Annotated in this window: 52 protein-coding genes and 2 pseudogenes (1 of these 54 cut by a window edge); 17 read left to right on the forward strand and 37 right to left on the reverse strand. The window is 41.7% G+C overall.

The window, feature by feature from the left end:
• The 3 genes from VF06_RS07100 to VF06_RS07110 all read left to right on the forward strand — a co-directional run.
• Positions 1-3,601, forward strand: the 3' portion of a protein-coding gene (locus VF06_RS07100) for a PAS domain S-box protein (protein ID WP_099067978.1). It extends 2,075 nt beyond the left edge of the window; only the last 3,601 of its 5,676 coding nucleotides appear in the window; the start codon falls outside the window, past its left edge; its stop codon occupies positions 3,599-3,601.
• Positions 3,602-3,797: 196 nt separating this feature from the next.
• Positions 3,798-4,217, forward strand: a complete 420-nt coding sequence (locus VF06_RS07105; protein ID WP_099067979.1) for a XisH family protein — start codon at positions 3,798-3,800, stop codon at positions 4,215-4,217.
• Positions 4,205-4,543 (forward strand): XisI protein, encoded by a 339-nt coding sequence (locus VF06_RS07110; protein WP_099067980.1) that lies wholly within the window; start codon positions 4,205-4,207, stop codon positions 4,541-4,543. Before VF06_RS07105 ends, VF06_RS07110 begins: the two co-directional genes overlap by 13 nt.
• 146 nt (positions 4,544-4,689) lie before the next feature.
• Here VF06_RS07110 and VF06_RS07115 read toward each other — a convergent pair whose 3' ends face one another.
• On the reverse strand, positions 4,690-5,358 hold the full coding sequence (locus VF06_RS07115; RefSeq protein ID WP_099067981.1) for a nuclear transport factor 2 family protein: 669 nt from the start codon (positions 5,356-5,358) through the stop codon (positions 4,690-4,692).
• Positions 5,359-5,870: 512 nt separating this feature from the next.
• Positions 5,871-6,407, reverse strand: a complete 537-nt coding sequence (locus VF06_RS07120; RefSeq protein ID WP_099067982.1) for a nucleotidyltransferase family protein — start codon at positions 6,405-6,407, stop codon at positions 5,871-5,873.
• Positions 6,408-7,015: 608 nt separating this feature from the next.
• Here VF06_RS07120 and cobO point away from each other — a divergent pair.
• Positions 7,016-7,693, forward strand: coding sequence for a cob(I)yrinic acid a,c-diamide adenosyltransferase (cobO, locus tag VF06_RS07125; protein ID WP_099067983.1), 678 nt, complete (start codon positions 7,016-7,018; stop codon positions 7,691-7,693).
• On the opposite strand, the gene VF06_RS07130 is transcribed toward cobO, so the two are convergent.
• The 4 genes from VF06_RS07130 to VF06_RS07145 all read right to left on the reverse strand — a co-directional run bounded on the left by VF06_RS07130 (position 7,690) and on the right by VF06_RS07145 (position 13,560).
• On the reverse strand, positions 7,690-8,403 hold the full coding sequence (locus VF06_RS07130) for a hypothetical protein (RefSeq protein ID WP_099067984.1): 714 nt from the start codon (positions 8,401-8,403) through the stop codon (positions 7,690-7,692). The two genes, cobO and VF06_RS07130, sit on opposite strands and share 4 nt — an antisense overlap.
• A gap of 871 nt (positions 8,404-9,274) precedes the next feature.
• On the reverse strand, positions 9,275-10,258 hold the full coding sequence (locus VF06_RS07135) for an RNA polymerase sigma factor, RpoD/SigA family (RefSeq protein WP_099067985.1): 984 nt from the start codon (positions 10,256-10,258) through the stop codon (positions 9,275-9,277).
• A 573-nt stretch (positions 10,259-10,831) separates the two neighbouring features.
• Positions 10,832-12,562, reverse strand: coding sequence for a helicase HerA domain-containing protein (locus VF06_RS07140; RefSeq protein ID WP_099068009.1), 1,731 nt, complete (start codon positions 12,560-12,562; stop codon positions 10,832-10,834).
• A 203-nt stretch (positions 12,563-12,765) separates the two neighbouring features.
• Positions 12,766-13,560, reverse strand: a complete 795-nt coding sequence (locus tag VF06_RS07145; protein ID WP_099067986.1) for a glutathione S-transferase family protein — start codon at positions 13,558-13,560, stop codon at positions 12,766-12,768.
• 735 nt (positions 13,561-14,295) lie between these two features.
• On the opposite strand from VF06_RS07145, the gene VF06_RS07150 reads away from it, so the two are divergent.
• On the forward strand, positions 14,296-15,117 hold the full coding sequence (locus VF06_RS07150) for a fasciclin domain-containing protein (RefSeq protein WP_099067987.1): 822 nt from the start codon (positions 14,296-14,298) through the stop codon (positions 15,115-15,117).
• Between the two features lie 278 nt (positions 15,118-15,395).
• Here the strand turns inward: VF06_RS07150 and hemL are convergent, their stop codons facing one another.
• Positions 15,396-16,694 carry a glutamate-1-semialdehyde 2,1-aminomutase gene (gene hemL, locus VF06_RS07155; RefSeq protein WP_099067988.1) on the reverse strand — a complete coding sequence of 433 codons (1,299 nt, stop codon included), beginning with the start codon at positions 16,692-16,694 and terminating at the stop codon, positions 15,396-15,398.
• 105 nt (positions 16,695-16,799) lie between these two features.
• Between hemL and VF06_RS07160 the strand changes: the two genes are divergently transcribed.
• Complete coding sequence (locus tag VF06_RS07160; protein ID WP_099067989.1) at positions 16,800-16,988, forward strand: ChaB family protein; 189 nt, start codon at positions 16,800-16,802, stop codon at positions 16,986-16,988.
• Between the two features lie 103 nt (positions 16,989-17,091).
• A complete protein-coding gene (gene hisIE, locus VF06_RS07165) occupies positions 17,092-17,742 on the forward strand; it encodes a bifunctional phosphoribosyl-AMP cyclohydrolase/phosphoribosyl-ATP diphosphatase HisIE (protein WP_099067990.1) in 651 nt (216 codons plus the stop codon).
• Between the two features lie 18 nt (positions 17,743-17,760).
• On the opposite strand, the gene VF06_RS07170 is transcribed toward hisIE, so the two are convergent.
• Together VF06_RS07170 and VF06_RS07175 are read right to left on the reverse strand one after the other, a co-directional pair.
• Complete coding sequence (locus VF06_RS07170) at positions 17,761-18,654, reverse strand: phosphotransferase family protein (RefSeq protein WP_244918015.1); 894 nt, start codon at positions 18,652-18,654, stop codon at positions 17,761-17,763.
• 262 nt (positions 18,655-18,916) lie between these two features.
• Entirely contained in the window at positions 18,917-20,179 is a 1,263-nt protein-coding gene (locus tag VF06_RS07175; protein ID WP_099067992.1) for an MDR family MFS transporter, read from the reverse strand.
• Between the two features lie 714 nt (positions 20,180-20,893).
• On the opposite strand from VF06_RS07175, the gene VF06_RS07180 reads away from it, so the two are divergent.
• Positions 20,894-21,091: a DUF2811 domain-containing protein gene (locus VF06_RS07180; protein ID WP_099067993.1), complete on the forward strand. Its 198-nt coding sequence runs from the start codon at positions 20,894-20,896 to the stop codon at positions 21,089-21,091.
• Positions 21,092-21,503: 412 nt separating this feature from the next.
• Here VF06_RS07180 and VF06_RS07185 read toward each other — a convergent pair whose 3' ends face one another.
• Entirely contained in the window at positions 21,504-22,223 is a 720-nt protein-coding gene (locus VF06_RS07185; RefSeq protein ID WP_099067994.1) for a response regulator transcription factor, read from the reverse strand.
• 703 nt (positions 22,224-22,926) lie between these two features.
• Here VF06_RS07185 and VF06_RS07190 point away from each other — a divergent pair.
• Positions 22,927-23,553 (forward strand): CPP1-like family protein, encoded by a 627-nt coding sequence (locus tag VF06_RS07190; RefSeq protein ID WP_099067995.1) that lies wholly within the window; start codon positions 22,927-22,929, stop codon positions 23,551-23,553.
• 404 nt (positions 23,554-23,957) lie between these two features.
• On the opposite strand, the gene VF06_RS07195 is transcribed toward VF06_RS07190, so the two are convergent.
• Complete coding sequence (locus tag VF06_RS07195) at positions 23,958-24,674, reverse strand: response regulator transcription factor (RefSeq protein ID WP_099067996.1); 717 nt, start codon at positions 24,672-24,674, stop codon at positions 23,958-23,960.
• 820 nt (positions 24,675-25,494) lie between these two features.
• On the opposite strand from VF06_RS07195, the gene VF06_RS42465 reads away from it, so the two are divergent.
• From VF06_RS42465 to VF06_RS07205, 3 genes and pseudogenes are all read left to right on the forward strand, one after another.
• Positions 25,495-25,920, forward strand: coding sequence for a hypothetical protein (locus VF06_RS42465; RefSeq protein ID WP_244918016.1), 426 nt, complete (start codon positions 25,495-25,497; stop codon positions 25,918-25,920).
• Positions 25,920-26,600, forward strand: coding sequence for an NACHT C-terminal helical domain 2-containing protein (locus VF06_RS42470; RefSeq protein ID WP_244918017.1), 681 nt, complete (start codon positions 25,920-25,922; stop codon positions 26,598-26,600). Before VF06_RS42465 ends, VF06_RS42470 begins: the two co-directional genes overlap by 1 nt.
• Positions 26,601-26,822: 222 nt before the next feature.
• A pseudogene (locus VF06_RS07205) lies at positions 26,823-27,269 on the forward strand (rhodanese-like domain-containing protein); the annotation flags it as partial.
• Positions 27,270-27,826: 557 nt separating this feature from the next.
• Here the strand turns inward: VF06_RS07205 and VF06_RS07210 are convergent.
• The 7 genes from VF06_RS07210 to VF06_RS07240 form a co-directional block, all read right to left on the reverse strand.
• The gene (locus VF06_RS07210) at positions 27,827-28,456 is read right to left on the reverse strand and encodes a ribonuclease H-like domain-containing protein (protein ID WP_099067997.1); all 630 of its coding nucleotides are present in this window, start codon (positions 28,454-28,456) and stop codon (positions 27,827-27,829) included.
• A gap of 89 nt (positions 28,457-28,545) precedes the next feature.
• On the reverse strand, positions 28,546-29,094 hold the full coding sequence (locus tag VF06_RS07215) for a CAP domain-containing protein (protein ID WP_099067998.1): 549 nt from the start codon (positions 29,092-29,094) through the stop codon (positions 28,546-28,548).
• A gap of 300 nt (positions 29,095-29,394) precedes the next feature.
• Positions 29,395-29,925, reverse strand: coding sequence for a CAP domain-containing protein (locus tag VF06_RS07220; protein WP_099067999.1), 531 nt, complete (start codon positions 29,923-29,925; stop codon positions 29,395-29,397).
• A 334-nt stretch (positions 29,926-30,259) separates the two neighbouring features.
• Positions 30,260-31,396 carry an FMNH2-dependent alkanesulfonate monooxygenase gene (gene ssuD / locus VF06_RS07230; protein ID WP_099068001.1) on the reverse strand — a complete coding sequence of 379 codons (1,137 nt, stop codon included), beginning with the start codon at positions 31,394-31,396 and terminating at the stop codon, positions 30,260-30,262.
• Positions 31,397-31,421: 25 nt separating this feature from the next.
• Positions 31,422-31,592 carry a hypothetical protein gene (locus tag VF06_RS40435; RefSeq protein ID WP_180267290.1) on the reverse strand — a complete coding sequence of 57 codons (171 nt, stop codon included), beginning with the start codon at positions 31,590-31,592 and terminating at the stop codon, positions 31,422-31,424.
• Between the two features lie 41 nt (positions 31,593-31,633).
• Positions 31,634-32,689 (reverse strand): sulfonate ABC transporter substrate-binding protein, encoded by a 1,056-nt coding sequence (locus VF06_RS07235; RefSeq protein ID WP_099068002.1) that lies wholly within the window; start codon positions 32,687-32,689, stop codon positions 31,634-31,636.
• A 300-nt stretch (positions 32,690-32,989) separates the two neighbouring features.
• A complete protein-coding gene (locus tag VF06_RS07240; protein WP_099068003.1) occupies positions 32,990-33,745 on the reverse strand; it encodes a dienelactone hydrolase family protein in 756 nt (251 codons plus the stop codon).
• 390 nt (positions 33,746-34,135) lie between these two features.
• Between VF06_RS07240 and VF06_RS07245 the strand changes: the two genes are divergently transcribed.
• A complete protein-coding gene (locus VF06_RS07245; RefSeq protein ID WP_099068004.1) occupies positions 34,136-34,579 on the forward strand; it encodes a GNAT family N-acetyltransferase in 444 nt (147 codons plus the stop codon).
• 220 nt (positions 34,580-34,799) lie between these two features.
• Here VF06_RS07245 and VF06_RS07250 read toward each other — a convergent pair whose 3' ends face one another.
• Positions 34,800-36,290 (reverse strand): DUF3131 domain-containing protein, encoded by a 1,491-nt coding sequence (locus tag VF06_RS07250; protein WP_180267289.1) that lies wholly within the window; start codon positions 36,288-36,290, stop codon positions 34,800-34,802.
• Positions 36,291-36,398: 108 nt separating this feature from the next.
• On the opposite strand from VF06_RS07250, the gene VF06_RS07255 reads away from it, so the two are divergent.
• Entirely contained in the window at positions 36,399-36,602 is a 204-nt protein-coding gene (locus tag VF06_RS07255) for a hypothetical protein (protein WP_100793648.1), read from the forward strand.
• 11 nt (positions 36,603-36,613) lie between these two features.
• On the opposite strand, the gene VF06_RS07260 is transcribed toward VF06_RS07255, so the two are convergent.
• Positions 36,614-36,934 carry a 2Fe-2S iron-sulfur cluster-binding protein gene (locus VF06_RS07260; RefSeq protein ID WP_099071645.1) on the reverse strand — a complete coding sequence of 107 codons (321 nt, stop codon included), beginning with the start codon at positions 36,932-36,934 and terminating at the stop codon, positions 36,614-36,616.
• A 207-nt stretch (positions 36,935-37,141) separates the two neighbouring features.
• Between VF06_RS07260 and VF06_RS07265 the strand changes: the two genes are divergently transcribed.
• Together VF06_RS07265 and VF06_RS07270 are read left to right on the forward strand one after the other, a co-directional pair.
• Positions 37,142-38,539, forward strand: coding sequence for a tetratricopeptide repeat protein (locus VF06_RS07265; protein ID WP_099071644.1), 1,398 nt, complete (start codon positions 37,142-37,144; stop codon positions 38,537-38,539).
• Positions 38,536-39,540 carry an aldo/keto reductase gene (locus VF06_RS07270; RefSeq protein WP_099071643.1) on the forward strand — a complete coding sequence of 335 codons (1,005 nt, stop codon included), beginning with the start codon at positions 38,536-38,538 and terminating at the stop codon, positions 39,538-39,540. Before VF06_RS07265 ends, VF06_RS07270 begins: the two co-directional genes overlap by 4 nt.
• Before the next feature lie 466 nt (positions 39,541-40,006).
• On the opposite strand, the gene VF06_RS07280 is transcribed toward VF06_RS07270, so the two are convergent.
• The 15 genes from VF06_RS07280 to VF06_RS07350 form a co-directional block, all read right to left on the reverse strand.
• Entirely contained in the window at positions 40,007-40,606 is a 600-nt protein-coding gene (locus VF06_RS07280; protein ID WP_099071641.1) for a methyltransferase domain-containing protein, read from the reverse strand.
• A 217-nt stretch (positions 40,607-40,823) separates the two neighbouring features.
• Positions 40,824-42,176 (reverse strand): selenium-binding family protein, encoded by a 1,353-nt coding sequence (locus VF06_RS07285; RefSeq protein WP_099071640.1) that lies wholly within the window; start codon positions 42,174-42,176, stop codon positions 40,824-40,826.
• Positions 42,177-42,682: 506 nt separating this feature from the next.
• Positions 42,683-43,345 carry a Na(+)/H(+) antiporter subunit B gene (locus tag VF06_RS07290; protein WP_099071639.1) on the reverse strand — a complete coding sequence of 221 codons (663 nt, stop codon included), beginning with the start codon at positions 43,343-43,345 and terminating at the stop codon, positions 42,683-42,685.
• 2 nt (positions 43,346-43,347) lie between these two features.
• A complete protein-coding gene (locus tag VF06_RS07295; RefSeq protein ID WP_099071638.1) occupies positions 43,348-43,974 on the reverse strand; it encodes a DUF4040 domain-containing protein in 627 nt (208 codons plus the stop codon).
• Positions 43,967-44,245 (reverse strand): monovalent cation/H(+) antiporter subunit G, encoded by a 279-nt coding sequence (locus tag VF06_RS07300; protein WP_099071637.1) that lies wholly within the window; start codon positions 44,243-44,245, stop codon positions 43,967-43,969. Before VF06_RS07300 ends, VF06_RS07295 begins: the two co-directional genes overlap by 8 nt.
• Positions 44,242-44,499: a hypothetical protein gene (locus VF06_RS07305; protein ID WP_099071636.1), complete on the reverse strand. Its 258-nt coding sequence runs from the start codon at positions 44,497-44,499 to the stop codon at positions 44,242-44,244. The genes VF06_RS07300 and VF06_RS07305 overlap by 4 nt, the downstream gene beginning before the upstream one ends.
• Positions 44,496-44,885 carry a Na+/H+ antiporter subunit E gene (locus tag VF06_RS07310; protein ID WP_099071635.1) on the reverse strand — a complete coding sequence of 130 codons (390 nt, stop codon included), beginning with the start codon at positions 44,883-44,885 and terminating at the stop codon, positions 44,496-44,498. The genes VF06_RS07305 and VF06_RS07310 overlap by 4 nt, the downstream gene beginning before the upstream one ends.
• The gene (locus VF06_RS07315; RefSeq protein WP_099071634.1) at positions 44,870-46,309 is read right to left on the reverse strand and encodes a cation:proton antiporter; all 1,440 of its coding nucleotides are present in this window, start codon (positions 46,307-46,309) and stop codon (positions 44,870-44,872) included. Before VF06_RS07315 ends, VF06_RS07310 begins: the two co-directional genes overlap by 16 nt.
• A complete protein-coding gene (locus VF06_RS07320) occupies positions 46,306-46,641 on the reverse strand; it encodes an NADH-quinone oxidoreductase subunit K (RefSeq protein WP_099071633.1) in 336 nt (111 codons plus the stop codon). Before VF06_RS07320 ends, VF06_RS07315 begins: the two co-directional genes overlap by 4 nt.
• A gap of 118 nt (positions 46,642-46,759) precedes the next feature.
• Positions 46,760-48,157 carry a cation:proton antiporter gene (locus VF06_RS07325; protein ID WP_099071632.1) on the reverse strand — a complete coding sequence of 466 codons (1,398 nt, stop codon included), beginning with the start codon at positions 48,155-48,157 and terminating at the stop codon, positions 46,760-46,762.
• 108 nt (positions 48,158-48,265) lie between these two features.
• Positions 48,266-49,960, reverse strand: coding sequence for a bicarbonate transporter BicA (gene bicA / locus VF06_RS07330; RefSeq protein ID WP_099071631.1), 1,695 nt, complete (start codon positions 49,958-49,960; stop codon positions 48,266-48,268).
• A 418-nt stretch (positions 49,961-50,378) separates the two neighbouring features.
• Complete coding sequence (locus VF06_RS07335; RefSeq protein WP_099071630.1) at positions 50,379-51,650, reverse strand: MFS transporter; 1,272 nt, start codon at positions 51,648-51,650, stop codon at positions 50,379-50,381.
• Positions 51,616-52,089 (reverse strand): MarR family winged helix-turn-helix transcriptional regulator, encoded by a 474-nt coding sequence (locus tag VF06_RS07340; protein WP_099071629.1) that lies wholly within the window; start codon positions 52,087-52,089, stop codon positions 51,616-51,618. Before VF06_RS07340 ends, VF06_RS07335 begins: the two co-directional genes overlap by 35 nt.
• A 19-nt stretch (positions 52,090-52,108) precedes the next feature.
• Positions 52,109-52,972 carry an ABC transporter permease gene (locus tag VF06_RS07345; protein ID WP_099071628.1) on the reverse strand — a complete coding sequence of 288 codons (864 nt, stop codon included), beginning with the start codon at positions 52,970-52,972 and terminating at the stop codon, positions 52,109-52,111.
• Complete coding sequence (locus tag VF06_RS07350) at positions 52,929-53,780, reverse strand: ABC transporter ATP-binding protein (protein WP_099071627.1); 852 nt, start codon at positions 53,778-53,780, stop codon at positions 52,929-52,931. The genes VF06_RS07345 and VF06_RS07350 overlap by 44 nt, the downstream gene beginning before the upstream one ends.
• Positions 53,781-54,347: 567 nt before the next feature.
• Here VF06_RS07350 and VF06_RS07355 point away from each other — a divergent pair.
• On the forward strand, positions 54,348-55,544 hold the full coding sequence (locus tag VF06_RS07355) for an MFS transporter (RefSeq protein ID WP_099071626.1): 1,197 nt from the start codon (positions 54,348-54,350) through the stop codon (positions 55,542-55,544).
• 350 nt (positions 55,545-55,894) lie between these two features.
• On the opposite strand, the gene VF06_RS07360 is transcribed toward VF06_RS07355, so the two are convergent.
• Together VF06_RS07360 and nrdJ are read right to left on the reverse strand one after the other, a co-directional pair.
• Entirely contained in the window at positions 55,895-56,113 is a 219-nt protein-coding gene (locus tag VF06_RS07360; RefSeq protein ID WP_099071625.1) for a ssl0294 family protein, read from the reverse strand.
• Positions 56,114-56,288: 175 nt separating this feature from the next.
• Positions 56,289-57,362 (reverse strand): annotated as a pseudogene (nrdJ, locus tag VF06_RS07365) (ribonucleoside-triphosphate reductase, adenosylcobalamin-dependent); the annotation flags it as partial.
• Positions 57,363-57,671: the final 309 nt, after the last annotated feature.

Raw genomic sequence — 57,671 nt, forward strand, 5'->3', positions numbered from 1 at the left:
GGAGGAAATCGAAGGTCATTCAGTGGTAGAGTTTACCCATCCTGAAGATTTACCAACTAGCGCCACCGGCTTACAAAGGGCGATAACCGGGGAAAAACTCACTAATATTGAAGTGCGATTGCAACACAAAGATGGTAGCTGGCGATGGTTTAACTTTAATACTTCCACAATTCATACTTCCAGTGGTGAAATTGCGATCGCAGGTGTAGGAAGAGATATCACAGAACGCAAGCAAGCAGAAGAAGCCTTGCGTCGTAGTGAAATGAAATACCGCAACATCTTTGAGAATTCCCAAGTGGGAATTTTCCGCACCCGTCGAAAGGATGGATTAATTCTCGATGCTAACGATCATGGCGCACATATCGTTGGTTTTGCTTGTGCTTCTGATTTAATTGGCAATTATTTGACAACAGATTTTTATCTCAATCCCAGCGAACGCGCCATAATTTTAAAACAGATAGAAGAACATGGCGAAGTGTGCAATTATGAATTACCATTGCGTCGCCCCGATGGTTCTGTGGTCTGGCTATTATTGTCACTGCGCCTCAACTCAGAAGAATCTTGTCTCGATTGCGTGTTTACGGATATTAGCGTCCGCAAACAACAAGAACAAGCTTTACGCTTAATTGTTGAAGGCACAGCAGCTAAAACCGGTGATGAATTCTTTAATTCCTGCGTTCGTTACCTAGCCGAAGTGTTGCAAGTCCAATATGCCCTAGTCACTGAATTTAATGATGAGCCAAAAACCAAAGTCCACACTTTGGCATTTTGGTGTTGTGGAAATATTGGCGACAACTTGGAATATGATTTGCACGGTACTCCTTGTCAACATACCTTGCAAGGCAATATGTGTCACTATTCCCAAGGAGTGCAAGCCGCTTTCCCCGAAGATGCAGATTTAATCAGGATGAATGCCGAAAGTTTTCTCGGCGTTCCTCTTACCAGTTCATCCGGCGAAATTATTGGACATCTAGCAGTAATAGATGTTAAACCAATGCAGCCCGATCCCGGACGAGAACTAATTATGAAAATTTTTGCTGCCCGTGCCGGTGCTGAATTGGAACGCAAACAAGCAGAAGCCGCTTTACAACAAAGCGAATTAAAGTTTCGTACCATCGTGGAAACAGTAAATGATGTGCTATTTGCGATGAATGCTGATGGAGCTTTCAACTATATTTCCCCAAATATTTTAAAGACCACCGGATTTGCCCCTAGCGAAATCGAGGGTAATTCCTTGGCATTATTTACTCATCCCGATGATGTGCCCAAATGTCTAGAAGTTGCCCAAAAAGTTCTGGCAACAGGTGAAGGAGTTTCCAATACTGAGTTTCGTGGCAGACATCGCAATGGGGGCTGGGTTTGGCAAACTGCTAATATAGCCCGCACCCAAGACGCCCAGGGTAACTTTCAAATTGTGGGTGTAGCTCGTGATATTAACGATCGCAAATTAGCAGAAGCAGCCCTGCAACGTCGTACTCAAGCGGAAACTTTAATCAGCAGCATTTCTCGGCAATTTATTGACCAAGATTTAGAAACAGCAATTAACTTTACACTCAAAGCGATCGCTGAATTTATTAACGCCGAACACAGTTGCATTTTTGAATGTTCCAACGAGCAAAAGGAATTTTACCTAATTCATGAATGGTGCAGCGAACATGTTTCACCATTAATTGATATTGCCAGAGGTTCGCCTGTGGAAGTTTTTCCCTATTTCTACGAGCCGATTCTCCGTGGTAAACATCGCCAAATCTCTCGTGTGGAAGAACTACCAGCCCATCTACCAGAGCGACAACTGTTTGAAACTATGTCGTTTCAATCTTTACTGGCTGTACCGATGCTTCATACTGGCAAAGTCGTTGGATTTGTCGGTGCAGCCATGATTCGCTCCTCGAAAACCTGGAATCAAGAAGATATTAATTTCTTGAAACTGGTTGGTGAAATCATAGCCATTGGTAGAGCCAGACATCAAGCAGAAGAAGCTTTGAGAATTGCCAAAGAAGCCGCCGAAACAGCCAACCGAGCAAAAAGCGCTTTCTTGGCTAACATGAGTCACGAACTCCGCACACCCTTAAATGCAATTCTCGGCTTTTCCCAATTAATGGAACGAGACACCAGCCTCAACTCCAATCAACGTGAATCTCTAGCTACCATTAACCGTAGTGGAGAACACTTACTCAACTTGATTAACGATGTCTTGGAAATGTCCAAAATTGAAGCCGGACAAATCATTTTTAACCCCGAAGACTTCGACCTGTATTTCTTGTTACAAACATTACAAGAAATGTTCCAGGTGCGGACACAAGCCAAGCAATTATTCCTCAAATTTGAAATGTCCCCCAATCTCCCGCGTTACATCCAAACAGATGAAGGTAAACTGCGCCAAATCCTAATTAACCTTTTGGGTAATGCCGTTAAGTTTACCCAAACTGGCGGCGTAACCTTGCGGGTGAGGATGGGGAAATGGGGAGATGGGGAGATGGAGGAGATGAGGGGACAAGGGGACAAGGGGACAAGCGGACTAGAGAATATTCTTAACTCCTCACTCCTCACTCCTGACTCCCAATGCCCAATGCCCCAATCCCTAATCTTTGAAATCGAAGACACCGGACGGGGAATAGCACAACAAGAAATGAATAATTTGTTTCAGCCTTTTGTGCAGACATCAAGTGGTATCCAAACGAAGGAGGGTACTGGGTTGGGGTTAACCATTAGCCGCCAGTTTGTGCGCTTGTTGGGAGGTGACATTCACATTACCAGCACCCCTGGACAAGGATCTATTTTTAGTTTTGACATCCAAGTGAATTTAGTTGCAGCCTTAAAAGCTACACCGAAGTTAAGTAAAGGACGAGTGATCCAACTAGCACCAAACCAACCAGATTACCGAATTTTGGTGGTGGATGACCGCAAAGAAAACTGCAATTTAATTGTACAACTGCTTGGTAGTGTTGGTTTTAATACCAAAATTGCTAATAATGGACAGGAAGCGATCGCTATTTGGCAAAATTGGCAACCCCACTTAATTTGGATGGATATGCGAATGCCTGTAATGAACGGCTATGACGCTACTAAAGAAATTAGAGCCAGAGAAAGAAGAGATGCAGAGATTGGGAGAGGTAGTGATACAAAGAGCGACAATGTCAGTGCGTCAGTGCGTCAGTGCGTCCCCGTGTCCTCTTTCCGCACTGTAATTATCGCCCTCACTGCCAGCGCTTTTGAAGAACAACAAGCAAGTATCTTAGCCGCAGGTTGTGACGACTTAGTTCGTAAGCCATTCCGAGAACAGGTCATTTTTGAAAAAATCGCTGAATATTTGGATGTCGATTATATTTATGCACAAGAAAGCCGTGAAAATTTCACAGACAAAAAGTTAGATAATGCTCAACCTGCCAGCTTGGATATTGACTCTGCAATTAAGCTGATGCCTGCTGAATGGATAGCACAATTAAATCAAGCAGCCATTGAAGTTGATGCTGAGCGAATTTTGCAACTCATTCAACAAATTGAGCCTACTCATTCTCACTTGGCAGAAAATTTGGCAAATTTAGTCCGTAACTTCTGCTTCGATGAAATTATCGATATAAGCTTGCAGGTAGATAAATAAGGAGAAATTGCAATTAATTAGCTGTGTTGGTTGTTTATCATTGGCGATATTTGTATCAGCATTATATTTTAACGCTCATGGAAAATGTGCGATCGCTAATTGCAAATAGCCTTTCTTACAGACTGCAAGCCGGGGACTACCCAAACTGCAAACAAAAATCTCGGATTATTCTAAGGTGCAGTAAAATAAAGCTACCATGCCTGCTAAAGATATCTATCACGATACAGTCAAAAATGCTTTGATTAAAGATGGTTGGACAATTACCCACGATCCATTGCGGATTCGTCTAGCTCGCGGAAAAAACCTTTTTGTTGATTTAGGTGCAAAGCGGTTGCTAGCAGCAGAACGGGAATTTGAAAAGATAGCAGTTGAAGTAAAAAGTTTCACACGTCCCTCGGATATGAAAGATTTGGAAGAAGCCGTCGGTCAGTTTGTTTTGTACACTCGTTTGTTGAAACGCTACTATCCAGAACATATCCTTTACCTTGCAGTCAGTGAAGATACTCGCAAGAGAGTTTTTGAAGAAGAAGCCGGTCAAACCTTGATTGAAGATGGCATTATTCGTTTAGTTACCTTCGATACGTTAAAGGAGGAAATTATCCGATGGATTCACTGAAGATTGACTATAGCCACATTGTGGAAAAAGTGCTGAAAGAGTATGCTGATTTTTTGGGTAGCGACGAAGAAGTTAAACTGGAATTGGTGTTTGATAAAGAAAGCGATCGCTACCTTTTAGTGGAAGCTGGGTGGCAAGATGGATATCGCATCTACGGAACTTTGTTACACATTGATATTATTGATAATAAACTTTGGATTCAACACGATGGCACAGAAGAGGGTGTTGCTGTAGATTTAGTTGCTGCGGGAATTCCTAAAGAGCAGATTGTTTTAGCTTTTAGAAGCCCTGAACAACGAAAACATACAGAGTTTGCAGTTTCGTAATCAGTTGAGTTAATGGATTTACAGCAGTTTTTATCTATTTGAAACATATCTGTATAAAACGTAAAAAGTAAAAAGTAAAAGAAAGATGAATTCAGTATTTCTTTTACTTTTTAACTTTTTACTTTTACCTTATGAAGTTTGAACAATTACTGCTTTAAGCGAGGTATATTCGGTACAACAAAGGTAGTTGCAGAATTAGTGGTTCGAGCATTAGCGGCTGAGGAATTAGTTGTTGGAGAACTGAGATTTAAGAAGTCAATTAGTTTGAGATTCAGATTACGGATTTTCCAACGCCCATTTCTATTGACGACTTCATCTTCATAAGTGCCATTCGCAACATCAATGCTAGTTTCTGAACGTTTATGAGTGGCATGAAGATAAGCAATCATCGTTGCTTTATTATTATTATTTTCAAATGAGACGTTTATCGAACCCATCAAGTGTTGGGTAGCTAGATAACCATTTTGTTGAAATATCGCATAAACAAAATCTGCCCATGAATCTGTTCCGATACGTGTTTCGGTTGCCCCATCAGGAAAAACTACAGTGAAAACTGCATCTTGAGTAAAACAATTCCGATAAATTTTCTTTCCTTCTAAAATATTTCCCGTACCAATGGTGTCAGTTCCCAGAGCATAACAGCTTGCTAATCTTTGAATGTCCAATTCTGCATTAGGTTGACTTGCATTTGCTATTTCAAACCTACCTCCAATAAATAAGACAAGAGTAACAGCAAGCACCATCAAAGTTATACGATTTAACAAAAATGAAATAGCCTTGCCAACAATTTGCCCGTTTTCTCTTCTTTTTTCCACAAGATGACTCCCCTAATTTTTATAATTTTCGCATCTTGTACTTTCTTGCACGCTAAAGTTTAGCCTGATAAATTTAGCTCTAAAAACTTACTTAAATCCTTGCAGATTTCGCTAGAGCTTATTGAAATATCAGCTAGTAAATGATAAACCTAGTACAAGATTGGATTTCTATAGCAATCCCAAATAATTTGTGAAATATTATGTGTTAGGGTTGTTGACTGTTAACCTTTGACAGTCAATAGTTCACACCGATATTGTTCACATCTGAAATAGGATTGCTATGTAACTATTCTATTTATAGCAATCTAAAAATGAATTTGTTAGTGTTTTTTATCGATAAATCTATATTGATTTGATTAAGTAATTAAGTTACTACTTAGATAATTTGAAAACAAAAAAAATTAACTTTGTATTATCAATTTTGACAACTTAAATATAATTACTATAGTAATCTACAATAGTTCATGATAAAGGTAGGGGCGTACAGCTGTACACCCCTACTGATATCATTTTTATGCTAAACGCAGATAAGGACACTTTTGTAAAAACCCAGACGCTTTATTGTGGGCATCAATGTTATAAGTATGTGTTGGTGTCGGTCGAATAATACCATCAAATAAATCATCTAATCCGTAGGGAGTGAAAAATTCCCATTCACCTTGTGCGTTGAGTCGGACTCCCACAGCAGTAGCAGTATGTAACCAATTTGTAATCCCATCTTCCGTACTAGTGTAGGGTCTTGACCCAAGACGCCAACGAGCAAAACTAGCTTGATTTTTGATATCAAATTGCTCATCAGGAAATTGTTCTGTGAGATTTGCCTTAGCTGCTAGTTCCTGGGAACGATTTCCTTCCATATCAAAAAAAGCAATATCAAAATCTTTAATACCTAAGCCACAATGGTCACCAAAAATTGAACGCCAAACTGTGTTTCTGACTGCACCTCCGGCTAACCACCAGTTAGGTAAATTGAGTTGAGCGATCGCAGGTAATACTCTATCAATAGCTGTATCAGTTAAAATCATCTGTAAACGAGTGTTACTATTCATATAGCAATCCTATTTGAGTTGTCAAAATATCAATGGCGGCTGTTAGGGAACTGCAAAAAATAAATTATTCTGGTTAAAGGGTTGACGATTCACAGTTAACAGTCAACAGTCAACACTCAACAATAGTAATAAAATATTTTTTTACTTGAAAATCCCTTAACTATCAACTGTAGTCAAACAACAGCCTGGGCATTAAAATTTTACAAATGATTTCGTCGTGCTATATTAAATTTTGAAAAGATTTATTTGTGCTGCCATAAAGTACACCAATCTTCCACCACTTTGCTAATACAAACTTCAGTAAAGTATTTTTATTAACTAAATTAAATTATTAAAAATAGTAATATTTAACTCAGAAAATAACTTGAATTTGTATATTATATATTTTTACATATCTGTTTGTTCAATATAGGACTGATATTTGATTTTTGAAATCCACTTAGGGGAGCCAACCGCGTGCTGTTAGTCGCAATATCTAGCACAGAGTCAATATTTTTGCGTGTAATTTGACTCGACATATTCAATTATCTGATTTTATTTAAATCAGATAATCAAGATAATTTTTGTTCATTTTCAACACATTTAACAGTTATTTGTACACAAGATTAATGACAAACAACACCCCACAAGAATTAAACCAAGATCGAGAGATTGAGCGTTTGATTGATGAAGTCATGTCCTCATCTCTGACTGAGGAACAGTATCGCAAAAAGATGCAACGACGCAAAGAAGTGCAGGACAAGCGCATTGCACAAGCAATACCAGAAAAAGGATTAATTATTGTAAATACTGGTAATGGTAAGGGTAAAACTACTGCGGCTTTGGGGATGGTATTACGATCGCTAGGTCATGGATATAAAGTAGCCATCGTCCAATTTATTAAAGGTAGCTGGGAACCTTCAGAAAAAAGGGTTTTTAGTTATTGGGAAGACCAAATAGAATTTCATGCAATGGGCGAAGGCTTTACCTGGGAAACTCAAGACCGCGATCGCGACCTTGATAAAGCTAGCGCCGCATGGCAAAAATCATTAGAATATATCCGCAACCCAGATTTTCATCTTGTGTTACTAGATGAAATCAATATCGCTTTGAAAATGGCTTATTTAGAAGTGGAAGAAGTTTTAGCAGGTTTGGCAGAAAAACCAGCTAATAAACACGTTATTCTCACAGGGCGAGGAGCGCCAGCTGCTTTAATTGAACGTGCGGATTTAGTAACAGAGATGACCCTAGTTAAGCATCCGTTTCGCGATCAAGGTGTAAAAGCGCAACCAGGAATTGAGTATTAACTAAAAGATGATTTGCACGTTTGTAATACGCGGCGATCGCCAGTACCGATGGAATTTAATCGATAAAAGTCTTGCAAAGTTATTGAGTAAGCATAGGTACTTAGCTCATCTTCACTAACCTTAGGCAATATATTGCTTGTCGCTACCTGATTAGACTCATCAGCACTCGCTTGGGTAGATGACCCACGAACCGTCATCGCCAACTCTCCCGACTGGTCAAGCGTGCCCCGAAAACAATTAAACTCTGATTGGGGCATATACAAAGCACCTATGGCCCTGTCCCGCTGCTTTTGAAATATGATGTAAGCTTGACCAATCTGATTTGCTTGTGGCGATTGGCCGTAAAGATAAACTCCATCTTTTGTCGGAAAATTCCCTCGTGGTAAAGCTCCTACTCCTTTGGTACTAGCCTGAGCATCTGGAGCCGGCTTTGTGGTTGTAGATGCTATTTTTTTGTTTTTATCCCCAAAAATCTCTCCATCAGCAGCAGCTATTTGCTGTTGACTTCTCTGTTCTCGAATTTGTCTGAGTCTTGATAAAAGAGAATTTTCAGAGCTTCTTTGAATCCGAGCTGATGAAAATGGAGCGTTTTTAACTGAGACAACATCATTTTGGTTGCTCATACAGCCGAACGCGAGAAGTAAGCCTAAGCCCGCAAGGGAAACTCCCCACTGGCGGGGAGATAATAACCGATGAAAGTTGTTAAGCACCCTACTTCTCCTGTTAAAAAATTAACTACATTTTCCAGAACTTACTTAAATCATAATCAAGTCTTGATTGCTAATGACTTAATTTCTATTGTCGGAAAAACAAAACTCTCAAAAACTAAAATTTTTATTTAATTTAGCTTAACAATCCTAGATTACCATCACTAAGACTATTTATGATTCATCCAGCAGATTCATTCCATTGGGTGAGGTTAATTTCAAATCTAGTACTACCAATGAATTGAAGAAGAATTCAGAATTCAGAATTCAGGAGTCAGAATCAAGACGCTCTCTACGAGACGCTACGCGAACGCGGACACGGCTTAGCTGCGCTATCAGTCGGGGATTCAGACCCGCGACTGATTGTTCGCGTAGCGTCTCCCCTTGGGAGAAGACCACCAAATCTACAATTTGGTGGGGGTCTTAAACCCAGTTATTCATTCACCACTCGCACAGAATTCATTCTGAATTCTGGCTCCTGACTCCTGAATTCTGTTTGATAAATTATTTTGGTTTAGGGACTTCCAAATAAAAAAATATTCCACAAAAGACTGTTGACCGTTGACCGTCAGCAGTCAACAGTGAATAGTCAACGACCTAAATCTGAACAATTTATTTTTTGGAGTTTCCTTAAGTGTTGAGTGTTAATTGCGAACCGTCAACAGTCAACAAGAACAATGGAATCTTTTTTTACTTGTAAGTACTAATAAATGATATTTTTATCATACTTATATAAGTATAAATATGGCAACGGTGTTCGATTTTTTAGAAATGTTGCATGACAACGTCTCTTCTCTAAAAAAAATCGCCTCCTGAATTCAGGAGGCGCTTCACCAAGGTGGTGTGGAGACGCAAATTTTTGCGTCTGATGGTTTTAGCTAGCAATGTATTCTTTAACATTGCCACGACGGCGACGTAAATGAGCCAAAGCTTGATGCTCCAACTGGCGGACGCGTTCGCGGCTGAGATTCAATCTCTCACCAACTTTCGCCAATGACATTTCGTTACCATCCTCTAAACCAAAGCGTAAGGCTAAAACTTCGCGCTGTTGGGGAGTTAGTTCTGCTAGCAAGTTGTTTAAGTCTTGGCGTAGGAACTCTTGGTTGGTGTAATACTCTGGTGACGGGCCGTCATCTTCGAGCATTTCCTGTAACTCTGTATCTTGGTTATCGCCGACTCGCACATCCAAAGACACTGGTTGACGCGCCATATTCAAATACTCACGAATCTGAGCAGGTTCTAGTTCCAGTTCTTTGGCAATTTCAGCTGGAGTAGGCGATCGCCCCAAGGTTTGAGCCAACTCGCGCTGCACTTTTTTGATTTTGTTCAGTTTCTCGGTAATATGAATCGGTAAGCGAATAGTACGACCTTGTTGGGCGATCGCACGGGTAATTGCTTGGCGAATCCACCAGTAAGCGTAGGTTGAGAATTTATAACCCCTTGTGGGATCGAATTTCTCTACACCCCGTTCTAATCCTAGTGTTCCTTCCTGGATCAAATCCAGAAATTCCATGTTACGCTTTTGATATTTCTTAGCGATGGCAACCACCAAGCGCAAATTCGCTTCAATCATTTTTTGCTTGGCGCGCTTACCTTGAGCTACCGTTTGTTTCACTTCGGTTTCTGATTGGCGAACATGGTCAGCCCACTCTGGTAAACTCGGTTCCCGACGCAATTTCTTCGCCAAAGCTTCTTTGGCGTCAATTAGCGTCATCATTTGTTGCACCTGCTTACCATAGACAATTTCTTGTTCGCGGGTTAGCAGTGGTACGCGACCAATTTCTCGCAGATAGGTTCGCACCATATCAGCCGTGAATTTGGTGTTCAGGTTTTCCGTTTGGGTATTGACAGTAGGCATTGGTGCGTTGTCCTCTACTCCGTAAATACAATGTATTTTTTCTTACTAAAGTTAATTGAGAAAGGTAGTACATCTATCGCGGAACACTAGGAGCTACCAAAAGTAATGAGATCGATTGATAAAGCCGTTGTTAAGACGGTAAACCCCTGAGATAGGTTCCCCCTACCTTCCTGAAATTTTTTAATCTTTTATAAGCACGCTGGGTTGTTTTTGAGAATTCTTCTCTTGGGCAGTTACTAACTGTAACTGAAAAATCCGAAGTGGATATGAGTTTTACTTAGCTTTATAATACGATAAATCCGGTAGATAGTAAAGTATCTTAAGATAAAGCTTGTAATTATAATTTAAAACTGTCCCTTTGCCAAAAAAATTTTTAAACTTCCTTGGAATTACTCACTACATCTATAGTGACGCCAAAAACCCCTCTTCTGTTGCTAAAAATTAGCCGGATAACCGAACTTAATTGGCTTTAGGAATGGAGGGATGTTACGAATGGGGCATAGGGAGATGGGGAGATGGGGGAGACGCTCTGACGCGGAGAATAATCAATGACCAATGACCAATGACCAATGACTAAAATCCCAAGTCAGCCTTCGCTAGTTCAGCGGCGGCAAATACTTCTGCGTCTGGTTTTTCTTCCCAAGCTGGGTCACCAATTTCTTCGTAGAAAGCTGCGTCATAGGGACGGGTACGTACAACTACTGGCATTGGAACGGCATGACCCAAAATCAAAGCTTGTTGCTTAGAGTCTAACTTCGCCAATACCGACCGCAGTCCGCCACCACCAGATACACCCGTAAAAATCGCGTCAATGTCTTTTTCATCGTTCAGCAGAGCGGTAATGCGAGTCCCAATTTGGGACATAACTTCATTATCTATCCCCGACGGGCGTTGATCGACTACCAAAAGTGTGACGAAGTATTTTCGCAACTCCCTAGCAATAGTCCCAAAGATAGTGCTTTGTACCACTGCTGGGTCTAAAAAACGGTGTGCTTCTTCAATGGTAATCATCAATGGCGTCGGGCGATCGCTCGGATTTTTGGTTTGCAGAAATTTATCTGCCTTCTTAACGTAATGCTCGTGGATACGTCTGGTGATCATGTTGGTCACCAACATATAAGAGAGCATATTTGACTGGGAACCAAATTCTATCACAACATTCTTCCCAGCTTCCAGTGATTGCACAAGTTTACTAATATAATTTTGCGGACAAACGGCTCGCATGTACTTCAAACTGTCCATCCGCAAGAGTTTGCGCTGTAATGCCATAATCGAGCCTTTGTGTCCGCGCTTCTCGTCGCAGAACATCTCGATTTCTTCATTACTCATATTTAACAGCTGGACAATCCAAGATTTGCCAAATTCGCTGTAGAGAATATTGGCGTTATCCAAAGCCGCGTCCGAAAGTCCCAAATCTCGACTGCATAACTTAATATCTTCAACTTCAATTTGCTCGTAACTCAGATAAAGTTCTTGAGCATCCCTTACACCCCGGCGCTTTGTGGATTCCGGGTCGAGGGTGTAAACTTCGACTTTATTAGGAAATAATTGCTTTAAGCCTTTAACGGTATTGACATTTTTACCTTCTGCAACAGCTTCCCAGCCATACTCAGAATGCATGTCAAAAATCAAATTCACCGCCGCACTTTTACGGATGACACCGGCTAAAAGTAAGCGGGTTAAAAAAGATTTACCAGTTCCAGATTTGCCAAAAACGCCATTACTGCGTTCTACAAAGCGATTTAAATCGATGCAAACCGGCACATCCATATCCAAAGGTTTGCCGATGGAGAAATTGCGCCTTTGGGGATCGTCTTCCCAACCGAACACTCGGCGAAAATCGTCAACGCTGGCTTCGTAAACTTGACTAAAGTGACTAGGAATAGTTTTAACAGGCAATAATTCCATCGTCGTGCTGGTTTGCGGTACAAAGGAAGCCAAACCCGTCATTGATGGGACGAAAGGATTTGCCGATTTGCCATTTGTGGCGGAAAAAGATTCTTGAGATTCCGGAGTAAACATCAACATCGGCGCGAGGTTGATAGTTCCGTATGTACCGCTTCCCGCTAAAACTTCTCGTAAAAAAGTATCTTCCCAACTAGGGGGATTAGCAATAATTCGGGCATTAGCCGCTCCTAGTGCCACATCTGTGAGCATACAAAAAAAACGCGATCGCATCCCTTGGACAACGAGAAATTTACCTACCCGCATGTCTTCCACAGAAACGTCAGGATGCAATCGCACTTCTAACCCTTCAGTCAGAGAACCTTGAATAACCGAACCTAATGGCTGTCCCGAATTCATTTCATTAGTCATTAGTCATTAGTCATTGGGCATGGGGCATTGGGCATGGGGCATGGGGCATGGGGCATGGGGCTTTGGGCGTGGGGCGTGAGGAGTGTTGACTGTTGACTGAGAAGTTATTCTCCTTATCGCTTTGTCTTCTTCATCTCCTCCATCTCCCTCATCTCACCATGCCCGATGCCCCATGCCCCATGCCCTATTAATCAATCAATCTGAATCGAAGTTGGCGCACTTGCCGATGGTGGAGTGGTAGTAATTAAAGGTTTGCGAAATTGGGCGTAAAGGCGATCGCGCCAATTAAAAAATGCCTGATAATCAGGATTTTCGGCTAAGATTGGCAGTCCTTTACCTCTGATAGATGCTGGTAAATCTAGATAAGGTCCATCGGGGAATTTCAGCAAAATTGATAAACCCGCCACCGCTAAATCCGCTAAAGTCGGCTCGTCTCCTGTCAAATAAGGACTATCTGCCAATAATAATGTTAAGGCTTCTAAGTCTTGTTTTAAGGATGCGATCGCTGACTGTATTATCTCTGGACTATAACCCACTCCAATGCCGAACAGGGTCAACAAGTCGTTGGGTACTCCTTCTACTAGACTTTTAAATATATCTGGTGTGGAAGTGGGTAACAAAGATTTGCGAAAATTTTGATCTTGGCTAACTGCGGCAAACAGCGCTTTGCGGCCTTTGATGCCGATGGACTCATCTGCCCATTCTTCTATTAATAAAGTTAAACCTCGTTTTTTAGCATCTTGTGGTATTAATGGGCGTTCTGGATATTCTAAGTCTAAATACTTAGCAATCTCCGTAGAATCTACAATATATCTATTACCATCCTTTAATACTGGAACTTGTCTTTGACCAGTCAATCGGAACAGTTCTACTTGTCCAATCCCAGGGGTAACCTCTATTTTCCGGTAATCTAATCCTTTAAAATCTAAAATTAGCCGTACTTTCTCTGAGTATTGGGATAGTTCCCATTGGTATAATTCCAGCATATTTTATACCTTATAACTACTGCCTTACTTCTTAACTTTACAATTGTATCTTTAGTTTAAGTAAATTTTATGTGTATGGAACAAAGCCATTTTTAGACGAAAGCATAAATAGCGATCGCTGAGTGATAAATGCAAATTATTAGACTAAAGTGCTTTTTAATACCGGGAAAATAGAGAGGCTGGTGTTGGTAGCCTCTGTATATGAGACCTCGCGCTTAGGGCGGGGCTTAACAATTATCCAGAGTCTTTTGTAGATTTTATTTTCTGAAATGGCGATTCCTCTTCTCGGAAGGTAATTTTTTAACTGACCATAAAATATCTCAAAATATTGGGTGTAATTTGCTTTTTAGTTAAACCTTTGTGGGCTGTTATCGTCAGGGAGCGATCGCAGATGTAAGATTTTTATACTTTTTGATAATTTATACTGCACCAAGTGGGGCTTTTCCACTGAATTTACATTCAAGATATCGTAGATGTATAGTAGTCCTAAATAATTTGTCAAACATTACTGCTGTCAACAGTCAACAGTCAACCATCACCACTAAAATTTTTCACAACTCAAATAAGATTGCTATATTTGATACTTGTCATCTTTTAACCAAGTTAGATATTTAATTTCACTAGCACTAAGTATTTCTCAAGAAAAGTCTGACTCCCCTCTTCGGTTAGATTTTGTGCTTACCAAAATGTTATAAATCTTTATGTAACGTGTGGACAAAAAAACAAACAAAATTTATGAAGACAAATTACGGCAAATTGCTGACCACGTTGGCAGGGATAGCAGGATTAAGTAGTTTCAGCCTTCTGGTTACTTTACCATCTGATGCGAAAGAGGTCTTAAATCCTAATCCCAGTATTTTCAACGAAGCGCCATATAATCGAGGTCAGCGCCTTGAAGCAAACGCTCAGTACACCCCTGCTAACACCGTTACGCGCCAAGTGGTAGCCCAAAGCAGTGGCGGTGGGACGCTAAATCCCAGACCAAGTATTTTTAACGAGCCTCCCTACAACCGTGGTGGTAGCGCCACACCTGGTGAAGTTACTCCGCCTTCTACCCCTGAAACTGAACCCACCACACCCCCAGAAACACCATCTACCACACCTACAACTCCACCACCAGCTGGGACAAGCGAAACTCAAGGCAAAAATTTGTTAGCCTTGGCTGAATCAAACGCCTCTTTTACAACCTTGACCAAAGCTTTGAAAGCAGCAGGATTAACAAGCGCTTTGCAAGGTAAAGATAACTTAACTATTTTTGCGCCCACAGATGCGGCCTTTGCTAAATTACCAGCAGACGCAGTGCGAGATTTGTTGAAGCCAGAGAACAAAGAAGTGTTACTTAAGCTCCTAACTTACCATGTAGTGCCTGGAAAGGTATTGTCTACTGATTTGAAATCAGGTGAAGTTAAAAGCCTTGAGGGCGGCGTAATTAACGTTAAAGTCGATCCTGCCACTGGTGTGACTGTCAATGATGCTAAAGTCACTCAGGCCGACATCACAGCTAGCAATGGTGTAATCCACGCCATCGATAACGTGATTCTACCTCCTGACTTGTAGTTTTTGTTAACTGATGACTGATGACTGTTGACTGTTAACAAACGACTAAAAAAAGCGTCTGTCATCCTATCTTTCAAAAGGAATGGATGACAGACGCTTTCTAATGAAGAAGAATTCACAACTCAGCAACGGAGTTTTTGAAAGTATTCTGAATTCTGACTCCTGAATTCTGACTCCTGAATTCTGACTCCTGAATTCTGACTCCTGAATTCTGACTCCTGAATTCTGACTCCTGAATTCTGACTCCTGAATTCTGACTCCTGAATTCTGACTCCTGTCTATAAATTAGACAAAACATCCCTTGCAGCGGCTATAGTCTGGTCAATATCTTCGTCGGTGTGAGCCAAAGATGTAAAACCAGCCTCAAATTGAGAAGGTGCTAAGTAAATACCGCGTTCTAACATACCACGATGGAAGCGTCCGAATTTGGCTGTATCAGATTTTTTCGCATCTTCGTAGTTGTGAACTGGGCCAGAGGTAAAGAATAAGCCGAACATAGCGCTGATTTGACCGCCACAAACAGCATGACCTGTTTCTTTCGCCACTTGTAGCAAACCATCTGCTAGCTTTTTAGTAATTCGGTCGAGATACTCGTAAGCACCAGGCTTTTGCAGCAATTCCAAAGTTTTAATCCCAGCAGTCATGGCCAGGGGATTACCCGAAAGAGTCCCGGCTTGATATACAGGGCCAGCTGGGGCAACCAATGACATGATATCTCGACGACCGCCATAGGCTCCCACTGGCAACCCACCGCCAATGACCTTACCCAAGGTTGTTAAATCGGGAGTGATGCCAAACTTTTCTTGAGCGCCACCGTAAGCAATGCGGAAGCCTGTCATTACTTCGTCAAACACCAACAACGCCCCATATTCGTGAGTCAGTTCCCGTAGTCCTTCCAGGAAACCAGCATCCGGCGCAATAAATCCAGCGTTACCAACCACTGGTTCTAGAATTACACCAGCAATTTCATCTTTGTTTTCCTCAAATAAGGCTTTGACGGCTTCTAAGTCGTTGTAAGGTGCTGTGAGAGTGCTGCTAGTTGCCGATTTTGGTACACCAGGGGAATCTGGTAAACCAAGTGTAGCCACACCAGAACCCGCCTTCACTAAAAACGTATCAGCGTGTCCGTGGTAACAGCCTTCAAACTTGATGATTTTGTCTCGGTTGGTGAAAGCCCGCATCACCCGCAAAACTCCCATGCAGGCTTCAGTTCCAGAGTTAACAAATCTGACCATTTCGATGCTGGGAACGGCATCAATGACCATTTCTGCTAACACATTTTCTAGTACTGAGGGGGCACCGAAACTAGTGCCTTTTTCTAGGGCTTCACGCAAAGCTGCTGTGACTTCCGGATGAGCATGACCGCAAATAGCAGGGCCCCAAGTGCCTACATAGTCTATGTACTGGTTGCCATCTACATCCCAAATATACGCATCTTTAACGCGATCGAAAACTATGGGCTGTCCACCTACAGATTTAAAAGCACGAACTGGAGAACTGACTCCTCCTGGCATCAGGTTTTGAGCAGCGGCAAAGATTTCTTGTGATTTTGTTGTTTTAATTGGGGTATTTACCAAGGTTCTCTCCTAACGTGGGCAATAAAAAGCTCTATCTTAGGATAGGGTCAAAAGCTGTTTAGAACTTCTATCGTATAAAATTAGCGGAACCAAGAAAATAACAATATGTTATACAAGTCTAACGATGACTTGCCTTTAGATATTCGGACTCGATTATCTGAGGCATATCAAGATTTATACCGGGCAGCTTTTAACTCGGCAATTCATTGGTATGGTGAGGCTTCTAAAGCTCATCAAGTTGCCCTCAGTGCTGTGAAGATGCACTCTGCTATGGAACGAAATGCTGTTGCTTAAAGCTAAATTAAGATAACTGAATTTAGAAAAACATAACATCTGCCCTATTTAGAATGGTATCGTGAATCCATGAATCATTCTCATTAGAGCAGACTAGCAAGGTATGTATTCTAACGATTCCCATTCGCTACATTACGCCATTCCTGTTGAAAAAATTCGCTACGATGAACGGGGTCTAGTGCCTGCAATTGTCCAAGATTATCTGGATGGCACTGTCCTGATGATGGCGTGGATGAATCAAGAGTCGTTACAAAAGACTTTGGAAACACAAGAAACCTGGTTTTGGAGTCGTTCTCGCCAAGAGTTCTGGCATAAGGGAGCGACTTCTGGGCATATCCAAAAAGTGCAGAGTATTCGTTATGACTGTGATAGTGATGCCTTGCTTATTGGGGTGGAGCAAGTAGGAGATATTGCTTGCCACACAGGAGAAAGAAGTTGCTTTCACCAAATAGAAGGAAAAATAGCTGCTCCACCAGGAGATACATTGTCACAATTATTTCAAGTAATCTGCGATCGCCGGGATCGTCCAATTGAAAGTTCTTATACCTGCAAGTTATTAGCAGGTGGTGATAACAAAATCTTAAAGAAAATCGGTGAAGAAAGTGCCGAGGTGGTAATGGCTTTTAAGGATGATGAACCAGAGGCGATCGCTGGTGAAGTCGCTGATTTGTTATATCATACTTTGGTCGCCCTAGCTCATCATCAAGTTGATTTAAAATCTGTATATCGTAAGCTCCAAGAACGTCGGCGATAGTCACTGTAAGAAAGAGGATTACTTTATTCGTGTACCTACAGGTTGAACTTCTCTTGCCGAACCAATATGCGCCAACGATAATGAGATATCGTTAAATTTTATGCCAGCTAAAGCCCACTGAAGTTCAAGTGTTCCCACCCAGAAACGTGCCCGGTCAATGACACTCAGCAAAATGGGATAGTCGCTTTCCATACGCCGCACAATACTTTCTCCGTAATTACCCAGTTGCACAGCAATATCGCAAGCCGGGTCGCCCAAACCAGCTGTGCCAAAGTCAATCAGACCGTTGATGCTCTCTGATATAGGGTCAAATAGAATGTGATACACTGCCTTATCGCCGTCGATTAGTACGGGTGTGTAAGTGAGGTCAAGTTCACCTGTAATGATGGGCGCGAAAAGTTCATGTATCCAAGTTTGCTGATGACGCCATAAGTGAGGAAAAAGAGTTTCTTTAACTTGCTCATACAACTGCAACCAATCTTCACGGGAACGTTCTGCACCAGAAGAAGACACCCCAGCATTCACTAAAACTTCATTTGGGATGCTGTGCAATTGGTGATGAAATCTGGCTAGTTGAGAGATGATACGCACTTGTGATGCTTCACTAAGTTTAAGGAGGGTGTTACGGGATAGCGGCTCACCTTTAATAAATCTGTAGCTAACAAAGCCTTCTTCTAGGTGTTCAAAGTATGGAACCCGCAGTTCAACATATTTTTGCACCACTTCCAACACCTTAGCTTCATGGGAAAGCACTTGTTTTCCCCAGTCGTCTTTGGCAAACCGGCACACAATCTCATGATTAACAATTACTACATCGTTAACCATCCCATCTTGATTAAAGTCAAGATGGTCAATAGAGATATTGGGATAGATAGCACGAATTTTTTCGAGATACGAGAAAGGAATATTCACAGTAAATCCTGAGATAAGTACAACAAACAAAAATCAATATTTATCGAACTTTTAGCCCGATCGCAGCGACTGATAATGATTTACCTGTTTGTTGTATCAACGTACCACTGTGATTTAACTCCTGAAAAAATTTCTACGTATAAGCATAACACTATTGCTCTGTCCCATTAGTTATGAGGGGTTAAGGAACGAACCGCTCCAGGCGCAGAGAACGCAGAGAAAGAAGATTGAGTTTAACTAGCAAAATTAATGGGACAGACCACTATTTTGATGAATCAGCCAAAATTCGGTTCAGGTACTGTAAAATTGCTACAGCGATCGCCACGCTGAAAGAAAAGCCCAACCAAAAGCGATCGGTTATGATTCGTGGTTGGTCTAATGCCCATCCACCCAAAGGATGACCAATAAAAGAGCCAACGGCCCAACACAAGGCATTAATAGAGAAATAAAGGCCGCGTTGATTTTCCGGGGCTAACTCAGTGACTAAGGACGCAGCAGATGGAGTATAGGAAACAACAGCGACAGCAAATACTCCCAATGCCAATGTTGCCCAAGCTAAATTACCAGATGCAGCAGTACCACTTACCCAAATGAATGCAAAACCAATTGCCCAAAGAATGGCGGAAATAGTCAGGGCGAGTGTATGAGAACAACGTTTTAAAAGGGCGGTAATAGGTAACTGACAGATGATAGCTACCATCAAATGCCAAGCAAATATTCTGCTAATGATAATTTCAGCAAATCCTTTGTCAGTACTTTCAATGACAAAGTTTTTGAAGTAAAGCGGCAAGATACTGTGTATTTGTGAAATGTAAATTGTGAAGAAGATATTAGCGGCGATGTAAATCAAAAAACGACCATCTTTCAATACTGCCATCCAAGAAGCGAAATATTGTGTTTTTTCACCTCCGGTTTCCTGCTGGTTGGTTTCAGTAATTCCTACATAAATAACGCCAAAAAACACTAAAAAAGAGATGGCATCAATTATAAATAGCCAGCGATAACTCCCAATTATTCCTATCAAAAACCCCGCCAAGGTGATTCCGATGGCTAACCCCAGATTATCTGCTAATCGGCTAATAGCAAAAGTTTCCCGACGATTTTCTATTTCGCTGGCGTCAGCAACAACAGCTTCCATAGCTGGCCAATACAAACCTATCCCTAAGCCGTGAATCAAGCTACCGATTACCAAAACAGTAAAATTACTGCTGGCAGCGAAAACTAAAGATGCAACTGCTAAAATCGCCGTCGCCAGCAATAAAGTGCGGCGGCGGCCCCATTTACCGGAATCAGCCAAAGAACCACCTACAATTCGCCCAAAAATGCCGGAAATCGACGCACTAGCCAAGGCTACACCAACGGCGGTTGCAGACAAACCAACTTCATTGACGAAAAAGATCGGCGCATAAAACAAAGTAAAGCCAGTGCCAACTTCTGATAAAAATCTACCAATGGCCAAACTCCATACCTGGGGATGTATTGAAGGCAACCATGAGGATAACTGGAATTGGGAAGCTAATTTCATCAACTTAAATGTCAATGCCTTTCGGGCAGGGAAAAGGTTAAAGGTTAAAGGGAAAAAAGAACCCCATAACTCAAGTTAGGGGCTTGAAGTAAGGACGCCGTATTTCTCATACTACGTATCTCGAAATACATCTTTACATATGCTCCATGTTTAAAAACTCTTTCTTGTATCCTTTCCCCCTGCCCCCTTCTTGGTCATGATTTCATAACATTTTTGTAATTCTTATCATCGGCTGCAATTTTCCTCACTTATTCCACAGGGTTTCCACAGGGATTTTAGCAGTTTTCCACAGGTGTTCTACGAGCTAATGGGCTTGTTGGCTGTCTACTGGGGATTGTTAATTAACAGTCACTAGGAACTTGGGGGACTGAGTTTTTGTAAAGTTAAGTAACAAAAATTTGGTTAAAAACCCGATTGTTTCGTGCTGATTTATCTTTTATACCAAGATTGTTAACATTTCGCAGCATTGACAAACCCACCCCCTCTTAGCGCACAATGATTCGGCTTGCTTTTGTAGTTCGTTCAACCTTTGGCATCAACTGTGTAAAATTACTTGAGTTGTTACTCTCAGTAAGCTAAGTAGAAAGAATCTAAAATCCCAAATTGAAAATTCTTGATTCAAACCCCTACCTTTCCGAGAGGACAAGCATGGGGTCAATCTAAAATCTAAAATCTAAAATCCAAAATTGTTTGACCTCATAGGAGGAAAATCTCATGAAAGCAACGGTTAGCATTTTTACAGAAATTCCCGAATCACTTCACGATTCTTTAAAGAATTACTTAGAAACCCATCCTGATTGGGATGAAAACAGAGTACTGACGGCAGCGCTATCATTGTTTTTACTCCAAAATGGAGAAAGCGATCGCCGTGCTGCGCGAGTCTATTTAGAAACTTTGTTTCATCATTCCTAAGTAATAATACTCTGCATAAATTCACCAACAATAGCTAATCTCAGTTCATAGGCGCAAAAAAAAGCATAACCAACAGGAGTGGTTGTTGACAGTTAACTGTTGAGTGTTAACTGTCAACGGTGAACTGTCTCATTGAGCAAAGCAAGGATAGTTCTGCCTCCTGTCAATGTGCAATTTAAAAAACCTTTTCCCCTTTCCCCTTCCCCTTTTCCCCACTTCTCTTAGAAGTCTATGCAACACGTGTAGGGTAGCACAGTTAACTGTACTACCCTACCAACGGTCACCAGTTTGCTCAAATTTATTAAACCTTTGGTGGTTCCTCCTGGTGGTTCTAAAACCAAAATAAATTTCATCCAAAATCTCAAACCCAAAATTGTTTCGGTCAAGAGTTAAAAAACTCCAGACTATAGACTCAGGACTTAGCTTCCAACTGTTGGGAGTGAGCAGGAGATTCAAACTTATACCCTACACCGCGTACAGTTTGAATTAATGCTGGCTGACTAGCATCAATTTCAATCTTCTTGCGAATTTGACCGATGTGTACATCTACAACCCGCTGGTCGCCGACATATTCATAGTCCCACACCTCTTGAATTAATTCTGCACGCCGCCAAACTCGACCTGGATGGCTGGCTAAAAAATGCAATAAATCAAATTCCAGAGCAGTTAAGGGTACTGGTTGGTTATTAAGTGCCACTTCCCGTCGAACTGGGTCAATCATCAGTTTTTCAAATACCAAGCGTTTTTGTTCGGCAGTAGTTATAACTCGCTGACGCCTTAAAATCGCTCCTACTCTGACTTCTAACTCTCCCAAACCAAAAGGTTTGGTGAGATAGTCATCAGCGCCTTTAGAAAAGCCGCGAATTTTGTCGGCTTCGTCAGCACGACTAGTAAGCATCAAAACAAAAACACCATTACGACTTTGCATCTCTTGGCAGAGGTTAAACCCAATCACATCTGGTAAATTCACATCTAGAATTACCAAATCAGGGTTAAATTGCTCAAATAGAGTTAAGGCTGTCTTTCCGTCTTCGGCAGCCTCCACCTGATAGTTCTGCTTCATCAAAAAGCGTTGGATTAAGTTCCGAACCGCAGGGTCGTCGTCAACAACAAGAATCTTGGCAGGAGCCATGACCATCACTTTACACAAAAATTCGTAAGATTAACAACAAGGTTGCGTAAAAACACAGTTGCCACTTTGGGACTTACTAAGAATCTACACAGCTAGGGCATGAATATCCTGATTATTCCAATAATTTAGTACTGTAATCAGGATTATAGGCGATGAGAACAGTAATCTTGTGGAAAGCTATAGTGCAGCGCTGCGTGAAGTGCAGATCTTGTGACTATCAATTAAGTTATGCTTGCCAAATAGACGCTCAAACCTCAGCCAAAGCGGTTTGTGAAACTCAAAGACTTTTTAATCCCCGTTAAGTGGTAACTTAAAACGTTTCAATTTTAAATCGAGATGTGGTTTTGCACCACAAGCGATCGCCAGTATAATTAAAAAAACTCCGTTAAGGCACAGTAAGTTGCCAAATCTGAAACAGTAAAGTTAATTTTTTCATGAAAACTATGCGTTGTAGGTACTGTAAGTTCAAATTCTAGATTAGAGCCAGAACTGAGCAACGACATGAGGGTATACACGGAGTTATGGCGATATGTTAAAGTTACTATAGTCTAAATGTTAAAGTCGATCGAACTAACTCGTGCTACTATCCTGGTAGAGCATAAATATTAAGTCGAGACTTTTAGTTTCGATTCCAGCAAACAAAATCTAAATTTGTTTTTTTGACATAGATTGCCGCTGACTGAGGCTGAAGTAACAAACTCCCATGAGCGATCAAAATCCCTACGAAAAACTTGGGGTATCAGAAGAGGCTTCCTTCGATGAAATCCAGGATGCTCGTAATCGTCTATTCGAGCAACATAGTGGCGATGCCAAGCATCTAGAAGTGATTGAAGCAGCTTACGATGCGATTTTAATGGATCGCTTACGGATGCGCCAGGAAGGAAAAATCAAAGTTCCAGAACGTATTCGGTTTCCAGAGTTGCGAGTACAATCACCTCCGAAAGAAACTCAAGCCCCTCGCGAACATTCACCTGCATGGCTGCAACGAATACTAGATCGGCCAACCCCTGCTGATATCCTTTTACCAGGAGCTTGGTATCTTGGCTTAAGTGCCATTAGCCTGTTTTATCCAGAGGGAGGCAACCAGGTTTTACAATTAGCATTGGTGGTTGGGGTAAGTATCGGTATTTACTTTCTCAACCGGAAAGAAGCCAAATTTGGCCGAGCAGTTTTGTTCACCCTTGTTAGTTTAATAGTTGGCTTGATTACTGGTGGCCTCCTTGCTAACTGGTTGTTGCCACAAATATCATTTATCAATCTGGGATCGAATCAATTTTCTACAGTGCTGACTTTTATCTTGCTATGGTTGGTTACTAGCTTTTTACGCTAAATCTACCCTGATAAACACAGTCAGTAGAAAGTGGGGAGTAAAACTCTCTTCGGAGGTTTCCCACATCAGAATTTCTCCTAAAACAAACGCTCTTGCTAGCAAGCTCTCCAAAGTAGGGAAGAGGAGAAATAATTTTCGATTGGTGATTTCAAAACTGGCTCAACAGTATGTTGGCATGGCTTTCCATAGAGAAGAAAGCTAACAGCACTCTTAAAGCTTAGTGTTTATTAATTAGAGTTTGCTGCAAAAGTTCTTTGGTGGGGGTAGCGGACTTTTAACAGGGTTGGGGTAAGAGTTTTATCGCTATTTTTTCTAATTTCTTGCGGTACTTACCTGGGACTTTTTTCTAGTGTGATAGCCTGAAAAATTGAAAATATAAGGATTCTATCGTTATTCCATAAGCGCTAATTAGTGCTGTCGTCGGGTACTTCAAATTTATAACCATAGCCCCGTACAGTTTTAATATACTCTGGTACGCTGGTATCGATTTCCATCTTTTTGCGAAGCTGACCAATGTGTACGTCAACTACTCGGCCATCTCCTATGTAGTCACAACCCCAAATTTTTTGAATTAACTGGGGACGACTCCAAGCTTGACCAGGATGGCTGGCTAAAAAATGTAAGATATTAAATTCTAGGGCTGTTAACGCTAAAGGTTTATCATTAAGTGTTACCTCCCTTCCCTCTGGATTAATCACTAGCTGCTTAAAAACGATGCGTTGTGTTGGAGAGGGGTTAATGTAGCGTATCCGTCTCAAAAGCGCTTCTACTCTGACTTCAACTTCTGCCAAGCTAAAGGGTTTGGTCATGAAATCATCAGCACCAGCAGCCAAGATTTTAATTTTATCAGCCTCGTCAGTTCTACTGGTTAATATCATTACTAAAACATTGGTACGACTCTGCATTTCCTGGCAGAGACTATAGCCATTAACATCTGGTAAATTCCAATCTAAAATCACTAAGGATGGGTTGAATTGCTCAAACAACGATAAAGCAGTCTTCCCATCTGCTGCGGATTCTATTTGATATTTCCGACTTAAAAAACGATAGACGAGATTTCGGACGCCGAAGTCGTCATCAACGATGAGAATTTTCGGAGTAGTATCAGGGGCCATAGTCATAATGCTGTTTTGCTGCCTATTGTTGATTGGGCATTTAGCTGGTGCGCCAGTTTTGCTTTACGTATTTGTGGTGAAAGTATATTAACGCCGATATTTGCTGACCACGATCGCTACTGTAGTACTTGTTTACAATTAATTTTCCATGAAGTCGATGGAAACTTCAGCCATTTTCATGTTTATCAATTGTATAAGTATTGTATGACTTTAGTATATTCTTGAATTTTTGTAGTCTGATATTTAACCCAAGACACGGAAAAAAGTGCCATTCAAGATCGTCTTCATGACCACAAATACATCAAGAAACACCAGAAAAATAGCGATCGCCGCAAGTCTATCAAGGAACACACTACTTGATTCAGGAACTTTCGAGTAACTCTCACAAATTAAGCCATAAATCAATCTAAACTTCGTCCAAGTTGAGAAGTGGACTTTTTCAAAAGGGAACGGACAACAAGGCTGGGGGAACTCTTAACAGGGAAGAGTTTAGTATTTAGAAATAAAACCCGATTTCAAACTATTAAAGGTTTCAAAGTAGACGCGGTTTAGACTCTAAATTTTTACCTAGTCAACTTTACTCTAGCCAAGGGACATGTTTTGCTGGAAAAGACCTACGAGAATTTATTTGACGTGCATTTGCATGTAGTTATACTCTTAAGCATATACTATACTACAAGTTTAAGTTTCAAGCTATAAGCAGAACAATTAGTAATTTCTAATTAATGGATGTAAAACTTAATCTATCTATCGACATAGAACAAATATATCAATTAATAATTCAAAATTAACTAAATTGATAGATGAGCTATGGTTATGAATTACTATGACAAGCCAAGGACTCAGAGCATCACCAGAAGGTATCAGGGCAGCAAAAACAGCTTTAATAGACAAAACTTGGAGTCAGCATAAATTAGCAGCAGCTGTAGGGATTACACGCCAGCCAGTGGCCAAGTTTTTTGCAGGTGAGTCAGTTTCTCGTTCTTGTTTTGTGCAAATTTGTCAACAGCTAGGGCTATCTTGGCAAAAGGTTGCTGGTTTACCTGAAGATGTGGCATTTGAGCAAAGCAGTAAAATCCGATTCAAAGATGCTGACTTCCATAAATTAGTCAAGGAAGTACGCCAAAAGCGCCAAGAAAAAATCCAAAATCAGTGCAATATTATACAGATGTTGGATATTGGGCAGACAATTCAATTACTGGATATTTACACCAATATTAATGTTTTAGAGCAGAAAAAATTGATTTGCTAGTGGGGAACGACCGGAAATTACAGCATTTTCTAACTTGGTTACATCAAAAATCTAGTTCAGTTTCCACTAGGCACAAAGCAGTAGCCGTTCGTGCTTTTTATCTAGTTTGTGTTGAGCGTAGCCTTTACCATAGCCATTGTGCTTCGATCTATACTTCTGGTTATAACCTTGAATATGCCCTTGTTGGTAATATAACTTTTGGCTCTGACCTTGCCCTTGATGAGTTTCTATATAGTACCATTGCTTGCTTTAACGACCTTGACTTTGCCTTTGAGTATAACCTCAAAGATGCCCTTGATTATGCTCATGCCTTTGCTATTGCTTTTAACGAAGCTATTGAGCTTGTTATTGCTCCTAAATTGAAACAAGCCTTACAAAAATTGAAAACACAACTACCAGATATCGACATAAATATAGAAAAATTTAGAGAATGGTGGCAAACAAAAGGTCAAGTTTGGGGTAAACAATTAAGATATTTTCTGATTAAGTATCGTAATATTGGTTACGACTGGGAATTCAACGAAGAACAAAAAGAATTACTTCAAACATATTACGATGTGAATAAATTACTGGTGGATTGTATCAATAGTGCTACTGATGTAACTCCCGCAGTGCGACAGAAAATTGAGGATACATTATTGTTAGCGATCGCCGATATTGAAAAGGTAAATAATTCCTAATAATTATCAATTAATCAGCCATAAATTATCAGACTTTGATAATCCAATAATCATTTGCATAGTCTTAATTGAGCAATTTTGCAATTGATTAATTGGTATAAATTCTGGAAAATCCTTAGTCTATCTGAGGAGAGATTTGAAATATATTCATACTAGGGAAAGAGCAATTAAATATATTTTGTTCGTTAAATTGCTATTAACATTCGTCAGTCAGGAATAGTTATGAATAATAATTTAGTAGGCGGTATCATTCCCCCACAACCACCAATACAAGCGGAATCTGATGTTCATACATTGAAGTCTCGTTTAGAATGGGGCGAACCAGCTTTTACAATATTGGATGTGCGCGATCGCAGAACCTTCAACGAAGGCCACATTATGGGAGCAATGCCCATGCCAATTGATGAATTGGTAGACCGTGCTACAGCTTCTTTAGATACAACCCGTGATATTTATATTTACGGCACCAACGATCGAGAAACTGCCCAAGCCGCACAACAACTCCGTTCTAGTGGCTTTGAACATGTTTCTCAACTCAAAGGTGGTCTTGCTGCATGGAAGGCCATCGGGGGCCCCACCGAAGGTATCATTGAATCAAAAACCCCCCCTGGTGCAGATGATTATAATGTCGTAGCTAGGCTACAAAATCATGCAGAAAATCAGCCCAAAGGAGGCGAAAGTACTGCTGATAGTATCAAAAGGGGAGTAAGTAACCTCAAAGACAACATTCAAGAAGGAGCCAGCAACCTCAAAGAAGGTGTTCAAGAAAAAGCTAGCAACCTCAAAGAAGGTATCCAAGAAAAAGCTAGCAACCTCAAAGAAGGCGTTCAAGAAAAAGCCAATGAAGTTAGAGAAGGCGTTGATGAATCTAAAGCTTCTAGGCCAGACGATTCTAATGTTAGATCTTAAAAGTTGATTGTTGGCTGTTGACGGTTAACAGTAGATGGTATGCCTGTGGTGGTTCTCAGAATTGAAGAAACTGGTTTTCTTTAAGTCAAAATTTCACGTCAAATCCCATCCTTTTTGAAGGGTGGGATTTGCATAAATCCAATAGTATAGTAATCCGATTTCTAGAAATCCGATTTGATTAATCAACCGATCTATATAGGAAGGCAAGAGACAACAGGATTATCAAAGAGTAAAGTGTACGGAATTTTGTGCAAAAATCAAACCGGATTCCTATTATTTGTTTACTGTTGCCTTTAACTGAATCGTATTACCTACAATTAATGTTCAAACAAATCTTTAAATTGCAATAAATCTAAAGAAACTATTGTTGGTAAAACTTTAAAACACTGTTGAGCAAGTTCCCAACGTTCTTCTCGTTTGAGCATTTCTGTAAGTTTTTTTTGTATACTCAATAAGTAGCGCACATCGTTGGCGGCGTAACTCAATTGAGCTTCAGATAAATTAGCAGCGTTACCCCAGTCAGAACTTTGAGCGGTTTTATCGAGTTCTACTTGTTCTAACTCTTGCACTACATCTTTGAGTCCGTGGCGATTTGTGTAAGTACGTGCTAATTTACTAGCAATCTTGGTGCAAAAAACAGGGTGAACTTCAATCCCTAAATAAGCTCGTAAAGTAGCAAGGTCAAAACGAGCAAAGTGAAAAACTTTTACAACATTTGTCGCTTGTAGAAGTTGTTGTAAGTTTGGGGCGTTAGTTTGTCCTTTGGCGATGCGGATGGCGGTGACTTTTCCCTCTAGGTTGGACAGCTGAACCAAACACAATCGATCGCGCTGCGGTAATAACCCCATGGTTTCTGTGTCCACTGCGATCGCTGTAGATTCTAAATATTGTCCAAGGGCTGCATCACTAAGGTCGCGATCGCTCACCTGAAAATCTTGTAATGTCATGAAATCTTGAAAAATAATAGCAGTGTCCAGCAGACAAAAGCCTTGTCAGACACTACATTATTATTGTCCAAAAATATCAAAAATTAAATCTACCTAGTGCGAAAAAAGATTTGCGTCAGGTAGACTTCACCCTGAGTATTAGTAGCAACGCCAATTCCAGTAAGGTTGTAATTTCCTTTAATATTCTTCAGATGTCCGGGGCTTTTGATCCAGCCAGTAATAGCTTCAGCTGCGGGGTTGCTATATCCCCGATTGAAAGCCACATTTTCCGCTGCACTGTTGTAGCGAATAGGGATAGCTTTGACCCGCCCCTCAAATCCCTGATGGCTAAACGGGGTTTTACCTTGAGCCATGTTTTGGCTATGAATTCTTGCCTGTCGTGTGATATTCGCATTTAGGGTCAACTTTGGTAGACCCTTAGCAGCTCGATATTGATTAATTTCGTCAAAAACGGATTTTTCTAGCTCAGTAGGTTTAAAAGTAGGAGTCGATATTGCAGCCTGACTGGAAAAAAGCGACAACAGCTTATTACGGGTGGATGTATTTGTAGAATTATGCCCTGGTATCGGAACAGTTGTTAATCCACTAGCAAGGACAAGCGCAGTTAAAGCGATGCCAAAAGCAGTTTGTCGGAACATGGAGAATTGCGTAATATGTAGAGATATAAGACTTATACTCTACCTCATAGTTCCGAAAATATATACGAGAATACTATTAAGGATTGATGAATTTCGGCATTTTGACCACGTCCTTTACAGGACATACAAACATTCATTTCCAATTGTCAATATATCCATAGGTTAGCTTCGGTAAAATCACCATTACTTTCACTGATAGAGACTTGCAATTAAAAAAATATTCCATTGCTATTGTTCGCTGTTGACGGTTAACGGCTCACAGTTAACTGTTAACTGTCAACAGCAAAGACGAAAATATACTTACGTGCGGAGGAAAATTTGCGTAAAGTAGATTTGCCCTTTACTGTTGCTGGCAACACCAACACCCGTCAAATTATAATTACCTACGATATTGGCTAGATGCCCTGGACTTTTGAGCCAGCCTTGAACAGCTTGTGTAGCCGGGTCACTATATCCCTGGTTGTAACCGACATTTTCAGCAGCTCCTGTGTAGCTAATACGAATTGCTTTGAGACGGTCTTGAAATCCAGTATGCCCAAAAGCCACTTTACCGCTAGCCATATTCTGACTGTGAATCCTGGCTTGATTATCGATGGCAGAATTACGAGTCAATTTTGGTAGTCCTTTAGAAGACCTGTAATTATTAATTTGCGTAAAAACTGACTGTTCTATACCAACAGTATTGATGGTAGATTGTGCAATCTTAACAGTATCACTTGATATGTTTGAAGACATCGGTGTAAAAGTTGGCTCTGTTATAGAAGTAGCGATCGCTCCACTGCTGAGTAAAAGAGTTCCTAAACCAATGCCGTAGATTGTTGTTCTAATCATTTGCTGAAAGTAAAGTTTCAGACCATCTAATCAGACTATTGTTAATTGAACAACTCGGTTCTCAGTCTATATACCTCTGCTGATGCGGCTATTGCTTCAAAAACTACTAGTAGACTTTAAAATTTACAAACTTACAAAAAAATCATCCTATCTGCAAATAATTTTCTTCTGTCTTTAGAAAGATTATTAAGATTTTGGATTATTAGACCTCTTGTACTCATTGCTTTTTGCACTCTTATGGGAAAAGGGAAAATACCAAACCTTTCCCCCTTTCCCCCTTTCCCCTTCCCCTTTCCCCTATTTACAATAAGGACTAACCAATGCCCCATACCCTTTAAACAGCTTGTGGTTTGAGTAAATCTGTTTTGCTAACAAATTCGCTGAATGTACTTGCAACTTGCTGCGGTAATGCGATGGTCGGCGTTTGCACTGGTAAGCGCGGAAACAATAATTCTGCAACTCGATAGGCTTCTTCCAGATGGGGATACCCTGAAAATACAAAGGTATCAATTCCTAAATCGCTGTATTCCAGCATTCGCGCTGCAATTGTATCTGCATCTCCCACCAAGGCAGTTCCAGCACCACCACGCACTAAACCAACACCTGCCCATAAATTCGGGCTAATTTCTAAGTTTTGGCGACTACCGTTATGTAGTTGTGCCATACGGCGTTGTCCTTCTGATTCCGATTGAGCGAAGCGCCGATGTGCAGCAGCGATGGTTTCATCATCCACATACTGAATCAATTCGTTAGCTGCATCCCAAGCTTGTTGCGTAGTTTCCCGGACGATCGCGTGCATCCGAATTCCAAAACGTACCGTTCTACCTTGTTCTGCTGCTAATTGGCGTACCTTGGCTATTTTTTGGGCTACTTGATTTGGTGGTTCCCCCCAAGTTAAATACACATCAATGTGTTTAGCCGCAACTTGGAGAGCAGCATCGGAAGAACCGCCAAAATATAAAGTAGGATAAGGCTTTTGTACGGGAGGAAATTGCAGTTTTGCCCCTGCAACTTTCAGATGACGACCATTAAAGGTGACTTCATCACCTTGCATGAGCGATCGCCAAATTGTTAAAAATTCATCAGTCAATTCATAACGCTCGTCATGACTGAGAAAAATTCCATCTTTAGCTAATTCTTTTGTATCGCCACCAGTCACCACATTGAGTATAATTCGACCATGAGAAATTTGGTCAAAAGTAGCAGCCATCCTCACCGCCAAAGAAGGCGACATAATAGCCGGACGAAAAGCCACAAGAAACCGCAAACGTTCAGTAACTGCAATTAAAGAACTAGCTACAATCCAGGTATCTTGTTTTTGTCCAGTACCAATTAACATACCACCGTAACCCAATTTATCAACAGCTTGGGCGATTTGCTGCATATAAGGATAAGTGGCGGGACGCCTACCAATTGTAGTGCCCAAATAACGCTCATCTCCCTGTGTAGGCAAATACCAAAAAATTTCCATAATTCCTCTGTTTTAAATTTAGTTATTAGGGCATTGGGCATTGGGCATAGGGCATGGGGCAAGCAGGAAGTGTGGGAGGTGTGGGAGGAGACGGAGGTGTGGGAGGAGACGGAGGTGTGGGAGGAGACGGAGGTGTGGAAGGATGGTGAAAAAATCTTTCCCCCCACACTCCCCACACTCCCCACACTCCCCACACTCCCTACCTCCCCATCTCCCCATCTCCCCATTCATCAGTCACTATTTAATGCTGCTTTGAGTAATAGTTTCTGGTGTGATAGCTGCATATTGTTCAGTAGTCAGCATCGCTTCCTGAATATTGATAGATTTAGGAATTATTTTTTCCTTAGCAAATAAATCGGCGATTTTCTGCTGATTTTCCATGATTTCTGGAGTAATTGGTCTTAAACCGTAGTTTCGTCTTGAGACCATTGTTTCTAAAATATCTTCATCAATTTTCAAATTAGGAGCAATCAGTTTTACAGCTTCTGCTCGATTTTTGTCAGCCCATTGACCTGTGTTATTTATTTCTTCAAGGACTAATTGCACTAATTTGGGATTTTCTGTAGCGAATTTTCGCGCTGCCATGTAATATCCGCCTTGAGTAGCAATGCCACTAGCATCTCTCAACACACGGGCATTCGCCTTTTTTTGTGCCACCGCTAAATAAGGATCCCAAGTTACCCAAGCATCAATTTTTCCTTGAATAAATGCATCACGGGCTTCTGAAGGAGGTAGACTCAAGGCTTGAATATCACTATATTTCAAACCGGCTTCTTCTAAGGCTTTTATTAATAAATAATGAGAGGCAGAACCTTTCTGGAAAACTACCTTTTTACCTTTCAGGTCAGCTAGAGTACGAATAGGGGAATTATTTTGAACTATAATGCCGCTTCCTTTTCCAGTACTAGGTTTGTTACTAGCAATATAAACTAAAGATGTACCAGCAGCTTGAGCAAATATTGGCGGAGTTTCGCCTACAGAACCAATATCAACTCTACCCACATTCATCGCTTCCATTAGTTGTGGCCCGGCAGCAAATTGCGCCCATTCTACGGAAATATTTAAAGGTTGTAAACGTTTTTCAATCAATCCTTTGAGTCTGAAAATATCGCCAGAACTTTGATATCCCATGCGAACTATTTTGGCTTGATAACCAGTGGTTTTATTTTCTGATTTTGGAGTTTCGACTGAGCAACTAACTAAGGTTGTTGAGATTGTTAATAATCCTGGCAATACAAATAGTGAAAATTTTTCACAAATTTTCACTTTTGGCTGTTTTAAGGCGGTAATCATGGGTGTAATACTTGATTTTTATTTGCTATGAGAATCTTTTTTAATTGACGAAATCATTTGCTTGGTGGGCGAAGCGCGATAGCTAGAGAGTAGGCAATGAAGAGTAAGAAATCAATCTTTATTGATGTGAGGGCGAGTTTTTTCACCCAATCAAATATGATTCCTAGAGAGTAGACAGTAGGGAGTAGGGTCAGAAATTTAGACCCAACGGGGCAACTTATTTTCCCCAAACACCAGACTCCCCTCTATTGACGGTTAACAGTTAGCTGTTTATTTTTTGCAATTTCCTAAGACAAAGATTTAGACAGTTTGCAGCTGGAGATTCTTTTGGAACACTTCTACAACGTTTTTCCAAGCATCAGCAGCAGCTTCGGGATTATAACTAGCGCGATGGTTGCAAAAGAAACCATGTCCTGCTCCCTCGTAGCGGAAGATGGTATGGGGAATTTGATGTTTCTTTAATTCGGCTTCTATCTGTTGTGTATGTTCTAAGGGAATTCCTTGATCTTCGAGACCAAAGAATGCATAGATGGGGCCTTTAATATCGGGAGTGCGTGTGATGGTTGGTTCTCCACCGCCGGGAGTTGAGTTTGTAATTCCACCACCATAAAAGGAAGCTGTAACTTTAATATCTGGTAATGTGGCAGCTAGGTAAACGACGTGACCACCAAAACAGAAACCAATGGAACCGATGGCATCTGGTTGTACATTTGATAAAGTTCTTAAATAAGCGATCGCAGCCTGAATATCGCTCAATATTTCCTCTGCTTTGGTTTGCTCTTTATACTGTCTCCCCTTTTGGACATCTTCTGAATTGTACCCAGCCTCGAAACCAGGAGCAGTACGTTGAAACAAAGTCGGAGCAATGGCTACATAACCCTCTTTGGCAAATTTCTCGGTAACTTCCCGAATATGTATGTTTACCCCAAAGATTTCTTGAATCACAATCACCGCCGGGAAAGTTCCTTTTTGTACTGGTTCGGCTAAGTAAGCGTCAATTTGTAAATCACCGTTGGGGACTTTAACCTGACTAGTGCGAATTTCTCTGTTTGTCATGGTTTGAGATTAGCTTCCAATCGCTTTGAGGTAAGTATATGTGGTAACCGCATAAAATACTTAATCTTTACCGATTTACCGTATTTTAGAAGTAGTATTTCACAAACAGTGTGCAAACGCAAGTCCTGACTTGGCAAGCAAACAGGGGATGAAAACCTCAACACTCGGTGAGAAGGTTGAGTTCAGGCTAGGTCTGTCCCATTAGTTCTGAAAGGTTTGTAGTAAGCACTTTAGTGGTTAAAAATCAAGGACTAAAGTCCTTACTACAAACATTTTTTTCTACAACATTAATGGGACAGACCACTAGATCGCTTTGAGAACTCTCCTTAAGCTAATCTGAATACAGATTCAATGAAAAATTTACACGGGTGTAAGGGGAGAAAAAGTCATATGGAAGTTTTTTTAGCTAATATTAATCATCTTGAAAGTGTGTCGATACTGTTTGATGAATACCGCGTTTTTTATCATCAGGTATCAGATATTGAAGCTGCCAAAGAGTTTCTCAAAGAACGTTTTCAGAATAATGATTCAGTAGTATTTGCAGCTAATGAAAATCGAGAAATAATTGGGTTTACTCAGCTTTATCCGAGTTTTTCTTCAGTGTCGATGAAGCGAGTATGGATATTGAACGATTTGTATGTCAAAGAGTCCCATCGCCAGAAGGGGGTTGCAACCTTATTGATGAGTGCTGCCCAAGAATATGCCAAAGAAAGTGGTGCAGTTCGATTAATATTAGCGACTCATATTTCTAACACAAATGCCCAAAAGCTTTATAAAACACAAGGATATATCAAGGATGAAGAGTTTTATCATTACGCTTTACGATTACAGTAATAGTGCAAGATGAACGTTGAGTAGCACAGCAGGAAGCGCAATCTGTATTTTTGGCTGTTCTGCGAGGAAATCAACCAGGATTCACTTTTTAGTAAAAGCTGGGTTTTGAAGTGATACGCATAGCACCACCCCAGCAATTTGGAAACAAAATTAATCGGCGCTGTGTGGTGCGGCGACAGTTCGCTGGAGTGATGATTCGTATCACGGTCAAGTGACTAGTTTAATTTAACTTGCTACTTCTTTTAACTCCTGCCCAAACCGTAAGCGGTTGTCCGACTTGTTTATAGAGCAAACTCTCTAAAATTACGCCATTATTATTAGCTGTCAGAGCTTTATTCGGCTGACGCAGAGATTCATAAAAACCGTTGTACCAACCATCTTTTGATTTGAGGTTGGTTTGGACGAAATCAAATAGCTGACGCGTGTAAGCAGTGTTATAAAGCACATGCCAGCCTACCGTTGCTTTAGCACTTAAAAAGCGCAAATCATTACGCTGTTGGCGGGTGTCTGTGATGGTAGCCCAAGGTTCTCCGTTGACAAACAAACTGCTGTAAACAAAGTAAGGAGGACGATCCAAATTGTCTTCTGTGACCGCAGTTAATTGTTTTGTCGCTTGATAGCGAGATTCTTGAGCAGCTAAAATTCTATCGGCGTAGGCTTTGGGCAAAGCTTGAAACCCAGTTTCAATACCATCTAATATATAAGGTTCGCTCAAAACATAGTTATTGGCTTCAGATTTTTTATAATCACGTTTGTCGTAAGGAATTCCTTGTCCGTAAACATTTACAAAGGCAGTATTCGACTGATAATCCAAAGCTTTGTTAACATCCAAGCCCCAAAGTTTCAGACCATAGGCAGCATAATTCTCATAACCCAAGCGACCTTCTTGGTTGTACTGTTCTCTACCTTTGATGACACTAGTACCATACATTCGCCCATTTTTGGTGAGACGCTTGACTTGCCAATGTTTCCAAACATCATTGGAGAGCGATCGCATTTCGGGATACTTTGCACCAACTATTTTTAGCCAGATTGCCATCCGCCCCAAATCAATGGCAGACCAACCAATTTGTTCTTGTTTTTCTAGTTGACCATAATTAACGGGTATCAGGGTTTTTGCATTGTAGACTTTGTTGGGTAGTTCTTGTTTGTATAAGGGGATAGATGCCAGTGTTTTCAACATTTTGGTCATTTTGGCATCAAATTCAGCCGCAGATACAATATTGAGTTCTCTAGCGCTGATTAAGGCGGCCATCGCAGCTGATTGATCCCACATAGTTACAGAGGGAAAACCATCAACAGAATTAACCAAACCAGTTTCGTCATTCCAGTTACGCTGGAAATATGACCAAGCTTGACGAGCTGTTGCCATTTCTTCTTTAGTTAACGATCCTGCACCAGGAGCAACATAAGGAGTGATGGCTATTGTTAATTGGTTGGCAGGAATCGGTTCACCTGGTAAAACCACAGATGTAGCGTCAAGCTTGGCAATTGTTTCAGCTTCTTCGGCACTAAAAGGAGTGCTTGGTAAGGGTTCCTTTGCTGCTGAAGCTATCTTGGATGTTGATAATTCTGGTCGATCCACAGAAGTTGAAGACATTTGTTGTGACCAAAAATTAAACCCAGCGATCGCCACAACAGCAGTCACCACTCCTCCAACAGAAGCCAGGATGGATAAACTCTTAGGTGGGGGTTGAAAATCAGAACTCATAGGGATTAAAGCCTCTTTTTATGAATTACAGTGCTTTGCGTAATCTCACCAGAGTTTATTCTTCCCAAATTTCAAATCTGATTAACTTATGGCTGGGGATTGGGGGAGATGGGGAGATGGGGAGATGGGGAGATGGGGAGATGGGGGAGACAAGGGAGACAAGGGAGACAAGGAGAGAAGTCTGAGCGGAGGTTTCCGACCATCAGAACTTCGGAGAGAAAGATTGCTACCTTGTCTACCTTGTCTACCTTGTCCTCTTCCCATCCCCAATGCCCAATGCCCTATGCCCAAAAACTCTTGCAAGTGGCATAGAGTTTTTGATTTCAGCGATGACCTTTAAACGGATTGATGTAAAGTTCATCTTGGCACTCTACCCCCACTTCAAGTTTGCAATCTGAGCGGGGATAAGCAATGCAAAGTAAAACAAAGCCCATTGCTTCCTGTGCAGATTTCAGTGCTAAGGCTCCAGGCTGATGCACTTTACCCTCAATTAAACGCGCTGCACAACTAATACACGCACCGTATCGGCAACCTACAGGTAACCGCAAACCCGTGGCTTCTACAGCATCTAATATGTACTGACTTTCTGCTACTTCTATAACGAAGTCATTGCGATTTACAAGTTGCACTCGGTAATTTTTCATATAAATTAGGACTTACGCATTGACAGTCATCAGTCAACAGTCATCAACTACCTGATTTTAAGAAAAGCGATCGCCACGACAGCATTGTTTATCCAAAATTCCTAATCTCATAATTATTATCTACGGTTAGCTGATTGAGATACAGTAGTTTATAGCCTAACTTTTGCAAAGTAACCCTTGTAGCTCTGCAATGCTCTGGGAAAATCAATGGTTAAAGATTCATTTGGACTAGAAGTTACTACCGATTCATCAGCTGCGGTAAATGCCATCAATAGCTTTGTAGATCAATTATTTAGTGTCGGAAACGATGCTCAAGTTATTTTCAAAGCAGTTGAGGCAGATTCGACTTGTGTCATCGCCAATGCTCAAGTTGCTGCATTTTACTTGTTTGGTGGTGGTTCTGTTGGCTTAACTCAGGCAAAATTTTATCTGAATGCGGCCAAAGCCAACCTGAAAACAGCAAATGAGCGGGAAAAACTTTACGTTGCAGCAATAGAAGCTTGGGCAAACCGTGATATCCAGCAAGCGATCGCTTATCATGAAGCGATTACTGATGCCTATCCCCGTGATTTAACCTCAGTGCATGTAGCCCAATATCACTATAGAAATTCCGGTAATAGTCAAGGGATGCTGGGGATCGCTGAAAAGGTTTTTGCTGTCAATCAAGATAACCCCTATATTTACGGGATGCTGGCATTTGGGCTAGAAGAGTGCCATAAGATACCAGAAGCAGAAACATACGCCAAACATGCCATCGCGCTGAAACGAGATAATCGTTGGGCACATCACGCCATTGCACATGTCTTGGAAACCACAGGACGCCTAGAAGAAGGGATTACTTTAATGGAAAGTCTCAGTGATACTTGGGAATATGCTAGTTCGGCTTTTTACGGTCATCTTTGGTGGCATACATCCCTTTACTACTTGGATATTGAAAATTTTGCCAAGGTGCTGGAAATATATGATACCCGCATCTGGGGACGTGCCAAAAAAGACAGCGGTCGCGAGCAGATTAATGCCATCGCTTTGTTGCTCAGGCTAGAGTTACGTGGTGTAGACGTGGGTAAGCGCTGGCAAGAACTTGCTAATTATTTGCAACCACGGCTACACGAACACGTCCTTGCTTTCCTAGATTTGCAGTACATCTATGCACTGGTGCGGGGAGGTAAAGAAGATTGGGCGGCTCAAATGTTGGAGAGTATGCAACGTCATGCCGAAACAGTATTACCTTATGCTAAGCGTACTTGGACAGACATTGGAATACCTGCGGCTAAAGGGATGATAGCCCATGCTCGTGGAGATTTAAAAGAAGCGATCGCTCAATTAGAGCCAGTATTGCCAGAGTTACAATTTACAGGAGGCTCTCACGCTCAACGAGATTTATTCGAGCAAATTTACCTTGATGCTTTGATACGGGAAAAGCAGTATCACCAAGCCTTAAATGTTCTGGAAAAACGCCAAGCCGCCCGCAATCACATTCCAGTCATTCAGCGCCAATTAGCTAAGACTTATAGCCAGCTGGAACGCACCAATGAAGCACATCAAGCCTCACAACTGGCTTTAGAACTATCACAACATTATCAAAAAGTAGAGCAAACAGTATGACTACATACGTAAATCTGGGAAAAAGTGGGCTGAAAGTATCGCGCATTGCCTTGGGTACGATGACTTATGGCGATCGCAAATTGCGAGAATGGGTCTTAGAAGAAGAAGAAAGTCGTCCTTTTATCAAACTGGCTTTGGAGTTAGGGATTAACTTCTTTGACACCGCCGATGTTTATTCTTTGGGCGTTAGCGAAGAAATCTTGGGACGAGCATTAAAAGACTTTGCCAAAAGAGACCAAGTTGTAATTGCTACTAAAGTTCATGGTAAAGTTGGTGATGGCCCCAACGACCGCGGATTATCTCGCAAACATATTTTTGATAGCATTGATGCCTCATTGCGGCGGCTACAAACAGATTATGTGGATTTGTACCAAATTCACCGTTGGGACTACGAAACACCAATTGAGGAAACCCTAGAAGCACTGCACGACCTTGTAAAAATCGGTAAAGTTCGTTACTTGGGTATATCGAGTGTTTACGCATGGCAGTTTGCGAAAGCTCTTTTCCTCGCTGACCAACACCATTGGAATCGTTTTGTATCAATACAAAACCACTACAACTTAGTTTATAGAGAAGAAGAGAGAGAAATCATCCCTTTATCTTTAGACCAAGGAATTGGAATTATTCCCTGGAGTCCCTTAGCGCGGGGCTTTCTGGCTGGTAACCGTAGCAAAGAAGATCGCGGTGAAACTGTGAGGGCAAAAACCGATGAATTTGCCCACAAACTTTACTATCAAGATTCAGATTTTGAAATTGTGCATCGTGTCGTCGAATTGGCACAAAAACGCAGCGTCAAACCAACACAAATAGCCTTAGCTTGGTTACTGCATCAACCAGGTGTCACAGCCCCAATCATTGGTGCTAGTAAAATCGAACATCTCAAAGAAGCAGTTGAAGCTGTGGATTTGAAACTTTCCGATGAAGAACGTAAGTACTTGGAAGAACCTTATACACCCCACACCATCTTAGGGCATCAATATCCTTCTGGAAATCGCGTTTAGTATTTCTGTATTGGGGAGTCGGGAATGAGGAGATGGGGGAGATGGCAACGCAAAGGGGAAAGGAAAGATCCCCCCAATACTTGTCGGGTTTTGGGGAAAAGGGGAAGGGGGGGCCCCTGAAGGGGATAAGGGGCAGGGGAAAGGGCAAAGAAAAAACCTTTACCCTTTACCCGGTTGGTGAGCTTGTCGAACCATTAACCTTTTCCCAAAACCAAATTCCGAGTTGAAAATGCACAAAGCGAGCAGTATTGAGATCCCCCCTTGTTCTTTTTCCCTTTTCCCTACACGAAGGGTTTTGCCCCATGTTCAATGCCAATTTATTGCATTCTTTTTTCAAATTGGTATAACTTCAGCGAACATTGGGTGATTCCTAGACCTTTGCCTCAATTGAGACTTACCCAATCCTTAGGCGCGATCGCAATAATTACCTTTGTGAGCGTTGGCTGTGTGGATGTAGGGCAAGAATCTAGCCTTGCACCTGAAAAATTGCCAAGTGTTCTTCGCCTTTGCGACTGGCGATGGAATCCTTTGCAGCTTTGAACAGGATGATATCAAAGTAGGGTGAAAAACTATCCAAAATTTCCTGTGGCTTGACGCCAAACGGGGGGCCATCTAACCGACTATGGGTAAAAAACAGGGCAATCAGTTGACCATTGGGACGTAGTAAGTTTTTTATAAGCTGTACATATTGCGATCGCAACGTTGGATCGATGGCACAAAAACAAGTATGTTCTAACACGTAATCAAAACTATGTAGAAACTCTGCTTGCAATTCAAAAATGTTGCGTTGTAAAAATTGAACGTTCAGTTCTCGTGCTTTGGCAATAGTAGAAGCACGGGCAATGGCGCTGGTAGCAAAATCAAACCCAATGACATCAAACCCTGCTGTTGAAAATAACATCGCATCGTGTCCGCTTCCACAGCCTAAAACTGCCATTTGTCCAGGCTTGGGGGCTTGCCCTGATGCCAGAAGATTGATAAATGGTGGAGCTGGACAGCCCAAATCCCAAGGGTCTCGATTTTCTTGATACCGTTTTTCCCAAGCTTCAGCGCTGAGGTCAATCATGATGGAATTCTACTTTAGGAGGCAGGGAGGCAGAGGGGCAGGGGGTAGGAGCGAAAGGCTTTTGGGATTTTGCTAAAGATGCGGTAATCATAAGTGATTAGCCCTTGAGCAGAACATTATATGATAGATGGATGGCCAAAAAGCTTATCTACTAACTATTTGACTATCCAAAACCTCAAATCCAAAATCTAAAATCTAAAATCCAAAATAGAACGAGTTAAATCCAAATATCTGAAGTGCAATCACCGCCAGGATAGCGCATCTCATGGGCACGAGAGGGGCCTGCTGGTTCTTTGCCAAAATCAACGTAGAAGTCTTCGTTAATTTTGAGTCCACCATTTTCGGTGTCACAATCAATCTGTAATAAATATGAGCCGGTCTTGGATAAATCGGGATAAAACTGATTATCCCAAGTACTAAATAGGGAATTTGTCACATAAAGCCGTTTACCATCCAGACTCAGCTGTAGCATTTGCGGCCCGCCAGCCAGTTTATGACCTTGAACTTCACCACTGTTACCTAGCAAACCACCGCACCAAACTTGACCAGTGAGTCGAGGATGGGATGGATCGCTGATATCATACTGACGGATATCTCCATGTAACCAATTGGAAAAGTAAATGTAGCGATCGCACATTGAAATCAAAATATCAGTAATCAATGATGGCACTGGTATCGGCCAACCTGCCACTTCTACCGCAGGGATATCAATTACTTTCTCTATTTGCCAATGGCCATTTGGTTTTTGCCAATGCCAAACATTACTACTCAGTGCTGCGGCTACAAATCCATGAGTGCTGTCGGGGTTGTGGTGAAAGCGCACTTCTAAGGGAATTAATCCTTCTTGTCCTAAATCAAAACTTTGGATAATTTCTCGTGTTGACCAATTCCAAAAATGTACGTGATGACCATAGTTATCAGCTGCTATGTCGTTGAGGTCAAAACCAGGATAATAGGTTTTAGGTGCGCCCCATTCGCTACTCACCATAATGTTATGACGCGGCTGATACCAAAAGTCATAGTTAAATCGCATACCTTGGGTTTGATGTTCCCAACGTCCAGCAATGTCAAAATTGTCATCCAGTAACAAAAAGCCACCAGGGCCATTTCCCTCACTGTCCCCCAGCATAGAAATCATGACATGGCCATCTGCGAGACAGTGGACTGTATGGGGCGCAGTTAAATTAGTCTTTTCTTTAATTTCTTCTGGTTCAATGACCTTGTGCAGTTTTGGGGCTTTGGTATCTGCGGTATCAACAATATAAATGCGGCTAGAACGTTGTCCGGGGATAACGGTAAATCTGCGGGATTTACTAGCATCACCGTGACAAGAACTACAAGCATTCCAGCCAAAGTGATGTAATTCATCACCAATGTAAGGCATCGATAGACGATGAATTATTTGGGAATAGGTTGGAGAATTGGGGTCAACGTCTACGGTGGCGAGATAATCTGGTTCTTCGATACCAGTACCAGTATAAAGGGCGATGGCATAAAGCACCTTTTCTCTTTGGGCTTTGGTGGCTGCTTCTGGAGAAGCATAGCCAGGGCCACAACAAGCATGAGTCATAGTTTTACACTTTATACTATTTCACTTATTGATAGGACTTACGCAACGCCGATATTGTCATTGCGACCGTAACGGAGTGTAGGGAAGCAATCCCAGCATCAGGGGGATTACTTCTCTACGAGACCTGTGCGTAGCTTGCTTCTCGGTAGGAGTAAACTATCGCTCGTAATGACGGAATTACGTTATTTTTGCGTAAGTTCTGATTGATACAAATCATTCATTCTGCTCCCCCTGCTCAAGAGCCTCAAGAACTTGCTTAAATGTATCAATAATTAAAGTAAAACGGTATTAGGGACTTCCAAGTAAAAAAATATTCCATAGAAGGCTGTTGACTGTGAACCGTCAATAGGAGCCACTGATGGATACGTAGTGGTTTGCCAACCCAAAAATGCGCTTCTTTCGGGCTGGGGAAAGGGAAATGGGTAAAGGGTAAGAGATTTAAAACCTTTCCCCTTTACCCTTTCCCCTTTACCCCGCCCGCTAAGTCACGAGAGCAAACTACTAGCTTACAACAAGCCCCGATAACGAATAAAAACCAAAACCGCTGCCCAGGAACCCAAGGCGACTTTTACAGCAACCAAAATATTCAGCAAAGGAATAACTCCCCCACTGACAAGTGCGCCCAATTCTCCGTGCGGTAACTCTACTCCTGCTAGAGTGATAACCGCTAGTACGATAAAAACCAGAACCGAAACTTTTTCCCATGTAGCAGCGTGCCAACGTTGGTAGATTTCTTGCATCCATTGTGGTGATGAAGTAATGGCAATCAAACCAATGGCTGTTCCCCCTGCGACTCCGGCGGCAAAACCACCCCCCGGACTGAGATGCCCGCGAATAGCTAACTCGATACTGACTAAGGCGGAAATTGTGGCTCCGAGACGCGCCAAAACAATGGATGGTTGGTCAGTGAAACTATGGATTTTTTGAGATGGCTTTTCATTGGCCAGCAAAAAGTAGACACCCATAATGGCGATCGTAAATACCACCACCTCAAAAATAGTGTCATACAGTCGATTTCTGAGAATGATACCCGAAACTGCATTGGGTATCCCACTATCTTGTACAACCGCTTCGACGATAGAGATATCCGGTAAGTCTGCTGCTGGATTGGGTATGACGATAAATTTGATATATAGCGCTATGCCCGCAGCAATGTAAACCCATTTCATATCTACTTTGTCCCTGAATTTGGTGTACTCATAGTTCCTAAGGTCAGAGTATTTTCATCTGCTGCTTGTTTTGTGAAAATTGGTGTTACATAGGTCAGGGTTGTGGTTGGTGAGGAAAGTTCGGTTTGCACGATCTCATAAATGCGCCGTACCCTGGTTGCAGTCTGATAGGGTGGCTTTTCTTCCTCAGAGGCTTCTTCATGTTGCGATCGCTCCTGTGGAAAACAGCTAGCATGAATTTCTTTGTCCAACAGTGCTTGCTGTAAAGTTTGTATATCGCTATAGCTGACTAGCTCCAGACGCATGTGGCGTTTGCCAAGAATTGTGCGTAAGTCATTCATCAGTTGCCCAAAAAGACCATCGTCATCTGCTTGCTCTTGGAGTACACCAAGACGCATCACCAACGATGAACGCACCGCCACCGCATACAGTGTAATTGCCAGCATAGTACCCACCAAGGCTTCAGTCAAAGCAACATCGGGAGCGCCTAGAACCGCATATACCATTGCTGCCACTGCTCCTAAGATGCCACGGATGACTAAGGCATGGTATGGATTAGTCTGAAATACCACCATACAGGCACTTAAGGGTAGCAGAGCGACGATTATATAAAGATAACTATCATTCATAGCTACTCCTGCTACTGGAACAGTAAGCCAACACATACCCCAGCACTGTATTCCAAATGGCTAAGCAAATCAGAGCCAGAATCAGCAGTGGCCATTCGCTGGGTATTTTTAAAAGCAAGCCGAAGATGATACTCATCGACCCCAGGGTATCCGCAACCGAAAGACTATGGAGCTTGAACAATAGCGATCGCTTTCCCAGCAGGTGAGAAGTTCCCCAAAACCAAAAGAACAGTCCTACACCTATGCACAAATAACTGATAAAGTCAATCATATTTCATTCATTCGTTTGAGTACATGAGCCAGCAACATTAATCCAGCATTCCCTACACTCAAGATAATGACGCTGCCAACACCAATCATCCAATCATCACGCAACACCGATACCACCAGGATAGTGATTGAAGTTTTGGTGGCAATACTGGCAAATGCCAACATTTTCTGCCAAATATCTTCATCCTGCCAAGCCTCATAGATGGGTATCAGCAGGGCTAAAATCATTGCAATTAATACCAGATTCAGATTCATGTTTTTTTCCTCCGTCGCACCCGGTGTACTTCGTACCATCCATCTTCGTGGTATTTCAAGACAATGGTTTTTGGTGTAAAGGTAATCAGGAATATATCCAGGAATATCAGTCCTGGTGTGCGTCCTGGTTTAACTCGTTCCATTGTGATTTCTTCGTATTTATGAGGACGGATGATGATTTCAATTGCCTCAAAATACGCTTGGGGAATTGCTACTAAAACTTCACCCAGCACACGCAGCCAATCTTTTAATGCTTCCTTGGCTCTTTGACGACCAGGCAATAGCAATGCGACACTGATGCCAATGATGATATTCACCACAGTGAAATCGGCAGTGAGCAGAAACCAAATCACCAGTCGCAATATGAGATTTAGATGCCCAACCATGCAAATCCCTTCCAAAACAGTAGAATTAAAATCAGACTCATAACGCCGATTAAATGGTCAAACTGCTCCAACACGCGCGGTAGTTTGAGTGCTAAACGTTTAAAAATTAGCCAGTAAGCTAACCATCCAATGCCAATGGTTGCCAGGGGTTTGATGATATTCTCGTAGGTATACGCCTCATAGTACACAATATTAGCCACAACCAAACCCCCGATTAACAGAATAACTGCTCCCCAGAAACCAGGTTTTACATTGGCGTTTCCTCCACGGGGCAGAAAGATGAATTTGGCAAAGGATATTGCTGTTCCCAGGGCTGCAACATTCATGGCGATGGCTTGCCAAGGTAGCAAATTTTTAGTTGTCAACACCTTTGCGCCAAACCCAGACAACAAAGGAAAGCCGGAAATGGAGAAACTGGCCATTACTAGGGCAATCCAAACTGGAGTAGCGATCGCTTGATGTTGCAGTTCCTTGAAGTTTCGACTTGGTAAAGCACCCGCGATTAAAAACAATACAGCTTTGACTAATCCGTGGGTGAGGGCATAAAATCCGCCAACTTTTGGTGCAGCCAAGATAAAGCCTAATTGGGAAACCGTGTGAAAGGCCAGCATCCGCTTAGTATCTTTTTCAAACACTGCATAAAACACCCCTAAAAGGGCGGTGCAAACTCCGAAGGTTCTCACCATCGGGTCAATTTCATCTACCATTAAGGCACAGCGCACTAATGGATAGACGCCAGCTTTCACCACAACTCCCGACAGCATCGCCGACACTGGCGTTTCTGATTCCGAGTGAGTCAATGGCAACCATAATCCAGATACAAAAATTCCTCCTTTTGTCAAGAGTCCCAAAAAAATTAGGGCAAGTGCCTCGGTGGGTGCTACCCGCAAACCTGCAAAACTAAAGGAATGATCTGCTTGGTAAACCAGCACTGCGCCAACCAGATAAAACAGCATTGCCACATTGCTGATAAACAGATAGCGTAAGCCCACCCAAATCGAGCGATCGCTCCGGGGATAGGCAATCAACAGAAACGCCGCAATCCCGCTGACTTCTAGGGCGACGTATAAACTAATTAAATCTGCACAGACAAACGCCGCGTTGACGCTGCCATGTAAAATGATCGTCTGTGCATAAAAAAAAGCTGTCTTATCGCTGTGCCAACAATAAAGGATGACTGCCGCCGTTACCAAGGCATTAGTCAAGATAAAGTAGCCACTTATTTGGTCTATTGCTAAAATAACGCCGAAATTATCCAGCAATTTTAGTGTTAGTGGCGACTGATTGAAAAATAACTGCAACCCATATGCCAACGAAGCCAAACAAACCCACATTGCAACGTATTTGTCAAGCTTAGGAAGCAGATAAATGAGGAACCCGAAAAAAAAGGGTAATGCAATCCAGACGATTGTAATCGTACTCATGGTGTATTATTCCTCTCGATCTCGTCGGTTTCCAAGGTCGGGTTATCCCCTGCTAACTTCATAACACCGACGAGCATTAAAGCCTGAATCGAAAATCCGATGACAATGGCCGTCAATATCACGGCTTGGGGAACCGGATCGGCATATGCACGATTTTGGATGTTTGAAATAATTGGTGTGAAGAAACCATCTCGCGATGCAATTAGCACGTAATAGGCAATAACCCCCGTACTCATGACATCCATAGAGATGATTTTCATTACAAGATTTTTTTTGAGGATAATACCAAAAAATCCGCACAATATTGTGGCGAATATACAAGCTTCTAACACGGTAATTGCCTAAAAATTTTAGATTTGAAATTTTGGATTAGTCCTATCCAAGTAGGGGGTGACAAAAGGCAAAAAGGTGATAAATTTATGATTATTTTTTGCCTTTTGCCTTACTGTACTAACTGATTAAATTGGCTTCCTCTAAAGATTCTTTTTCTTTTGGTGATTGTTTAAATGCCAACCTTAATAAAGGCGGTGCTAAGAAGGTTGTCAAAATCACCATAATTACAATGGCAGCTTGCAATGGTTTATCAAGGGTACCACTAGCTGCACCAATTCCGGCAAACACTAACCCAACTTCCCCACGGGGAATCATTCCGATACCGACGGCTAAGCGATTAATTCCAGCTTGACCAAAAATCGACCAACCTGTGACGACTTTACCAATAATCGCCACCACAATTAAAAAAGTAGAAATTATTAATCCTTCTCGATTTCCTGGAACTAAAGGATTAAGCACGCCCAAATCAACTTTTGCACCAACTGTCACAAAGAAAACTGGTACTAAAATATCGGCAATCGGTTTTACCTGCTCATCTAATTCTTTGCGTTTATCAGTTTCATCCAAAACTAAGCCAGCCGCAAATGCACCCAAAATAGCTTCCAAATGAATGGCATTACCTAAAAAAGCCATGAAAAAGGCAAAGATAAAGGCTGGGATAATTAAGTTACCTCGTGTTTGCAATTTATTAGCAATGGTAACAAAACTTTGATTGAAATATTTACCCAGGAGAATTGAGCCAATGAGAAATACAGTAGCGCTGACAATCAGATAAATGACGTTGAATATATCAACTTCACCAGTTTTAGCCAGACTAGCAACCACCGCCAAGACGATGATACCCAAGATATCGTCAATGACTGCCGCACCTACAATAATCTGTCCTTCACGAGATTTTAATTGCCCAATTTCTGACAAAACTTTAGAGGTAATCCCAATACTAGTAGCTGTCAGGGCTGCACCTGCAAAAATCGCCGGAATTACTGGTGCATGAAATAACCAAATCAGTCCTGCTGTGCCAGCGGCAAAGGGAACGGCTACACCAACGCAAGCAACAATTGTTGCTTGATAACCGACTTTTTGTAATTCTTTTAAGTCTGATTCCAGACCAATTTCAAATAACAGAATGATGACACCTAGTTCGGCAAGAACAGAAACAACTTCACTCTGAGTTTGAAAAATTGATGTCAGTGCATCTGGAGTGAGATTGTTAATAAATTGCAGGATAGTCATGATGATGGAGTCACTTGCAGCTACTCCACTGTCAGGAAATACTACCAAATGCAGAGCAGAAGCACCTACAACTACACCACCGACTAATTCTCCTAATACAGGAGGTAAGTCCATCATTCTAGATAATTCGCCACCAATTTTACTTGCCAGATAAATGACTACTAAAGTTAGCAATACTCCAGTTAGGACAATGGGAGCATATTCCGCCTCATTGGTTGTTGCTAGTAAAGGAAGGAAATTTAACCAAGTAAATGAATTAGCCATTGGTTCCGAAAAAATCATGTTTTTATTCGTCTGATTGATTCAGTAGAGACGTTGCAGTGCAACGTCTCTACAAGGATAAATCAGGGGTTTTAGCGTCTAATCCACATAATGCGTAATTCTGAATTCCTAATATGTGTCGGTGTAGATACTAACCCCAGAGGTATCAGTAGTTGCATGAGGATTAACTAAAGCAACCGCCTGTTTAAGTGCATCCACACGTTCTATAAACATGTGATGCTGTGGAACAAACCTCGAAATACCAAACTTTTCTAAACGCCGTAGGACTTTGCCTGCTGCACCGACAATTAACACATGACGACGTTGTTCGCTAGCGTCCTTAATGGCATTTTCAATTGCCAAAGAAGCAGTCACACCCAACATGGGGACATCACTCAAATCCACAATCAACACATCAGAATCAGCCATTGCTGAGTGTTCGCGAGCGATCGCCTTTGATACGCCAAAAATCATCGGCCCGCTCAGGTAGAATAGCAGAACACGTCCATTAGCTAGATCGAGTAATTTTTTCTCTTCGTCATTCAAGACAATTGCATCATCAGTATCGCTAATTGTTTTCACTTCCTGAGCCTGTAATTCCGAAAGGCGATCGATTGTTAAAATGTTGGCAATGAAAACTCCGACGCCCACAGCAACAATCAAATCAACAAATACAGTCAGGAACAATACACCATACATGATGATTGTGCCTTTAAGAGATACCTTGTGAGCGCGTTTCAAAAAGCTCCAATCAAGAATGTCAATCCCCACTTTCAGCGCAATACCAGCTAACACCGCCATTGGGATGGGTTGAGTGACACTCGCAGCCCACAAAACCACAACTAATAAAATCACTGCGCGAGTTAAACCGGATAAAGCTGTAGTCGCACCAGTTTGGATATTCACTACAGTTCCCATCGTCGCACCAGCACCAGGTAGCCCTCCACACAAACCAGATATTAAATTACCAATACCTTGACCAATCAATTCTTTATCAGATTTGTGTTCTGTGCGAGTCAAACTGTCTGCAATTACCGCCGTTAATAGAGTATCAATACAACCCAACATCCCCAACATTGCCCCATCAACAATCATGACTGTGATTTGTCCGGGAGTAAAAGTTGGCATTTGCAATGTGGGCAATCCAACGGGGATTTCACCAATTCGCCTAATATCTGTACCGCCGAAGATGGTTAGAGAAACTATAGTTCCGATAATTAATGCCACCAATTGCGGAGGAGCAAAGCGCTTGAGTTTGGATGGCATTAAAAAAATAATTGCCAGTGTCAACAAGCCTAAAGCTGTTTCCGCAGGATTAATTTTAGTTAATAACTGAGGTAGATTTTGCACCATCCCCAGTACGCCACCTTTAGGATTTGGTTGACCGACAAAAGGAGCAATTTGCAAAATAATTAGAATCACCCCAATTCCAGACATGAAGCCGGAAATCACGCTGTAAGGCATCAGGGTAATATATTTACCCAACTTAAATATGCCAAAGAAAATTTGAAATATTCCCGCTAGCATAACTACGGTAAATGCCATTGCTAAGCCGTTTTCGGGATTAGCTGCGGTCATGGAACTGACAATTGCAGTCATAACTACAGTCATCGGCCCGGTTGGCTCAGAAATTAAGGTTGGTGTGCCACCAAATAAGGCTGCAAAAAAACCTACACAAACTGCGCCATAAAGACCAGCTACAGGCCCCGCACCGGAGGCGACACCGAATGCTAGGGCTAACGGCAAGGAAACGATGGCAGCTGTTAAACCACCGAATAAATCACCTTGCACGTTTCTAAAATGTATAGTATTTGTCAATGACATACTGGGTTTTGGTTACAAAAAAGCAAAAATTGGGTTTGTAAAAATTGCTAGCTACTTTGAGTAAGTTTCTTGTTTGATAGGCATAAAAAACAAGGCAAAAAACTCTATTTTTTGCAAAGCAGCAGACTATGATAGCCTTCTACATAGGAAATTCCTGGATGGGAATCCCTAAAATAGATCGGACTTGAGTCAAAGACATTTGAAAAATCGGACTCAAAAAACTTACAATTTATGTAAGTTTTATTTATCACCAGACTTAACGTGTTTAAAAATAGCTTACAGCTTTGTACGTCAATGTTGTTGATTTACAGGTATGAAGATTAAATTAATATTAAATTGGTTTCATAGATAAAAAGCTATGCCTCTAACGCGAAAGGCATAGCTTTTTTTACATGAGAGTGGGATAAAAAGTCCCTGGCTATACTTTGTACTCCTGCAAAGACCCCAACTTGCGAATTCCCGGCCAAATCATTGCTGTAGCAACTACTACTAAAATCGTGCCAATTCCACCACCAACCACTGAAATCACCGGGCCAAATAAGGCAGCAGTCAAGCCTGATTCAAAGCCTCCTAATTCATTTGAGGCACTAATAAATACGCTATTGATGGCAGCAACCCGCCCACGTAAACGATCTGGGGTTCTGATTTGAACTAGTGTATGGCGAATCACAACGCTGATACTATCAAGTGCCCCAGCAAGTATCAACATTAACATAGACAGCCAAAACGAACGAGAAAGTCCAAAGATAATTGTGACAACCCCAAAGCCAACCACTGACCATAATAAAGCCGGGCCTGCTTTCCGGAGTGGTGGTAAATATGCCAGGGTAATGGCCATAGTCAAAGCACCGATGGAATTCGCTGCTTGCAGGTATCCCAACTCCACTGGCCCTACATGTAAAATATCTTTGGCAAAGATGGGTAGTAATGCGATCGCACCACCCAACAATACAGCAAACATATCCAATGTAATTGCCGCTAAAATTAGCTGATTCTCCCAGACAAATTTAGCACCTGCGGCAAGGGCTTTGAGGGATATGGGTTCGCTGGAACGGATGCCTTTTTTCTCTGTAATTGCCAGTGTTAAAACGAAACACAACAAAGCGGCTATGGCGGCTGCTATGTATACTCCCGTAGCACTCCCCAACAGGGCAATTCCAAATCCTCCCAAGGCAGGGCCGATGACTGACGCCAACTGAAAGCTACTACTATTCCACGTAGCAGCGTTAGTAAAAGCACTGACAGGTATCAATTGCCACATGAGGGCATCACCGGCGGGTTTGAGGAATGCCCTCGCAACCCCTGTTAAAACTAAGCAGGCATAAATTAGAAAAACTCCACCCTGTGTATAGGAAAGTACTGCTAGACCAAGAGAACACAGAGCTAGTAACATGACTGAGAATAACATGATAACTTTGCGTTCGCGGCGATCGGCCACATCTCCAGCAATCAAGGTGAGGGCAATCATCGGTAAGACTTGCGCTAATCCTACACCACCTAAAACCAGAGGCGAGGCAGTACGCTCATAAAGTTCCCAGCCAATGGCTACGGTTTGCATTTGCGAGCCCACGAACAGCACTAAGCGTCCAATGGTAAATAATCGGTAGTCCCGAAACCTCAGGGCTGCAAAGGGGTCGTGCTGTGCAACAATAGGGTTATGGAGATTTGATTTCTGTTTGCTCGAAGACATTTTTGAGTAGAGCTAAGCCTTCTTCAATATTGGAAATTTGTTCTTCTGTCAGACCTTGGAGCAACTCGGTAATATGAGCGCGAGTTTGATCTTGGGATTGTTTGAGTTGCTGTTTTCCTTCTTCAGTGAGATTGAGCAGCACTCGCCGCCGCTCTTGAGGATCGGCATTGCGTTGGACAAAGTTGCGCTGTACTAGGCGTTCTATGGTCGCTGATGCTGTGGCAGAGGTGACACCCAAATGTTCTGCCAGGTCAGATAAGGAAGCACCGGGATTGCGATTGATGAATGCTAGCGATCGCAACTGGGGTATAGATAAAAAAGCGGCACTGTGGGCACGCATATCCGCTCGGATAAACCGCATCATTAATGGAACTGTTTCCATTACTCTGGCAGCACATTGTTCGGAAGTTGTACCTTGAGTCGGTTTATCCAAGGTCATGGGGTTGTTGTTCTCCTGATTACATTGCCACCCGTGGATAAAGTCGTCCAGCAATGATGGCTAAGATTATTAATGTTAACAAGAGAATTGTACAATCCAGACCAAAGCCATAGATGCTATTGCCATTAAGCAACATCGTGCCACGTAAGCCATCTACCTCATAAGTCAAAGGATTTAAATGGGAAATGAATTTTAACCATTCGGGCATCAAGGAAATAGGATAGATGGCATTGCTAGCAAAAAATAAGGGCATCGTTAATAATTGCCCAATACCAGTCATCCGTTCTCGCGTTTTTACCAAACAGCCAATAATTAAGGAAAAAACACAAAAGCAAGCCGCCCCCAGCATCACCAATAGTAGCACTTGCAGAATCGGTAGGGGATAGAGATTGAGTTTCACACCTAATAAAAATGCTAGTGTGTAAATCACCACCACCTGTGATAAGCATCGCACCCCACAGGCCAAGGCTTTACCCAATACCATCGCCACACGGGGTGTAGGACTAGCTAAGAATTTATGCACAATTCCTAAATCTCGTTCCCAAATCAGCGTCATCCCACCAGTGAAAATTGCCACAAACAGGACACTCTGAGCCAGAATCCCAGCAGAGATGAAATCCAAATAAGGTAAGTCCCCTGTGGAAATAGCGCGAGTGCGGGAGAAAACTTGCCCAAAAATCAGCAACCATAAGCTTGGTTGCACAGCTCGAACGATTAAATCAGTGGGATCGTGGCGGAGTTTGCGTACTTCCAATTCAGCGATCGCTAAAGTTTTCCTAACTAGCTCGCTAATTGCAGAGATGAAATTACGTCGGCGAGTCGGTTGTAGCTGTTGTACTTTAACCCAACCGCTGAGCTGTGCGTCTGGTTCTCGCTGTGTCACGGTAGTTGACTCCTGATGTTAACTGGTTGCCTGTGTAGTGAATAAAGACATCATCCAAGGTTGCGTTTGCTTTCCCCAAGGAAGCTTTTAAGTCGCTTGGTGCGCCTGTGGTCACGACTTCGCCTTGTTGCATAATTACCACTCGATCGCACAGATTATCTGCTTCTTCTAAAAAGTGGGTTGTTAAAAATATAGTTGTGCGGTAATCAGTACAGAGTTGTTGCACAAGTTCCCATACTTGCGTGCGGGCAATGGGGTCTAGTCCCACAGTCGGCTCATCCAAAAATAAAATTTGGGGTTGATGCAAAATCGATTGAGCAATTTCCAACTTGCGGATCATGCCACCAGAATAGGTGCGTACCAAGCGCTTAGCAGCATCTTGCAAACCCATGTACTCTAGAATTTCCCAAATGCGGCCATCGCGTCCTTTTTTCGGTATTTCATACAACTTCGCAAAGATTAACAGATTTTCATAACCCGTAAGACTGCCATCAGCAGACAACGCTTGGGGTACATAGCCGATGGCACGTCTCACAGGATCGGATTGACGAGTCACATCATAGCCGGCTAAGATTGCAGTCCCCTCACTGATAGGCAGTAATGTTGTCAGCATTTTGATTACTGTACTTTTACCCGCCCCGTTCGGCCCCAGCAGCCCAAATATTTCACCTTGTTCTACAGATATGTTCAGGTCATTAACAGCAGTAAACTTACCAAAACGGCGCGTCAATCCCTCGGTTTCCAAAATTAGGGATTTTGGCTCCTTAGAAGATAGCGATCGGTTTATTTTTCCCGTATATATTGTCACAACTTTCGATGCACTTAATTAATTAGAAAAACTAACTATTAGTTTCTCAATATATTTATCTGAAGTCAATAGTTCGCTAGCAGGAAAAAGGAAATAGGGCATTGGGTATTGGGCATTGGACAGAGGAGAAAAATTTGTACAACAACTCTCCCCTGCTCCCTCTCCCCCATCTCTCCAGACACATTATGTACAAAACACAGAGCAGAATTAATGAACTACCTTGACAGTATCGGTACAATCACCTTGTACCAGTTGCGTCAGTTATATAAATACACATGTACTATGATTTAGCGATCGCCTGTGCCAGTTGCGTAAGTACTGGTATTAAGAGTTTCCTTTCTACACAAATGTTTTCAGGAATCAAATCAGATTCCCATAGCAATCCCAAATAATTTGTGAAATATTACGTATTATGGTTTTTGACAGTCAACAGTCAACAGTCAACAATCAACAGTTAACACTGACATTCTTCACAACTCAAATAGCATTGCTATATGTATTTATCTGATTCTTTAACTTCCACAACTCCTCAATTCTGAATTGTGACTTGATACACAGGGTAATCTGATGAATTCGCCAAAAGATAACAGCCAACTTGAACGGCAAAAGCCAGTTTATCTAGAGCTAAATTTCCACATAGTTTGTGCAGTTTCTCTCATAGCTGTTATCGGAGTTTCTAGCATAACTCCAGCTTTTCCCCAGTTAGTTGACAAATTCAATATAAAGCTCAATGATTTGGGGTTATTGATTGCAATATTTACATTGCCTGGTTTAATTTTAGGGCCAATTATCGGAATTTTGGCTGATAGATGGGGTAGAAAGAAAATTATCGTACCTGCATTGTTTTTATTTGGCATTGCTGGTACAGCTTGCGCCTTTGCCCGCGATTTTAATTTACTGTTATACTTGCGTTTTTTACAAGGAATTGGTGTTGCTCCTTTGCTTTCTTTAAGTATCACCTTAATCGGCGATTTATATACCGGAAATAGACGTGCAGAGGCAATGGGTTACAGCGCAAGTATCAGTAGCATTGGCACCGCAACCTATCCCATAATTGGTGGTGCATTGGCCACAATGGGTTGGTATTATCCTTTTATGTTACCGATATTAGCAATTCCTCTAGGATTGCTTGTATTGTTTAGACTGAAGAACCCAGAACCACAAAGTAATGGCAATTTCAAAAGGTATTTAAGGAATGCAGGGAAAGTTCTCAAAAATCGTCAATTATTCGGACTATTTATTGCCAGCGCAGCTAACTTTGTTTTTCTTTATGGTATTCATATCACCTATCTACCGCTGTTAATTAATGATAACTTCAACGCGCCACCTACTATTATCGGCTTTTTACTTTCTAGCGTTTCCATATCAATTACCATCGCATCTACCCAGTTAGGCAAATTGGCTAGAAAATTTACCCCTACTAATTTAATTAGTGCCTCTTACATCTTTTATGGATTAGCGATGTTAATAATTCCTTTTGTGCCCAATCTTTGGTTACTATTAATTCCCAGTATAATTTTTGGTATCGGTCTTGGCATTGGTTTTCCTAGTATCCAAACCTTATTAGCAGATTTAGCACCAAAAGAATATTTAGCGACAATCATATCTGTCAACGGGACATTTTTCGGTTTAGGACAAACATTAGGGCCGCTGTTGATGGGCTACGTCTTTGATTTTGGTGGAATTACTAGCGTATATTATGCAGGAGCGGGTTTCGCAGTTGTGATGTTTTTTTTATTTAGGTACTGCATTTCCGTGTCATAAATTTTGATATCATCCCCCGGCTTTACGCGGTGGGGATTTCGAGTTATTAGTCATTAGTCATTAGTCAACAGTAGTTATATTGAATTTATTGTATTCAATTACATTGAGCGAAACTTAAGTGTAATACTAATGACTAATGACGACTTGGCGACAATTCCTCCCATAGCAATCCCAAATAATTTATGAAATATTACGTGTTAGGGTTGTTGACTGTTAACCGTTGACAGTTAACACCGATATTGTTCACAACTGAAATAGGATTGCTATATCCCTAGAAGGAATGGGAGGAATTGTCGTGAGACCTATTGCTTGGTCAAATTGATTAACTGGATTTGGGATTGATGAACAATTTAGTCAATTGCAATCCGCTGAGGGCCAGTGGCTTTGCCATTATTTACCTCAGTTGTATTGGAAGTGGAACTACTTGAGTATTTTTGTTGATCTAGCCAGCTTTTAACAGGGTCATCTGCAAGATTGAGTCGAAGCACACCGGAGAATAACCCACCAAGAAACGAGACTGGGTGCTGGGTAAATTCTTTGAATATGGGTGACAATTCATCAATGAACATTAAAAGTCTCCTAACTCTACCGTAAAAAATTATTACTTTTTAATTAATCGTAACGTGTAAGGGCATGGGGCATGGGGTATGCAAAGACAAGGGAGAGGGGGTAGACAAGGGAGAAAGATGGCTATCTTACCTTATCTACCTTGTCTACCTTGTCCCCCTTGTCTCCCCATCTCCTCTATGAACTTGGTTCCTGTTCGGGAAACATACACTTATCAGAGTCACAACCACTGGGGCCGGCTTCTGACATTTCGCCTAAATCATAGCGGCTGAGGGCTGCACAGAAATCATCTGTTTTGCGCCGTGCTTTGACTTCTTGAATTAAACGATGGCAAGTTGCTTTATCTATTGGTTCAAAAGGCAAACGTGGGAAGGATTGTAAATCGTCAAATCTAGCTAAAAGAGCTGCGGAAATATATCCTTCATCATTTTGAATAGTTTCGTAAATCCGCTGTCCGAGACTTTCGATTTCATCAGAACGTAGTTCTAAAGTTGCTGAGGTGTTGTGACTCACATAATGGCGTTGAACCTGGAGGACAAAATCAAATTGCGCTAACACTGAAAACTTAGAAACATCAATTTCATCAGCACCAGGTAAATCAGCCCAAGAGACAGCAACGGGAATTTCTACTAACCATTCACTCACACGTGGATCGAAAGGATCGTTGAGTAAATTACCGTGTTCGTCTTTGTCTGATTGCGAGGGAATGACATTGTAACCATACTCAATACAAGCTAAAGCTACGGGGTCATTTTTGCCGAAGGTGATGCGGCGAATAAATCTTTGGGCTTTGGGGGGATGCCATCCGGAACTGGCATTAGTTAATAAAGCTTTTGTGCCGCTTGGTTGGACAGTAGTGCAGCGATTTGGACGTTTGAGATTGTGGCGATCGCAATAATCCCAAACAACTCGATGCACAGTATCTTTCCAAAAGCTTAAATATTTCTCTTCCTCGCGCTTAAATGCCAATCCTTGGGGAGTGGCGGGTCTTCCTGCTTCCCACCAACGCAGCCAATCAACACCAAAAGCATGAACAAAGAAATCAAATAAACCCGTAAAAGAAACTCCCACAATGGGGTCTATTTCACGGCTGTATTGATAGCGTGGTTCTTGGAATTTGTGGTTTAAAAGTGCTGCTACAGATAGCGCCCCAGCGGTGAAAGCCTCTTCTTGTTCTTTATAGTTAAATGGGTCAATTTGATTGAGGTGAACCTCAGACAAATTACAGTGGAAATTAGAACCGATGATTTCCAATTTTGTTATCCTAGGGGCTTTTTATCCTCTAGTTCTACTGCTTGATGATTTGCAGTAGCTCCGCGTACATTTTGCATATGTAACAACCCCTTAGGACAAATCAAAGCTCAAATTGGCTTTTAACTTTTGACTTGTTACATCTGCCCCCGCACTCTTGGAGAGATTATATTCTAGACACTAATTTATGCTGTAATCTAGTTTCACTCTCTACGCTGTACGGTGTCAAAGGCTTATTACTTCCTTTGATTACCACGGGATTAGCATCTCAGCTTTCCCCGTTTTTGCGAGGTTTTTAACGTGAGGCAA

It is taken from the genome of Nostoc linckia z4, assembly GCF_002608075.1.
GTDB lineage: Bacteria > Cyanobacteriota > Cyanobacteriia > Cyanobacteriales > Nostocaceae > Nostoc > Nostoc linckia.

What these genes read in the sequence shown, in the direction of transcription:
- VF06_RS07105 (WP_099067979.1), top strand. Translation starts at nt 3,798, where the DNA reads ATGCCTGCTAAAGATATCTATCACGATACAGTCAAAAATGCTTTGATT.
- VF06_RS07110 (WP_099067980.1), top strand. Translation starts at nt 4,205, where the DNA reads ATGGATTCACTGAAGATTGACTATAGCCACATTGTGGAAAAAGTGCTG.
- VF06_RS07120 (WP_099067982.1), bottom strand. Translation starts at nt 6,407, where the DNA reads ATGAATAGTAACACTCGTTTACAGATGATTTTAACTGATACAGCTATT.
- cobO (WP_099067983.1), top strand. Translation starts at nt 7,016, where the DNA reads ATGACAAACAACACCCCACAAGAATTAAACCAAGATCGAGAGATTGAG.
- VF06_RS07135 (WP_099067985.1), bottom strand. Translation starts at nt 10,258, where the DNA reads ATGCCTACTGTCAATACCCAAACGGAAAACCTGAACACCAAATTCACG.
- VF06_RS07140 (WP_099068009.1), bottom strand. Translation starts at nt 12,562, where the DNA reads ATGAATTCGGGACAGCCATTAGGTTCGGTTATTCAAGGTTCTCTGACT.
- VF06_RS07145 (WP_099067986.1), bottom strand. Translation starts at nt 13,560, where the DNA reads ATGCTGGAATTATACCAATGGGAACTATCCCAATACTCAGAGAAAGTA.
- VF06_RS07150 (WP_099067987.1), top strand. Translation starts at nt 14,296, where the DNA reads ATGAAGACAAATTACGGCAAATTGCTGACCACGTTGGCAGGGATAGCA.
- VF06_RS07160 (WP_099067989.1), top strand. Translation starts at nt 16,800, where the DNA reads ATGTTATACAAGTCTAACGATGACTTGCCTTTAGATATTCGGACTCGA.
- hisIE (WP_099067990.1), top strand. Translation starts at nt 17,092, where the DNA reads ATGTATTCTAACGATTCCCATTCGCTACATTACGCCATTCCTGTTGAA.
- VF06_RS07175 (WP_099067992.1), bottom strand. Translation starts at nt 20,179, where the DNA reads ATGAAATTAGCTTCCCAATTCCAGTTATCCTCATGGTTGCCTTCAATA.
- VF06_RS07180 (WP_099067993.1), top strand. Translation starts at nt 20,894, where the DNA reads ATGAAAGCAACGGTTAGCATTTTTACAGAAATTCCCGAATCACTTCAC.
- VF06_RS07185 (WP_099067994.1), bottom strand. Translation starts at nt 22,223, where the DNA reads ATGGCTCCTGCCAAGATTCTTGTTGTTGACGACGACCCTGCGGTTCGG.
- VF06_RS07190 (WP_099067995.1), top strand. Translation starts at nt 22,927, where the DNA reads ATGAGCGATCAAAATCCCTACGAAAAACTTGGGGTATCAGAAGAGGCT.
- VF06_RS07195 (WP_099067996.1), bottom strand. Translation starts at nt 24,674, where the DNA reads ATGACTATGGCCCCTGATACTACTCCGAAAATTCTCATCGTTGATGAC.
- VF06_RS42465 (WP_244918016.1), top strand. Translation starts at nt 25,495, where the DNA reads ATGACAAGCCAAGGACTCAGAGCATCACCAGAAGGTATCAGGGCAGCA.
- VF06_RS07210 (WP_099067997.1), bottom strand. Translation starts at nt 28,456, where the DNA reads ATGACATTACAAGATTTTCAGGTGAGCGATCGCGACCTTAGTGATGCA.
- VF06_RS07215 (WP_099067998.1), bottom strand. Translation starts at nt 29,094, where the DNA reads ATGTTCCGACAAACTGCTTTTGGCATCGCTTTAACTGCGCTTGTCCTT.
- VF06_RS07220 (WP_099067999.1), bottom strand. Translation starts at nt 29,925, where the DNA reads ATGATTAGAACAACAATCTACGGCATTGGTTTAGGAACTCTTTTACTC.
- ssuD (WP_099068001.1), bottom strand. Translation starts at nt 31,396, where the DNA reads ATGGAAATTTTTTGGTATTTGCCTACACAGGGAGATGAGCGTTATTTG.
- VF06_RS07235 (WP_099068002.1), bottom strand. Translation starts at nt 32,689, where the DNA reads ATGATTACCGCCTTAAAACAGCCAAAAGTGAAAATTTGTGAAAAATTT.
- VF06_RS07240 (WP_099068003.1), bottom strand. Translation starts at nt 33,745, where the DNA reads ATGACAAACAGAGAAATTCGCACTAGTCAGGTTAAAGTCCCCAACGGT.
- VF06_RS07245 (WP_099068004.1), top strand. Translation starts at nt 34,136, where the DNA reads ATGGAAGTTTTTTTAGCTAATATTAATCATCTTGAAAGTGTGTCGATA.
- VF06_RS07250 (WP_180267289.1), bottom strand. Translation starts at nt 36,290, where the DNA reads ATGAGTTCTGATTTTCAACCCCCACCTAAGAGTTTATCCATCCTGGCT.
- VF06_RS07255 (WP_100793648.1), top strand. Translation starts at nt 36,399, where the DNA reads ATGGGGAGATGGGGAGATGGGGAGATGGGGAGATGGGGGAGACAAGGG.
- VF06_RS07260 (WP_099071645.1), bottom strand. Translation starts at nt 36,934, where the DNA reads ATGAAAAATTACCGAGTGCAACTTGTAAATCGCAATGACTTCGTTATA.
- VF06_RS07265 (WP_099071644.1), top strand. Translation starts at nt 37,142, where the DNA reads ATGGTTAAAGATTCATTTGGACTAGAAGTTACTACCGATTCATCAGCT.
- VF06_RS07270 (WP_099071643.1), top strand. Translation starts at nt 38,536, where the DNA reads ATGACTACATACGTAAATCTGGGAAAAAGTGGGCTGAAAGTATCGCGC.
- VF06_RS07280 (WP_099071641.1), bottom strand. Translation starts at nt 40,606, where the DNA reads ATGATTGACCTCAGCGCTGAAGCTTGGGAAAAACGGTATCAAGAAAAT.
- VF06_RS07285 (WP_099071640.1), bottom strand. Translation starts at nt 42,176, where the DNA reads ATGACTCATGCTTGTTGTGGCCCTGGCTATGCTTCTCCAGAAGCAGCC.
- VF06_RS07290 (WP_099071639.1), bottom strand. Translation starts at nt 43,345, where the DNA reads ATGAAATGGGTTTACATTGCTGCGGGCATAGCGCTATATATCAAATTT.
- VF06_RS07295 (WP_099071638.1), bottom strand. Translation starts at nt 43,974, where the DNA reads ATGAATGATAGTTATCTTTATATAATCGTCGCTCTGCTACCCTTAAGT.
- VF06_RS07300 (WP_099071637.1), bottom strand. Translation starts at nt 44,245, where the DNA reads ATGATTGACTTTATCAGTTATTTGTGCATAGGTGTAGGACTGTTCTTT.
- VF06_RS07305 (WP_099071636.1), bottom strand. Translation starts at nt 44,499, where the DNA reads ATGAATCTGAATCTGGTATTAATTGCAATGATTTTAGCCCTGCTGATA.
- VF06_RS07310 (WP_099071635.1), bottom strand. Translation starts at nt 44,885, where the DNA reads ATGGTTGGGCATCTAAATCTCATATTGCGACTGGTGATTTGGTTTCTG.
- VF06_RS07315 (WP_099071634.1), bottom strand. Translation starts at nt 46,309, where the DNA reads ATGAGTACGATTACAATCGTCTGGATTGCATTACCCTTTTTTTTCGGG.
- VF06_RS07325 (WP_099071632.1), bottom strand. Translation starts at nt 48,157, where the DNA reads ATGATTTTTTCGGAACCAATGGCTAATTCATTTACTTGGTTAAATTTC.
- bicA (WP_099071631.1), bottom strand. Translation starts at nt 49,960, where the DNA reads ATGTCATTGACAAATACTATACATTTTAGAAACGTGCAAGGTGATTTA.
- VF06_RS07335 (WP_099071630.1), bottom strand. Translation starts at nt 51,650, where the DNA reads ATGTCTTCGAGCAAACAGAAATCAAATCTCCATAACCCTATTGTTGCA.
- VF06_RS07340 (WP_099071629.1), bottom strand. Translation starts at nt 52,089, where the DNA reads ATGACCTTGGATAAACCGACTCAAGGTACAACTTCCGAACAATGTGCT.
- VF06_RS07355 (WP_099071626.1), top strand. Translation starts at nt 54,348, where the DNA reads ATGAATTCGCCAAAAGATAACAGCCAACTTGAACGGCAAAAGCCAGTT.
- VF06_RS07360 (WP_099071625.1), bottom strand. Translation starts at nt 56,113, where the DNA reads ATGTTCATTGATGAATTGTCACCCATATTCAAAGAATTTACCCAGCAC.